We start from the raw sequence: 57,671 nt of genomic DNA on the forward strand, positions 1-57,671 counted from the left end.
CGTAACTGCTGGGTTGACAGTGACGTCGGTCATCCTGGATCCCCTGTATTGGTTGTTTTCCATGATGTTCCCCGCTTGCCCTTCTCACTCCAGCTTCCCGCCACTACGGCCCTCCGTAAAGGGGCCGAGGCCACCGGAATTGAGGATCCCATGACATCCCTTTCCCGCTCATCCGGCGAGCAGTACTCTGGAGGAACCATCCGGAAGCCCATTGACATGACCGAAGTCACGGATCTGATCTCCAGCGCGCGAGCTGCCTTTCTCCGCAAGGACTGGGATACCGCCCGCCGCGGTATGCTCGCTGCCCGGAGCAGCTCCGAACTGGAGACTCCCGAGCTGGAGGTCCTCGCCGAATCCGGCTGGTGGCTGGGAATCGTGCCGGAGTCGCTCGCCCATTCGGAGGACGTCTACCGCCGCCTAAGTGGAACCGGTGATTACTCTGCCGCCGCTATGAAAGCCATCGAGTTGTCCTTGCAGTGGGCCACCCGGGGAGACATAGTTGTTGCTTCCGGTTGGATGAACCGTGCCAGGCGCCTGCTGCGGCAAAATCAGGAAACAGCCGAGTATGGCCATCTTCTGTATCTGGAAAGCTCCCAGTCGATGGATCTCGAGGATGATCCCGGCCCGGCCCGGGAGGCAGCGGAGGTGCTCGACCGCCTCGCCGAGCAGCTGCACAACCCCACTCTGGCCTGCTTCGCCCGTGTGCTCAACGGGCTGGCCCTGGTGCGGGGAGGACAGACGGAAACGGGCTTCAAGGAGCTCGACGAGGCCATGCTTTCTGTTCTGGCCGGAAACATTCCCCCCGTCTGGGCAGGAGACATCTACTGTACTGTTGTGCACCTGTGCCATATTCTTGGTGATTTTTCCCGAATGCGCGCTTGGAACAGTGCTTTGGGCCGCTGGACTGCCGGGCTGTCGGCCACCTTCATCTATGCCGGAGTCACCAGGATCCACGACCTCCAGTTGATCAGCGCGGCAGGCGATTGGGACACCGTGGAACGGGAGATAGGCACCCATAGTGATCAACTCGTGGATGCGCACGGCTGGATGGCCGGCGCCGGATATTACGAGTTAGGGGAAGTGAGACGCCTCCGGGGAAATGTCGAGGGTGCGTTCGCTGCCTACGCCAGTGCCAGGAGTACAGGCGTTGATCCGCAACCCGGAGAGGCACTCCTGCAAGACTCCGCCGGCGAACACGATCTCGCACTCAATCAGCTAAAGGCCGCGATCGGTGAAAGCGGCCCGATCGAGCGGGCACGCCTGCTTCTGCCGGCTATTGAACTCGCGCTTGCCCAAGACCGCAGGCCGCTGGCGGATACCTGGTCTGACGACCTCCAACGCATCGCCGCCAGGTACGGCTCGCCGGGGATCCAGGCGTGGGCCAGGCATGCCCACGGAGCAGTTCTTCTCGCTACAGGTCTGGCGGCTGAGGCGGTCCCCCACTTGGGTTCGGCAGCACGAACGTATCGTGAACAGCGTGTCCGCTACCGCACAGCAAAGATCCATGAGTTGTTGGCTGAATGCCGGCGGCAGCTGGACGAGCCGCACGCTGCCGACGCTGAGCTTGCAACTGCCCTGGCGATCTACCGCCAGCTTGGCGCCGACCCCGACACAGCCCGCCTTGAAGGTGGACCCACTCCGGGAGGACTGACGGCACGCGAAAGCGAGGTACTGTCGCTGGTCTGCAGCGGGGCGAGCAACCGGCAAGTGGCCCAGACACTGGTTATCAGCGAGAAAACGGTGGGGCGGCACCTCGCGAACATTTTCACCAAGATCGGCGTGGAAAGCCGGACCGCAGCTGCCGCGTGGGCCCGGGAACGCAACCTCCCGCCTCGGATCCCCGGCTGAGTCCTGGTCACCGGGCTGGTCAAGCCTCGGGTTGCCGGACCTAGCCAGCCCTTCCTGCACCATTCGCCCCATGCCCCGCAGGCAAAGATGAGGCAGATTCCCGACGCAATGACGGCGTGCGCCCGCGTACTTTCGGATTAACGGACTTGTCCGTCCGTACTGGAGCTGAGGAAGGATCATCATGACCACCTTTGAAGTACCAACAATCCAGGGTTCTGCCGGAACAGCTGAATCCGGGGCCAGCAGTGAGGCAACAGAGGCTGCCGCCGAGAGGCTGGTGGATATCCTTAACGATGGGGCAGCAGCGGTGCTCGCAAGCATTGGCCACCAGACAGGCCTTTTCGACACCCTCGCGACGCTGCCGGCTGCCACCAGTGAGCAGATTGCCGATGCAGCGGGATTGCAGGAGCGTTATGTGCGGGAATGGCTTGGCGGCATGGTTACTGCCGGACTCGTGGAGTATGAACCGGCTTCCCACACGTATCTGCTGGATCCCGCCGTCGCTCCTTCTGTGAGCGGTCCGGGTTCGGAGAACCTTGCCCGGACCCTGCAGTACGTCGCGTTGATGGGCGCGGTTTCCGGAAGGATCGCCGAAAGGTTCAAGGCCGGTGGTGGCCTTGGCTACGAGGACTACCCGGGCTTTGTCCGGCTACAGGCGGAGGAGAGTGGCTCTGTCCATGACGCTTCCCTGATCGACACCATCCTTCCCTTGTCAGGCTGCATAGACCGGCTGCGTACCGGAATCGACGTCGCGGACATTGCCTGCGGTTCCGGACACGCCGTCAACCTCATGGCCCAGGCGTTTCCCGCCAGCAACTTCACGGGGTACGACTTCTTTGAAGAAGGGCTAATTGCGGGACGCGCCGAAGCTTCCCGGCTGGGACTGGACAACGTCCGGTTCGAAACCCGTGACGCCGCAGCTCTGGACATCCATGACGGGTTTGACCTGATCACGGTCTTCGACGCCATACACGACCAGGCCCACCCCGCCACTGTCCTTCGCAATATCCACGAGGCGCTCCGCCCAGACGGGACGTTCCTGATGGTGGACATCAAGGCCTCCAGCAGCCTCGAGAAGAACTTTGAGCTCCCCTGGGCCACCTTCTTCTACGCGATCTCCACGACCCACTGCATGTCGGTTTCATTGTCACAGGGCGGCGATGGCCTCGGAACCGTCTGGGGTGTCGAACTGGCCGAATCCATGGTACGCGACGCAGGCTTTGGGCAGGTAGAGATCAAGGACCTGGAGGAGGACCCGTTCAACGCTTACTTTGTGGCCACAAAGGAGGCTACAGGGGTAGCCGGACACTAACGGCTAGGCGGGCGGCGCACCGGCGGCATTGACCAACCAGGGAACACCGAACTTGTCGGTGCACATCCCGAAGATGTCACCCCAAGGGGCGGGTTCGAACGGGACCGTCACCGTACCGTCTGCGGAGAGCCGGTCCCAGTAACCGCGCAGTTCAGCTTCGTCCTCACCGCTGAGGGACACAGAGAAGTTGTCACCGGGGTTGTAGTTCATGCCGTTGGGTGTGTCCGCGCCCATCAGCACCATTCCCGAATCACTGGTGAGCATGGCGTGCATGATCTTGTCCTGCTCACCAGGATCCTCGCTGGCCTGATACTCGCCGAAAGTACTCATGGTGAGTTCCCCGCCGAAGACTGACTGATAGTACGTCATGGCTTCCCGGGCGTTGTCGCGGAAGCCAAGGTAGGGGTTGAGTCGGGTTGGCATGGCATCTCCTTGGAAACTGATGGGGGCCCGGGGCGGAATCAAGCGGCGCAACGGGCTGGGAACACTTCATATGGTGCCCCAATTCATGTGCCGTTCCTAGACCCCACAGACACTTTTCCGGGGCTTGCCAGCTGGTTTTCAGTCCGCAGCTTTTTTCGCCCGGCTGGGCTGGACGCGCGGTGGTTCACCCGGCATTTTCGGATAGTCGGGAGGAAACGGCAGTTCGCCCAGACCGGCGTCGAGATCCCTCGCCCACCAGCCCAGGAGGGTATCGATTGTCCCCGGCTTTGAATGCATGTCCGCCCAGGGATCGCCGGTTGTCTTCAACCGCTCAGGAACGGTCAGGATAGTGAATTGCCTCGGATCGACACTTTCCAGCTCATCCCATTCAATAGGGCACGAGACCGGCGCATGAGCGAGGGGCCGCGGACTGTAGGCCCCGGCCATGGTGCGGTCACGGTTGGCCTGGTTGAAGTCCACGAAAACCTTCACGCCCCGCTCTTCCTTCCACCAGGCCGTAGTGACCTTATCCGGCATGCGGCGCTCAAGCTCGCGTGCCGCCGCTATGACCGCGTGCCGAACATCCAGGAATTCCCGGGTGGCCTCGATGGGCGCGAACACATGCAAGCCGCGGTTTCCGGACGTTTTGATGAACGCTGTAAGCCCGGCTTCCGCCAGGACCGTTTTCAGCTCGATCGCTGCCGGGACGGCGTCGTCGAAGTCCGTTCCGGGCTGAGGATCCAGATCGATCCGCAACTGGTCGGGGTTGTCCGAGTTGTCCGCCCGGGACGGCCAGGGGTGGAAAACGATGGTGTTCATCTGCGCGGCCCAGACAGCGGCCGCAGGTTCGTCGATGACCAGCTGAGGATGGGTCCGTGCGCTCGGATAGACCACCTTGACGGATCGAATAAAGTCGGGCGCCCCTTTCGGAGGATTCTTCGAGAAGAACTGTTCGCCGTCGATATTCTCGGAGAAACGCTGGAGCGTAATGGGACGTCCGCCGTTTGCAGCCACAAAGGCCTCCCCGACGTCCACCAGGTAGTTGGCCAGATCCAGCTTGGTGATACCAGGCTCCGGCCAGAGAACCCGGCTGGGACTCGATATCCGCATCTCCCGGGGACCGTTCGGACCGTCGACGGTGAGGGTGGTTGCTTCGCTCGCCATGGGAACAACCTACCCCGCAGAAGTATCCACGTCAGCAGATTCGGGCGTCTCTTCCGTGTGGACGGCAGACACTCTTCTGAATCGGGTACGCCCGAACCACGTGTTCAGGCATTATTGAGGAATGCCCGTCCCCCAGATCCCGCTGACCATCTCCGTCGGTGACAGTACAGTTTCCGCAGCGTACGGACGTCCTGACAGTCCCTTCGCCACGCTCGTGGTCGCTCACGGAGCCGGCGCCGGGATGGAACATCCGTTTATGGTCGGCTTCACCACCGCACTGGGCGATCAGGGGGTTGCCACGCTCCGCTTTAATTTCCCGTACCGCGAGGCCGGGAAAAAGTTCCCGGACAAACCGCCGACGGCGATCGCGGCCTGGCGGGCGGCCATGGATGTCGCTTCGCAACATTCGGAAGGTGAACCCCTATGGGCCGCGGGCAAGTCCTTTGGCGGGCGTATGGCGTCAATGGCGGTTGCCGAAGGAATGCAGGCCGCCGGATTAATTTACCTTGGCTACCCCCTGCATCCTCCCGGGAAGCCGGAGAAGATCCGGGACGAGCACCTCTATGGCCTCACGCTGCCCATGCTCTTCCTCCAGGGAACGGGTGACACGTTCGCGACGCCTGCCTTGCTTGAGTCTGTGGTCGCACGGATCGGCGACGCGGCAACGCTGAACTGGGTGGAGGGCGGGGACCACTCCTTCGCTGTCAAGGGCTTCAAACGCAGCCCGGAAGAAGTGGGGGCATCCCTGGCGAAGCCTGTGGCAGATTTCCTCCGCACCCATACCTGAGGTCTGCCCCCTGATGCTGGGGCGCGTGGCGGCTTCGGCGGGGTCAGGTTTTCACCGATGCGGGAATCGCGTTCGGAGGGACCGGATCATGGCGCAGGTACCGTCGGCGGAACCGTCCCGTGCCTGCCGTCAGGGCACGCAACTCGACGGCGTATTTCAGCAGCTCCTGGTCCGGAACCTCGGCACTGATCTCGGTCATGTCGTCCACCGACGTTGTTCCCGTCAGTCTCCCCCGCCGCGCCGACAAGTCACTCATCACTGCACCGACATAATCATCTGACACGCTGATGGTTACGGCTGACACCGGCTCAAGCAGTTGAATACGGGTGGCGGAGGCTGCCTCACGCAGGGCAAGCGCTCCGGCAGCCTGGAAGGCGGCATCTGATGAGTCAACGCTGTGGGTCTTGCCGCCCACGAGCGTGACGCGGATGTCCACGACCGGGAACCCGGCCGCCACCCCTTTTTGCATCTGGGTCCGGACACCCTTCTCCACAGACGTAATGAATGGCCCGGGGATCACGCCGCCAACTGTTTTGTCCACAAATTCGAAACCGGACCCGCGATCCAGTGGCTCCACCTCGACGTCGCAAACGGCGTATTGCCCGTGGCCACCGGACTGCTTGACATGCCTGCCGTGGCCAGCCGAGGGTGCCGCAAAGGTTTCGCGCAGCGGAGTCACGACCTCCACGGTCAGCAGCTTCACTCCCTGATCCCGCAACCGGTCCAGCACAACCTCCGCGTGGGCCTCCCCCATGCACCACAGGATCAGCTGGTGGGTTTCGGAGTTGCGTTCCACCCTAAGGGTCGGATCACCGGCCGCAACCTTGCCCAGGCTTTTCGCAAGGGCATCCTCGTCGCCATGGGAAGCCGCCTCAATGGCAACAGGCATCATGGGTTCGGGCATATCCCAGGCCTCCACCAGCAATGGCCGTTCACGCGAGGAGATGGTGTCCCCGGTTTCGGCGTTCCCGAGTTTGGCCAGCGCGCAAATGTCACCGGCAATGCAGAAAGGCACGGACCGCAGGGATGCGCCGATGGGAGCGTACAAGTGGGTGATGCGCTCGTCACTGTCGTGATCCAGATGGCCGCGATCCGCCAGCCCCCGCCCGCCGACGTGAATCGCCGAGTCCTCCCGCAGCGTGCCCGAGAAAATGCGCACGAGGCACACACGTCCCAGGAACGGATCGATGGTGGTCCTGACCACTTCGCCCACCAGCGGCCCCTGGGGATCGCAATTCAGCTCCACCGTGGAACTGCCATCAACCGTCCTGACAACCGGAAGCTCACGCTCTGCCCCCGACGGAAAACCGCCACGCAGGACCTCGAGCACTTCCAGCATCCCTACGCCCGATTCAGCGGCGGTTGCCAGCACTGGAAAGAAGGAACCACGGGCGACGGCGGTCTCCAGGTCGGCGACCAGGACCTCGAGGGGAACCTCTTCACCGGCCAGGTACCGGTCCATCAGCGTTTCGTCCTCGCTTTCGGCGATGATTCCTTCAATGAGCGCTCCGCGGGCCTCTTCTGCGACGGCCAGTTCGCCGTCGTCGACTTCCCGTACCTGGCGCTCCCCGCTGCCGTTGGCGTACGTCGAGACGGTCCTGGACAACAGGCCGAGCAGGCTGATGGATCCGCCTCCGGCGGGCAGCGGCAAATACAACGGCAGAACCGCATCGCCGAAGGCTCGCTGGCAGGCCGCCAAAGCTGCGTCGAAGTTGGCGCGCGGATGATCAAGCCGGCTGATCACCACTGCACGCGGCATCCCGGCGGCTTGGCATTCCCCCCAAAGCGCGATCGTGGCGGTGTCGATGTCGTCAACTGCTGAAACGACGAACAACACGGCGTCCGCGGCCCGGAGCCCTGCACGCAGCTCGCCAGTGAAATCGGGATAGCCGGGAGTGTCCAGCAGATTCACTTTAATGTCTTCGAAGACCACGGGCACGACGGCGAGCGCGACTGAGCGCTGCTGATGAATCTCGGAGGGGTCGGCGTCGCTCACGGTGGTACCGTCGGCTATCGATCCCATTCTGGTGATGGCACCGGTGGCGGCCAGCAGGCCCTCCACCAGCATCGTTTTTCCGGCACCTGAGTGCCCGACCAAGGCAACGTTGCGGATTTGTTCCGGATGTTCGGCCGGCGACCACGTGGAGGCGTCGGAGCGGCGCGGGTCCCCGTTGCCCCGGCCTGAACTCCTCGCCGGGCTCTTTGCTCCTTTTCCCGACATGTGTATCTCCTGCGTGTGTCCGTCCGCCTTTTGTCTTTGTTAAGGATTGGACACCCTCAGGTACCTGAACAGCAAGAGGGCCCGCGCAAGGCTTGGGCAAGGTGCGTCCCGGCTGTGGCTTCGGTTCCCTGAAAGCCTGCCACTGAGGAAGGTTTGCTGTTCTGGTGTGATCATTTCCGTTCGGAAGTGTGCTTTTTGTTGTTTCGAGGCAGACCGCAGGATTAGCTGTGGGCGGGACAAAACGGGTGCGACGACGCACCCGCGAAACAAGACCGCATGCACCTGGAGAACCAATCATGATCAGACCCAGAGTCCGGGCCGCCCTGGCCGCCTTCGTGACGGTGGCCACCGGCCATCTTGGTATTGCAACGGCGCATGCCACCGAGCTTCCACCTCCCGCCCCGCCCAGCACCTTCCTGCTCGCCTTCGGCTCAAACGCCGCGGGGCAGACGACTGTTCCTGAAAGCCTCGCCAGGGAACCACTGAAGGCCCTCGCCGCCGGAAACGGTCACACCATTGCCCTGACCAATGCTGGCCGGCTCGCAGCGTGGGGCAGCAACGTGCAGGGGCAGTCGACGGTACCGCTTATCGCTGACCGGAAGTTTATGGCGATTGCCGCCGGCGCCAGCCACTCCCTGGCCCTCAGCACTGACGGGAAAGTCATCTCTTGGGGCGGAAATACGTCCGGTCAGGCAACTGTTCCCGAAGCGGCCCGCACCGGAGTTGCTGCCATCTCAGCGGGTGGAAGCAACTCTCTGGCACTCAAAACGGACGGAACCCTGGTGAGCTGGGGTGACAACGCCTTTGCCCAGAACCAAATTCCCGCACCCTTGGCAGGACAAGCCATAAAGCAAATAGCCACGGGCGCCGGGTTCAACGTGGCGTTAACGGCCGAGGGCAAGGTGACGGCCTGGGGCAGGAGCGATTATGGACAGATCGAGCTTCCCCCAGCTCTGGGCACAGCGAACATCAAGGCCATTTCCGCCGGATTGACACACTCGCTGGCTCTCACTGATACAGGGGCAGTGCTGGCGTGGGGCTCGAACACCTACGGGCAGCTCAACGTGCCGGCTGAGCTTGGTTCCGAAAAGGTGACGGCAATCGCGGCTGGCGGCTACCACAGCCTCGTCTCCACCGAGTCAGGAAAAATCTTCGCCTGGGGCGAGAACAACGCGGCGCAAAGCACAGTTCCGGCGGGATACGGACCCAGGATCGTGGCGATGGCAGCCGGGGAAGCGCACAGCGTGGTCTTCACCCGGCCGGACGACGACGGCGACGCTGCCGCCGTCGTTCTTCCTGGTTCCCCAGCAGGCGGGGCACCGTTGGATCCGGCAACAGAGATGACCGGCTTCCTAACTGCAGGCGTCACTGCCGTGGCGTATCGCGCCATGCCGTATCTTGCGGGTGCAGCCCTGCTTCTGCTCGGAAGCTGTTTGCTGGCTACTTGCTCAAAGCGGCCCCGCCGCTCCAGGCGGGTTGTCGGTGCGGCGTTGACTGCCGCCGTCGGTGCGGCACTGCTGGTCCCGGCGTCACCGGCACTGGCCGAGGAACCCGTTTCCATGCCGAAGCCAAGCGTCGAACAGCTGGTGGCCACCAACGGCGTCCTGTACTTTGCCAACAGCGGCGCCACCGTGACCGACAAGGTGGCGCCCGAAGACACCATGGGGATCTACCAGTCCCGCTCGGACCAGGCCTTCGGGCCGGACGCCAAGACCGGCGGCAGCTGGGGCTTCGTTTCCGACGCCTACTCGAATCCCAAACGCAACACCAACAGCACCCTCGGTAAATACGACTCAATCCTGTATGACGCGCCGCCCGCAGGGTCGGTTCTTTCAAGCCGGGCGGTGAAGTACGACTTCGCGCTCCCCAATGGAAACTACGACGTCACCTTCGGCTTCAAGTTGCCCGGCGGCTGGGCCGGACGAACCTTGGACCTTATGGCGGAAGGGCAGGTCCTCGGGACGGCAGCCACGAGCGGCACCGCGCTGGAGAAGACCTTCAACGGCGTGGCCGTTAGCGACGGAATCCTCAACCTGCAGGCGCACAGCCAGGCGGGACGTACCAACTCGTTCCATGATCCGGCGCTGAACTTCATTGTGATCAGGCAGCCGTTGGACTACACGCCGGAACTACTGGCGGAGAAAATCCGTCAGGCGACGCTCACTCCGGAGCAGGCATCCCTGTATGCCGCCGACTCAGTAGCTGTCCTCAAGGAGAAGCTGGCGGCAGCACAGTCCCTGGTGGACGCGGGCTCCGCTGACATCTCCGCGAACAAGGCGGCCTACGAGGCTGTTGGTGCAGCCACGGCCGGGCTGCGGAAACTTGTCACCTACGATTCCTTCAACCCGGGCCAGCCTTGGCTCGATACCAATGGCCGCGCCATCCAGGGCCATGGAGGCCAGGTGATCCCGTCCAAAGACGCGCAGGGGCGGACCATCTACTACTGGTACGGGGAAGACCGTACTCAGGGCTATCAACCCATGGCCGGCCTTCACGGCTACTCCTCGTACGACCTCTACAACTGGAAGGACGAGGGACTGGTCCTGAAGACTGCGGAAACCCGGGCCCAACTGGACACGGACCCCTACTTCAGCGCTCTCTACGCCGACTACACCACGCATGAAAAGGATGCCGTCTTCAGGGATTTGGACAGCAAGGGTGTGGGCAACGCGGTGGGCCGCGCCATCGTCCTTGAGCGCCCCAAGGTGATGTACAACGAGTCAACCGGCAAGTGGGTTCTTTGGGTCCACACGGATGGACCGTCGACAACCTCGAATGCGCAGTATGCCAAGGCAACCGCCGGTGTCGCCGTCTCGGACACCCCGTTCGGCCCCTTCCGGTACGTGGACAGCTACCGCTTGGACCGCATTCCCGCGGACAACCCCAACAACCAGTACCCGTCGCAGCTCGGAATGGCCCGCGACATGAACCTCTTCAAGGACGATGACGGCACCGGCTACATCATCTATTCCAGCGAAGAGAACCGCACCATGTACGTGTCCCGGCTCAACTCCAGCTACATGTACCTGAACGTACCGTGGCACCGCTCGGTGGACGGGGTGGACTTCAGCCGCAACTTCCAGGGTGTTGCCCGTGAGGCGCCTGCCATGTTCAAGTACGACGGCACGTACTACCTGATCACCTCCGGCGCCACCGGCTGGGATCCCAACCCTGCACGGTACGCCACGTCCCCCACACCGATCGGGCCATGGACACAGCACGGCAGCCCAGCCGTCGGACCCGGCTCAGAGACAACCTTTCGCACGCAGAGCACCTCAGTGATCCCGATTGATCCTGCGGCAGGAAAATTCATCTACATGGGCGACCGGTGGATACCTTCGGACCTCGGCAACTCACCCATGGTGTGGCTGCCGCTCACGTTCGGAGCCAACGGGGACCTGAGTTTCCGATGGACGGACCGCTGGACCCTGGCCGACCTTGAAAACCGAGGCAAGTTCAGTGTGGACATGGCGATGCCAGCCAGTGTTCCGTTGGGTTCGGGATCCTCTGCGCTGCCCGCCACTGCGGTTGTCACCCAGAATGGAAGTTCGACGACGTCGGCAGTCACCTGGAGCGGCGCAGACTTCTCCGTACCGGGCTCGGCGACGGTGACTGCCACGTTCGCCTCCAACGGCCGCACTGCAAGCTACACCGTCCTGGTGGTGCCTTCCGGACTGGTCTACTTCGCCGATCCGGGGTCCACTGACACGCCTGACTACGCCGCGATCCGGGCGGCGGCATCGGAGGCTGGAGCACTCTCAAATTCGAGCAAGGACCAGCCTCTGGGAGCCGATCCCGGAACCGGCAAGACGTGGGGCTACGACAATCCAGGCACCGCCACGGTGGGCGGCGACAACATGTTCGGCACACTCCGGTATGTGACCAAGGAGTCCGCACGGAAGGACGTCAGCTACGTGTTCGGCGACCTTGAGGCTGGCGCCTACACCGTATACGTGGGGCTTTACGACCCCTGGGCACAATACGCGCCGAACCGGGCCGCACGGATCAGCATCAACGGCACCGTGGTTGATGCCAGCAGGCGGATCAGCGGAACCAACACCACAATGAAATACGCCGGGCACTCCTCTGACGGCGAAGGGAAACTCAAGGTGAATCTGGCGCCCACCACTGCCGACGACGTCCAGGTCAGCTGGATCATGGTGGTCAAGGGGTAGGAGCTATCCCCTAACCCGAACCCTCCCTCACCTTTCGCAACGAAATCCTGAACGCTCCCTCACATCTCGCAAACCAAACCCTCCCTCGTGGGAAGGTTTGTCGCGAAACGTGAGGGGGCGTTACCCAAAAACCCGCGAAACGTGAGGGAGCGTCCCCATTTAGGGCGCGAAACGTGAGGGAGCGTGGCCTACATCCTGGACTTCAGCTTCGCGGTAGCGGGCGCCGTCCACGGATCCTCGGGCCAGGGATGCTTCGGATAGCGCCCTCGCATTTCAGAGCGCACCTGCGTGTAAGGACCGGACCAAAAGGAAGCGAGGTCGTCCGTGACAGCCAGCGGCCGCCCGGCAGGCGAAAGCAGATGAAACAGGACCGCCACCTTGCCGCCTGCCAAGTGCGGTGTTTCTGCCCAGCCGAAGCACTCCTGCAGCTTGACGGCAACCACCGGCCGGCCGCCGTCGTCCCCCACATCCGGGTAGCTGATCCGAACCCGGGAACCGCTGGGTACTTCGAGCCACTCCGGCGCGAGCTCGCCCAGCCGCGCAGCTTCCGGCCATGGCAGCAGTTGCCGCAAGGGTTCCGTGATGTCGATTTTGTTCGTGGGCGTTCCAACGGCCAATGCTTCCAGTTCGGGCGCCAGCCATTCTTGCAGTCGTGCCAGCAGGGCCGGTTCGGATACATCGGGCCAGGGACTGCCCACTTCCCGGTGCAGCAAGGCGAGTCGACGACGCAATCCATCTGCCGCCGTCGACCATCCGATAGTTCCCAATCCTTCGTTCTTCAACGCCCGAGCAACGGCCGCCCGTCCCTCCTCCGGCGAGGGGCGCACCGGGGTCGATGACAACGTGATCGATCCCAGCCGGCGTTCCTTCCGGGCCGTCATGCGGCCCTGGCTGAGCTGCGCTTCTACCGTTTCGCTCAGGAGATGCCGGCCGGCGGCCTCCGCCAGTTCCTGGGACAGCGGTGCTGCGGAACGGATGACGGCGCCGGTACCGGCGGCGTCGCGGCCTTGGGCGCGCGACACCTCGGCTACTGCCAGCCATTCGTGTCCGGACAGCCCGCTGCCGGCAGGCAAACCCGCCCGGGTGCCCGATGAGAGCAGGTATCGCTCCGGACCTGGGCCCGGGACACGGCGCGCCAGACGATCCGGAAACGCAAGGGCGACGACGAACCCGACCGCTTCCGCCGCGCTCGCCGATGCAGCGTTCTCCGCCGTAAGGGCCTCAGGCACGACGCCGGGTGCTTCCTGACGAACGATGGTTTCCATCCGGCGGACGTCCTCGGCCCAGCGTCGGGCGGCCGGGTCCGTACCGTTCCGCAGCTCGGCGAGAAGCCGGGTGAGATCAGAGGCGGGTGCACGCTGGTCGCCTGAAACGACCGCGACGGTTTCTGCAGCCATCCGGCGGCCCACGGCAGCTGACCCGTCCAGCAGCGCGCGTCCTAGCCGGGGATCAGCGGGTATCCGTGCCAGCGTCTTGCCGAGGTCCGTGGCGTGACCATCGGATTCAATCGCGCCGAGTTCCCGGAGGACTTCCATGGCGTCATCCATCGCGGCTTGAGGCGCCGCATCAGGAAGCGCCAAGCCGCGGCCGCCCGGCGAGCCCCAACAGGCAAGTACCAGAGCGGCACCGGTCAGGTCAGCGACGGCGATCTCCGGAGTCTGGTGGGCAGGTGCGGCGCCGAAGGTCTTTTGGTCATAACACCTGACTACCCGGCCGGGTCCTTGGCGGGCCGCACGTCCGGCGCGCTGGTTCGCAGAGGCGCGGGAACATGACACAGTCACCAACCCCGTCATGCCGCGGTTTGCATCCCTTCGCGGTTCCCGGGAGAGCCCGGCATCGATCACCAGGCGGACCCCGGGCACGGTCAGGGACGATTCCGCGAGCGCCGTCGAAACGATAATCCGTGGGGGTTCGCCGGGTTTACGCCCGGAGACTGCCCGGTCCTGCTCCGTCGGGCTAACCTGCCCGTGAAGCTCCAGGACCTCGGCACTCCCCTTCCCGCGCAGCCGTGAGGCCACATACGAGACCTCCCAGGCCCCCGGCAGGAACACCAGCGCGTCGGTGTCCTTGCCTGTGGCAAGTGCCCGGCCGTGCGAGCCCGCGGCAGTGTCCGCCACGTGGTCCAGGAAAGCGCGGGTGATTCCCCTGTCGTCCAGCCGCGGCAAAGCCGCCGGTGCCCATTCCACTTCCAGGGGGTACAGCGCGGACGGACAGTCGACAACCGGGGCAGGCCCGCCGTCGTCGTGATTCCCTTCCTGGACATTTCCCAGCAGGGCGGCGAACCGGGGCGCGTCCAGCGTGGCGGACATCGCAACAAGCGTGAGGTCACCCCGGAGTTGCCGGACCTCTGCGAGCATGCCGAGCAGCAGGTCTGTTTCCAGGCCGCGCTCATGAACTTCATCAAGGATTACTGCGTCGGCCGACTCCAGCCCTGGGTCCGCGAGCAGGCGGCGCAGCAGGATCCCAGGCGTGACAAACTCGATCATCGTTTCGGGACCCGCCTGGCGTTCACCGCGGACGGTGTACCCGACGCGGTTCCCCACACGGCTGCCGTCCAATGAGGCAAGGCGCCGGGCCGCCGAGCGGGCAGCCACCCGCCGTGGCTGGGTGACCACGACATGAGGATGGCGGTGCCCCTGCGGCTGGCCTGTAACCCGAGCCGAGGCGAGGTTGGCGAGCAGCGGAGGAACGAGCGTGGTCTTGCCGGTACCCGGAGGCGCCTGCACCACGGCCGTCCCCGCCGGACCTCCCGCCCGCAGCTCTGTGGCAAGCTCCTCCAGAGATCCGGCAAAAACCAGGCCGGCGCCGATGGCAGCAAGATCGAAGGTCATCCGTCCATTGTGCCCGCAATCCCGGGCACCGATCCCAGCGGTACTGCCACATAGGCGACAATGGAGGTCATCCATCATGAAAGCGGGACCACCATTGATTCATCTCCAGCAGGACTCCGAAGGCTATATCCGGATGAACAGGCACTTCCCCGGCAGCGCAGCCATATCCATCACATTTAATGACGGGAGCGAGGAAGCAGTTGCCGGCACGAGGCTCAACGAGGCCTACGACGAAGCCCTGGCTGTGTACCGCGCCCAGAATCACCTGGACGCCAAGGGGTACTCCCGCGGCCCTAAGAAGAAGGTCCAAGCCGGTATCGATTTCGTCCCGGTTCACCCGGGTATGTCTAACTAGCTCGAAGTAGGGGGCGGGATTCCTGTGCAGGTCCTTCCGCGCATCACGGTAGAGGTTCCGGTCCTGAGCATCGGCCGCGGGCCCTCGGACTACGAGCACCTGGGCCGTTACGTCGACGCATTGCGCCGGCCGCAGGCGCTGCACATGACACTCCTGCATATCGGCATCCTGGAGGACTTCAGCCACGACGTCGCCGACTGGACCAAAGGGGTCACCGGTACAGAAGCTGCCACTCGCAAGACCGTGGCCTGGTTGCAGGCGCTGCCCGTCCTGGGGAGCTTCTCCGGATGGGCCGCAAGACTGATCGTACTGGGCGGTGGGAACGTGAGCGGCCTCGAAGTGGAAGTTCCCGCCTATGTGCATGACTTTCAGGTCTCCCTCGTCAAGGCGCTGCACGAATTGCTGGAGGAACTGCTCGTGGACAATGTCGACGACTTCATCCTCAGCTCCCGGGCACTTGGCTACCGGTACCCGCGTTGGACTCCCCATGTTGCCGTCGGCCGCCCAAAGACGAGGGGCGGTGAATCCTGGGAGATTGAACCTTTAGCCGTTGAGTTCGGCGAGTCGCGTATCAGGAACCGCCGCTTCCTCCCGCTGTTCGACGCCGGCCAGGGTACCTGACAACGCTCCCTCACCTTTCGCCGGTTTAGACGAGACCCTCCCTCACCTTCTGAATGAGCGTCGGGGGTTCAAGGGCGAAAGGTGAGGGAGCGTCGGAGGTTTAAGGGCGAAAGGTGAAGGAGCGTCGGAGGTTTAAGGGCGAAAGGTGAGGGAGCGTCGGAGGTTTAAGGGCGAAAGGTGAGGGAGCGTCGGCTTGGGGGGCTACTGCGGAGCCGGAGGCGTGATGCTGAATGTGGCCGTCTCGTCGCCAATATCGTCCTTAATCGTGATGTCGGTCTTGCCGTAATCTATGTCCCAGGTGACAATGCCATGGACTTTTTGACCGACTGCAAGCTCTTCCCCGAAAGGCAGATTGGCCTCGTCCGCGTTCAGGTAGAGCACTTCGCCGGTTTTGCCGGTTGGAGAGACTGCATCGAATTTGAAGGCGTTAGGTGACGTGGTCCCGGTCAGAGTCTCCCAGATGACTTCCAAGAGGAGGAATCCGCCGTTGGCCGGTACGGTGTCGGGCTGGGAAGCGATCCGCTTGGTGTAGAGGGCATCATTGACGGTGACCTTTGCCGTGTTGCCATCCGACATGGTCACCAGGATCTCGTTCTCCCCGGCGGACGTTCCCTTGGCGGCCGTGGTCGGAGCCGTCGAGGTCTTATCTGTGGTGTCGCGGGCGGCGGCAGACTGTGAGGCTTCAGCCTTTCCCACCTGCTCCGCTGCAATGCCCAGGGCTGCAAGGGACATCATCATGCTCATGGCGCCGACGATGACACCGAGAACCCAGACGGCGCCGGTGATTATCCACGCCTTCGCCTTGTGTTCCGGGTAGCCTTCGAGGGGGCGGCCGTCCTTGTCCCTGGCATTGCCGGTCAGGACAATGATCAGATCGACAATGGACCAGATTCCGAGTCCGCCGCCGGTCAGAAGTTTTGCAACGCCGGTGCCGATCTTTCCGAGGTAGAAGCGGTCTACGCCGAGGCCACCCAGCAGCATGGAGAGAATCCAGGTGGTGATGAAGGACTTCCCCGGACCCGCACTGTATGGGCCCTGTCCGTAGGGACCCGAATCGTAGCCGGGGTGGTAGGCGCCCTGCTGTTGGTACCCGCCCTGCTGCGGGGTGGGCCCAGTCTGGCTCGGATCACCGAATGTGGTTGGTGCGTAAGGGGGTGGCGGAGCGCCTGTCCCTGCATCGTTCTGTGACGGAGGAGGGGAACTGGGATAGCTCATAGATGTCCTTTGGTGAGTTGATAAAGGGTGCGACACGTATTAAGTCTCTCGATTAGAATAACCCACTTTTGAAGGGGATCCCGGCATGGCCTGAGCGTTCAAGGCGCGACACCTCACCGGAGCGGAACGGTGTTCCGAAGGCCCCGCAAAAAGCTTCCCGGGTGCCATTGGGCGCACCAAAGTCGCGGCTCCGGGCTTGTAGAAACCCGACAATATTCCGGCAGCGTAGGGAAACTAGCGTCGGGTGTGAGGCAAATCCACAGCCAGCGTAAAGGACCATCAATGACGATTCAGGCAAACCTCCCAACGAGCTATGAGATCCTGGCGACCGCCCGCAAGCAGGTCCTGGAGGAGGGCCGGGGCCTGACGCAGGAGCAGCTGGTGGATGTCCTGAGCCTTCCCGACGACGCCCTCCCCGCCGCTCTGCAACTGGCCCACGAAGTCCGGCTCAGGCACTGCGGCGAGGACGTGGAGGTGGAAGGCATCGTCTCCATCAAGACCGGGGGCTGCCCCGAGGACTGCCACTTCTGCAGCCAGTCCGGCCTGTTCGACTCTCCCGTGCGGGGCGTCTGGCTGGATATTCCGGAACTCGTCAAGGCCGCCAAGGAAACCGCTGCCACCGGTGCCACCGAGTTCTGCATCGTCGCCGCAGTCCGTGGACCTGACATTAAGCTCATGAACCAGATCAAGTTCGCGATCGACCGGATCAATGAAGCTGTGGACATCAATATCGCGTGCTCGCTGGGCATGTTGACACAGCGGCAGGTCGACCAGCTCAAGGACTGGGGGGTGCACCGCTACAACCACAACCTGGAAACCGCACGCAGCTACTTCGCGGAAGTGGTCACGACCCACAGCTACGAGGAGCGCCTGGAAACCTGCAATATGGTCAAAGCCGCCGGCATGGAACTGTGCTGCGGCGCCCTGATCGGCATGGGCGAATCCCTGGAACAACGCGCTGAACTCGCCGCCCAGCTCGCCGCGCTCGAACCGCACGAAGTCCCACTGAACTTCCTCAACCCCCGGCCTGGAACCCCGTTGGAGAACCAAGGCATCATGGACGGTAAAGACGCCCTCCGCGCTATCGCCGCGTTCCGACTGGCCATGCCCAGAACCGTGCTGCGCTATGCCGGCGGCCGCGAATTGACCCTCGGCGACCTCGGCACACGTGAAGGCCTGCTCGGCGGTATCAATGCCGTCATCGTCGGCAACTACCTCACCACGCTTGGCCGCCCTGCAACAGCGGACCTCAGCCTGTTGGTCGAGTTGAACATGCCCATCAAGGAACTCCAGAAGTCACTGTGAGCGCCGGAGTGTCCGCGCATTCAGACCGCATAGACCGAGCCACCAGCAGCTTTTGCGGGCACTGCGGGGAGCCCGACGACGGCGGCGCCGGGCCGGCGTCGGACCCTCACCTTCGCTGCCGGGAACAGCTGGAATTCGAGCCGCCCCGCTACTGCACGCACTGCCGCCGTCGGATGAAGGTTCAGGTGACCCCGCTTGGCTGGACCTCCCAGTGCACCCGCCATGGAGTGTTTGTCCAGTGAAAGGAAGCCCGGCACCGTGAGCCTGATAGAGAGAGACCGAGCACGGTTGTGGCACCCGTACGCCCCGGCTTGCGCCGACCTTCCGCTGTGGGAGGTCGAGGCAGCCGACGGCGTGCGACTGTCCCTACGGGCCGACGACGGCACCCGGCATCACGTCGTGGACGCCATGTCCTCATGGTGGTCGGCCATCCACGGGTACCGCCATCCGGTCCTGGATGCTGCTGCGAAGCGCCAACTGGACAGGTACAGCCACGTGATGTTTGGCGGCCTGACGCATGCCCCGGCCGTGGAATTGGCCGAGCGGCTGGTGGAGATGGCGCCTTCCGCACCCGGGAGTCCACGGTTGGAGAGGGTGTTCCTGGCGGATTCAGGTTCGGTTTCCGTGGAGGTGGCATTAAAACTGGCGGTGCAATTCCAGATGGCGTCCGGCAAGCCTTCCAGGCAACGGTTCCTGAGCATCCGCGGCGGATACCATGGCGACACCTTTGCTGCGATGGGAGTCTGCGACCCCGTCGATGGTATGCACGCCGCCTTCCCCGGGCTCCTGGCTGATAACGTATTCGCGCCCCGGCCTCCAACCGCAGCATCGGCGACTCCCGAAGCAGTGCAGGCCTGGGCGACGGAACTTCACGACCTGGCGGCTGAGCACTCCGAAGTGCTGGCCGCAGTCATCGTTGAACCGCTGCTTCAGGGGGCGGGCGGCATGCACGCCTATCCGGCCGAATGCCTTACGACACTGCGGAAGGTCGCGGACCAGCATGGGCTGCTCCTCATTTTCGATGAGATTGCCACCGGTTTTGGCCGCACCGGCGAACTCTTCGCGGCCGATCATGCCGCCGTCGTGCCGGACATCATGTGCGTGGGCAAGGCTCTGACCGGCGGATACTTGACTCTCGCCGCCATGATTTGCACCGCCGACGTGGCCGCAGTGGTTTCCGTTGGCAGCGCGGGGGCGCTCCTCCATGGGCCCACGTTCATGGGAAACCCGCTGGCCTGTGCGGTGGCTAATGCAAGCCTCGGCATCATCGACGACGGCAGTTGGCGGGCCGGCGTCGCCCGCATCGGGGCGGGCCTCGCATCAGGCCTGGCCCCGGCCCTGGCGCTGGACGCCGTCCGGGCTGTCCGCACCATCGGCGCAGTCGGAGTCATCGAACTGAGGGGCGCCGTCGACGTCGCTGCCGTCACCGCTGCTGCCATTCGCCACGGCGTTTGGCTGCGGCCGTTCCGGAACCTCGTCTACACCATGCCTCCCTACATCAGCACAGCATCGGAGATTGACCAGATCACCACAGGTATGACTGCCGCCGTTTCTGAGGTGCACGAAATTACAGCAGCCCGGCGAGGAGAAGCAGCATGACGGCTTCCATGACCCGGTGGCTGGAGCAGCAGGCAGAGGTACGGGACCGCCGAGGCCTGGTCCGGCGTCCCCTGCCCCGTGCTGCGGAGGAACGCTTCATTGACCTGGCCAGCAACGACTACCTGGGCCTCGCCCAGGACCCGCGTCTCACGGAGGCTGCCGCAGCAGCGGTTTCGCGCTGGGGAACCGGCGCCACCTCCTCCCGCCTCGTGGCAGGAACCATCCAGCTGCACCTGGACCTGGAGCAGGAACTGGCCCGCTTCGTTGGCATGGAGACTGCGTTGGTCTTCTCTTCCGGCTATCTCGCAAACATTGGCGTGATCACTGCGCTGGGCGGACCGGGAACCCTGATGGTGGCCGATGGCCATTGCCACGCGTCGATGCTGGACGGGTTCAGGCTCAGCCGTTCACGCACGGAATCCTTTAGGCACAACAGCCTGGAGGAAGTGGAAAAGCTTCTCGCCGATCGAACGGAACCCCGGGCAATCATCGCCATCGAATCCGTCTACAGCGTCCTCGGTGACATCGCCCCGCTCCTGGAGCTTCTGGCGCTGGCAGAGCAGTACGACGCGGTGTTGCTCATCGACGAGGCGCACAGCCTCGGTGTGACAGGCCGCGGTGATTTTCAGGGCAGAGGCTCGGTGGCCGGGACGGTTCTTGCGGGGCATCCGAATGTGGTGGTTACCGCGACCCTGTCCAAGGCCCTCGGCAGCCAGGGCGGTGCTGTCCTCGGTTCTCCCTTGCTGCGCGAGCACCTTGTTAACCGCTCGCGCACCTTCATCTTTGACACCGGACTTGCACCGGCGGCCGCCGCTGCTGCGCTGACCGCGGTGGAGATCATCCGGGATGAACCCTGGCGTGCGGAAGCCGTGCGAAGCAACGCTGCCGCCCTGATGGCGAACCTGGCCCCGGTGGCTGAAGGCCCGGGCACAGCCGTCAAATGTGTATCGGGTGCCGTCCAGTCCATCGTTATGCCTTCGGCGGCCGCGGCCGTGGCGGCCACCGAGGCCGCGCGCTCAGCTGGGGTTCGGATCGGCTGTTTCCGCCCGCCTTCCGTACCGGACGGGATTTCGAGGCTGCGCCTGACTGCCCGAGCCACCCTCACACCCGAGGAAATCGACCAGAGCTGCGCGGTGCTGCACGGCATTTTGGAGGAATGTTCATGAATCTGCCCACCGTCGTCCTGGTCACAGGAACCGATACCGGCGTGGGCAAGACAATGACGACGGCGGCCCTCGCGGCCGTCCTGCACGGAAAGGGGCGCAGCGTCGCTGTATACAAGCCCTGCCAGTCAGGTGCCTCCAATGGTGATTCCGACACAGCAGAAGTTGCCCGGCTCGCCGGGGCAGTGACAACAGAAACCGGAGTGATGCTGGGTGAGCCGCTTGCCCCGGTTGCCGCTGCCGCCGTCGATGGCACAGAACTCCCGGGGTTGGCCGTCCACGCCGAGAAGGTGAAAGAACTCGCTGAACGCCATGATCACGTCCTGGTTGAGGGTGCTGGCGGCCTGCTGGTGGCACTGGATTCCGACGGCGGCACGATGGCGGATCTCGGTTCGCTCCTCAAAGTTGATGCGGGGTTCGTGCTGGTGGTCCGCCCTGCACTCGGCACGCTGAACCACACAGCGCTGACCTTGGAAGCATTAGGAGTGAGGGGTCAGCAGGTTGTTGGCATAGTGCTCGGGAGCTGGCCCATCGACCCCGAATTCGTGCATCACAGTAACCGGCAGGTGCTCTCGTCGCTGCCGGTCCCCTTCCTTGGTTCCCTTCCCGAGAATGCCTCTGAACTGTCCCCGGCCGCGTTCCGTTCGGGAGCGGCCGCCTGGTTGAACGGACTGCCGTCATGAACCCCACACTGTTGACAACGGAAGTCCCGGGACAGGCGCGGTGCCCGTACCTCGTGGTGCGCGACCCGGAGGCTGTGCGGGAAGTGTTGCATCGGCCCGAGGACTTCAGCCCGGCAAACGCCCTCCTTGCAGTGACGCCGCTGACGGGGCCGGCCTTGCGGGTGCTGCAGCGCGTGCGCTTCGCGTTGCCCCCGGTGTTGGCCAGTAACGACACTGACACGCATGCCGGGATCCGCAAGATCGTGGCTGGCTTTTTTTCACCGGCCAAGGTTTCCGCCATGGAACCACGCATCAGGGAGTTGGCGCAGGAAGCCGCCGCGAAAGCTGCCGAGGAGCTCGCCAGGTCAGGCGAAACGGACCTCGTGCAAACTGTCGCAGCGTTTCCCCCGGCGGTGGTCATGCTCGAACTCCTCGGGCTGCCTGTGAAGGATCTTGAGGACATCAAGCGGTGGGGCGTTGACTCCATGGAACTGTTCTGGGGCTGGCCGTCCCCTGAACAGCAACTCCAGTTGGCTAAAAGTGCCGCCGAATTCTATGTCTGGCTGCGTCAGCTCGTCACCGATTCCCTGAACGCTCCAGGGCGCAACCTCTTCAAATCACTGGCCACTCACGGTTTGTCCGTGCCTGAGATGTGTTCGCTCGGTTATTTCCTGCTGATCGCCGGCCAGGAAACAACCACACAGCTAGTCAGCACTGCATTGTTCCGGCTTCTGGAGGGGTCCGACGTTGTTGAGGGGACCGGGCGCCTCGACGGTTCCCGGAGCTGGAAGGACGCCGCTTCTCCTGACGGCTCGCGATCCGTCATCAGCCATGTACTTGCGACTGAATCGTCTGTCCCTACCTGGCGGCGCGTCGCAGCCCTTGACACGAAGCTTGGAGACGATCTTGTCCCGGCCGGTGCCGAAATCCTGCTTGAACTGAGCGGCAACCTGATTACAGCCGATGCCGCGAGCCCGGTCCGGCCCCCGCGGAAGACCACGGGGCAGCCCTCAAAGGCATCCGCTCTGGTGTTTGGCTCGGGTGTCCATAGGTGCCTCGGAGCCAAACTCGCCGAACTGGAAGCGGCCATCATTGTCCAGGAGGCAGCAGAGGCACTGCCAGGAATAACTCTGCGGGATACCGATCCGGACTGGATCAGGTTCCTCTCCTTCCAGGCCCCTCGGACGGTGACCGTAGCGCGGGGCCAACCCTAGCTGGGCCAACCGCTAACGAGGCCAACTTAAGCAGACGGCGTGAGCAGGCCGCCTTCGGGCAGCTTCCTACTCCGATCGTGCCCGGACCATCCCTGCCAGCAGCCCAGGCCCTTCATTCAGCACCAGCTCGCGGAAGAGCCTCACCTGATCGGGTTCAGCATCGGGGCCGCCGCGCCGTTCCCGCCACGCCAGTCCAATTTCGCGGTACGCGAGCCCTGACTCCAACGGAACGTCCACCCACCCCAGGTTTCCGGTGTGAGGTGAAACATCCCGGGCTGGCTCCAACCCGTCGGGCGGCAGGATACTGACGCCCAGGCCCGCAGATACCAATCCCCTGACCGTATGGGAATCCTGGCTCTCAAACGCGATTCGGGGACGGAAGCCCGCTTCCCGGAACAGGGCGTCCGTGAGGGAGCGCAGGCCATATCCAGGTCCAAGAGCGACAAAGGGGTCCTGCCTGATGTCAGCAAGGCGTGCTCGACTCCGGCCCGCGAGAGGGTGTTGGTGGTGGACCACCAGCCGCAACGGTTCGCGGTACAGGGCAGCGGAACCGACAGTGCGACTGGGTGACGCCACCGGTGCGGTGAGGGCAAGGTCCGCGGTACCGGCGGCCAGCTCGGCAAGGCAGCCATCCCTCGCTCCCTGGCTTAGATCGAACGCTGTCTGCGGATAACGGCTCCGGAAGGCACTGATCAGCAGCGGCAGTGTGGCCTCGCCAAAGGTGTGCTGAAAGGACACCGCAATGCGGCCCCGCACCACCTCCGATTGATGGCGGACCACGTCAAGTCCCGTCCGGAATTCATCCAACGCTGCCTCGATGTATGGCAGTAGCGCCTTGGCTGCGGGGGTGAGCCGGACTCCACGGCCCTCGCGGATCAGCAGTTCCGTGCCCACGGCTGCGCTGGCCCTGGCCAGTGCGCGGCTGACGGTCGATTGAGGGATGCCCAGCAGTTCGGCGGTTTCGGTGACGTGCTGGGTCCGCCCCAATTCCACAAGGACGGGCAGGAGCGGCAGAAGCTGCACCAGTTGTTTATGTTCAACAGTCACGGCTTGCCGTCCTTTCCTTATCCAACACAGGGAATACGCAGGATGCCGGGCCCGCTTGATCAATCCGTATTTGCGATTGATTATATGAGAATCATGCATTGGATGCATCCTTTCGAGAAACCTAGTCTTGGTTCATGCCACACCTTCCGCCAGATGTCTCCGCCAACACCACTTCGAGTCACGTCCAGCCCTGGGACGGCCATGCCAAGGGTTCGCTCGGGTACCGAAAGGCCCTCGCCGGCCTGGCCTTCGTGGGCGTGGCCACGTTCGCCCAGCTCTACTCCACCCAGGCAGTGCTGCCCATCATGGCGTCGGACCTCCGCATCACGGCCGCGGAGGCGGCCTTGACGATCTCCCTGGCCACCGTGGGCTTGGCAATCACCGTCATCCCATGGTCGTTCCTGGCGGACAGGATCGGGAGGGTACGGGCCATGTCCATAGGCATCTGCGCGGCGACAGTCCTGGGACTGCTGGTTCCACTGGCCTCCACCTTCCCAGTGCTGCTGGGCCTGCGAATGCTCGAGGGGATGGCTTTGGGCGGCATTCCGGCGATCGCCATCGCCTACCTGAACGAGGAGGTTCACCGGGCCCATGCGGCCCTCGCCGCGGGAAGCTACGTGGCAGGCACGACCCTGGGAGGACTCGCTGGCCGGCTGGTGGCGGGTCCAGTCGGCGAGCTCTGGGGATGGCGGGCAGCAGCCTTGGCGGTGTCCATCCTGGCGACCGTGGCGGCGGTGCTTTTCCTGCTGCTGGTGCCCAGGGCGCGGGGTTTCACGGTGGCACCGGCGAGCGGCCTTCGGGGAGCATTGAAGACCCTTGCCGGTCATGGCCTCAACCCGCGCTTGTTGGTGCTCTATGTCCAGGCGTTCCTGCTGATGGGCGGCTTTGTAGCCGTCTACAACTACCTGGGATTCCGTTTGTCCGGGGAGCCCTTCAGCCTGCCGGCCACCGTCATCAGCCTGATTTTCCTCGCATACCTCTCAGGGACGGTCTCCTCGCGCTGGGCAGCAGGACTGACGCTGAGGTTCGGCCGCCGGAATGTCCTGTTGGCAGGAATCATCCTGATGGTCCTCGGGCTGGCGCTGACACTGACCCAATTACTGGTTCTTATCCTGGTGGGACTCCTCGTTTTTACCGGCGGCTTCTTTGCGGCCCACAGCATCGGGGCCGGCTGGACAGGCGCGATCGCCTCGTCGGGCAGGGCCCAGGCGGCATCGCTTTACAACCTTGCCTACTACCTCGGCTCCAGCCTCATCGGCTGGGCAGGCGGACTCGTTTTCCAGTCGTTGGGCTGGAATGCCCTCGCCCTGACCGTCATGGGACTAGCGTGTACGACGGCGGTAATCACCGCCGTCGTACACGCCCGTTCACATCGTGGAGGGATTGAGCACCGGTCTTGACCGCCCCCGCATGGCGGCGTAGACCTGTGTTCAACGGAAGACCGGCCCGTCAATGGGGCCGGTCCTGAGCAGAATCGCAGCCCCATGACCGAGCAGCTACCCCGTTCCCTATCCACGAATCCAGGCGTACCGCCCCAACCGGCGCCGCACGCAACACCCCCCACCCTGGGCCCCCTGACGGCCGAGGAATTGCAGCTGTCAGCCAGGAACCATTCAATGCCACTGGAGGCGCTGCAGAGAGACATCACTCCCCCGGGGCTGCATTACGTGCTCACCCACTTCGACATTCCCTTCGTCGACATCAACTCCTGGCACTTGCGGATCGGCGGAGCAGTGGAGCGGTCCGTGGAACTGAGTATGGCTGCATTGCGCAGGGACCCGATGATCAGCATCCCGGTGACGCTGGAGTGCGCCGGCAACGGTCGCTCCCTGCTCACTCCCCGGCCCCTCAGCCAGCCCTGGGTGCTTGAGGCGGTAGGAACAGCGGAATGGTCGGGAGTTCCGCTCGCCTATCTGCTGGCCCAGGCGGGGGTGGACTCGGACGCCGTCGAGGTGCTGTTCACGGGAATGGACGCGGGAGTCCAGGGAGGCGTTCCCCAACGTTACGCACGGAGCCTGCCCATCTCGGAAGCCATGCGTCCCGACGTTGTCCTCGCCTACGCCATGAACGGCAGCGAACTTCCGCCGCAGCACGGCTACCCGCTCAGGCTGGTGGTGCCGGGCTGGTACGGCATGACCAGCGTCAAGTGGCTCGAATCCATCCAGGTGCTGAGGCAGCCCTTTGAGGGCTTCCAGCAGGCTGTCGCGTACCGCTACCAGGAGGACGCGGACGACGCCGGCACACCGGTTTCGCGGATCCAGGTGCGTTCCCTGATGGTCCCGCCGGGCGTTCCCGACTTCTTCACGCGACGGCGGAATGTTCCGCACGGACCCGTGTTGCTGCAGGGCCGGGCATGGTCCGGGGAGGGTGCCGTGAAGCGCGTGGAAGTAGGGATCGATGGCAAGTGGAGCGACGCCCAGCTTAAACCGCCGGCCGGGCCTTTCGCCTGGTGCTCGTGGTCCTTGCCATGGGTGGCGGATCCTGGCGAACACGAGCTTTCCTGCCGGGCCACCGATTCAACGGGTGCCGTGCAGCCGCTTGAGCAGAATTGGAACTATCAGGGGCTGGCGAACAACCAGGTGCAGCGCATCGCAGTGACCGTTGATTAGCCCGGTTCGTCGGGAACACAAGTGACGGTTCGCAGCGCAGGCCTCCTGCTGTACCGGTGGAGCAAATCATCGGAGCTGGAAGTATGGATTGCCCACATGGGCGGACCCTTCTGGGCCCGGAAGAAGGACCATTCGTGGTCCATTCCCAAGGGTGAGTACCTCGACGGGGAAAACCCCCTGGCGGCTGCGCTGCGCGAGTTTGCTGAGGAAATGGGCAGCCCCGCGCCGCCCGCTGATTACGTCGAACTTGGCGCCTTCCGGCAACCGTCGGGAAAGGTCATCACGGCCTTTACAGCGGAATCCGGGTTCGATCCCGAGCGGGTTGTGAGTAACACGTTCTCTTTGGAATGGCCTAAAGGATCCGGCAGAGTCCAGGAGTTTCCCGAGATCGACGAGGCGCGTTGGGTACGAGAGCCTGAGGCACGCTTGAAGCTGGTGAAGGGCCAACTGTCCATTCTCGACGCCCTGATCAGTCATGTTGGGGGAAGCGGCCCGTGAGGCTGACCTCCCGTCAGCGTGGCTCGGGGCTTTCGCCGTTCCCCACAGCCTCAATCCAGTCGATGGCCTCGTCCGAGAAATAGAAGCCGGAGGGACCGTTGTTGCCAACCCACCAGGCATCCGTTGCGGTGGAACCCCCCGCGTCAGTAATCTCGGCGACTACCTCCGGAGGGACGGCGTCACCGTTGTTATCGACCAGCCATTCCCGGGTTGAAGGCTTCAATTGCGGCCACCATTGCTCGATGCTCATGGCCAAAGTCTGCCACTTTGCCCATGAGTATTCGACTGCCACCGGCATCGCCCAAAACTGGGTCCTCCATCTCCTGATAGGGCAGCCAGGAATGTCTGGATAGTCTCAAGCCGTTGGCATATCGTTGGGGAACCGATCGCAGTCCGACCGGCGCAGCTCCGTAGCGGAGGTACATGATGGGCATTATTTCGTCCGGTTTTCATGGGAGACGCCAGACAGGCAATCCGGCGTTACCTCCAGGACAACACGAGACAGCCGACTTTCCTGTGCTGACAGCGGGCCCTGCACCTGACATCCCTATACAGGACTGGGAATTCTTCATTGTCACGGAGCAAGGCCGGAGGCAAGTGTGGTCGTGGGATGCTTTCATGGCCCTTCCGCAAGTCGAGATCCGGACCGACATCCACTGCGTGACAAGCTGGTCCAAGCTTGGGACGACGTGGCGCGGGGTTTCGCTGGACACCTTGTTCGAGGAGGTGGAAACAAGCTCCGAGTTCACCACCGCACACTCCTACGGTGGATATACAACCAACGTGCCGCTGCAGGACCTTCTGGATGGCCATGCTTGGGTCGCCTGGGAATTCGATGGACACCCGCTTGAACGCGCCCACGGAGGACCTGCCCGCCTCCTGGTGCCTCACTTGTACTTTTGGAAGAGCGCCAAGTGGATCAATGGCATCGAACTGACACAGGACGACGTTCCAGGCTTCTGGGAATCCAACGGCTACCACATGTACGGGGACCCCTGGCGGGAAGAGCGCTACTCATGAGGCAGAAGTCATGAGCACCTTGTGGCGCGTCGCGGACGTCGTCAGCGGGACGCCGGAAACTGAAACAGCCAGGACCATCGGACTGCGGGTGGACGGCCTGATGGGAAACCTCGCCGGCCAGCATATCGATATTCGCCTCACGGCAGACGACGGCTACACGGCTGTCCGATCCTACTCGGTGGCTACGGCCGGCATGGACGAGCTCCTCGAGATCACCGTTGACGAATTGACTAACGGGGAGGTCTCACCCTACCTGGTCAGGCACTTGGCGGTCGGGGACCGGCTGGAAATCCGTGGACCTGTGGGAGGCTGGTTCGTCTGGCGGCCGGCCAACCCGAACCCGGTTCAGCTGATTGCAGGAGGATCCGGCGTCGTGCCCCTCATGTCCATGATCCGGGCTCATGAGGCATCCCCGAATCCGTCACCATTCCGGCTGCTCTACTCGCTCAAATCACCGGAAGCGGCATTCTATCGGGAAGAACTGTTCATACTGGGCCGGGAATCCCCCAAACTCACGGTCGACTACGTCTACACGCGGGCGGTACCCCCGGGCTGGCCGACTGCTGCGAAACGGCTGTCGGCCGAAACACTGCTGGCGAAGATCCTCCCGGCGGAAGACACGCCCGACTTCTTCATCTGTGGTCAAACAGTCTTTGTTGAGACAGTCGCAGAATGGCTCGTGCAGGCAGGCTATCCGGCCGCGTCGATCAGGACTGAACGCTTCGGCGGAACGGGAGGGACCCCGTGACCGTCAACAACGGCTCATCTGCTCCGGGCGCTGAAGATCAGGGCGCCGAGGACCAGGACATCGCCGCAACCGCAGGCAATCCAATCCCCCATCTCGACGGGAATGCGGCAGCAGGTGCACTGTGGGAACTCTTCCGCATTGACATCATTGCAGCGATTGGACGCTGCAACCACTGCGGCAACATCCGGGCGTTCGGCGAGGCGTCAGTCTATGCCGACGGCCCGGGAATCGTTGTCCGCTGCAAGTCCTGTGAGGGTGTTCTGCTGCGCCTGGTGGAGACTCCCACCCAGTTCTGGCTCGATCTGAGCGGCCTCAGCTACTTGCAGATCGATCGCGAGGACTAGGCGGGAGCTCCCGTTCAGGCAACGCTTAGGGCGACGGTTCGAGTACCATTGCCGAGCCGCCCCCGCGGCGAACCGGCTCAGCCGCGGCAACCGTGCGACCGTCGGGCAGGAACTCGATAGCTGTCGCTGCGCCGATCTGTGCCGCCGAGGTGAACGCGTCACCCGACGGCGTGAACAGGTGCCCGTACGGCGTCAGCTGGCTTCCATACGCCGCGATGAACTCCGGTTCAGCCGTAACCTTTTCCGTGTTCCGTTGCGATGCACGCGGTGCCGCAAGAGCTTCCGGGGTGCTCATCCCCAGATCCACACGGTTCAGGATCGTCTGCAGGACCGTGGTGATGATCGTCGATCCACCGGGTGAGCCGAGTGCGAGGAAGGGCTTGCCATCCTGCAGGATGATGGTGGGCGACATCGAGGAGCGCGGGCGCTTACCTGGCTCGATTCGGTTGGGGTCCGTAGGACTGTACACGGTGGTGAAGTCGGTGAGCTCGTTGTTGAGGATGAACCCGCGGCCTGGCACCACGATGCCGGACCCGCCGGTCTGCTCGATCGTGAGGGTGTACTCAACCACGTTTCCCCACTTGTCAGAGACAGTCAGGTTGGTGGTGGAGATGTTCTCAGTGTCGCTCTCATCGGCAAGCGCCGCCGCAGGAGCCGGGCACACGCCGTCGTACCCGGTGACATCACCCGGTGCGACGGGCTTCGTTGCAGCCTCAAGGGGATTGAGCTTGCACGCGCGCTCCTTGCCGAAGACGGGATCGGTGAGCTCTGCCGTCGGGACGTCCACGAAAGCAGGGTCACCCACGTACTTGCCGCGGTCCGCGAATGCCAGGGCGCTGGCTTCGAGGTAGTGATGGTAGGCGGCAGGTTTGTCCGTCGATGAGAGGTCGAACTGGGCCAGGATGTTCAGCGACTCGCCCACCGTGGTGCCGCCGCTGCTGGAGGGAGCCATACCGTAGACGTCGTAGCCGCGGTAGTTCACATGCGTAGGCGCCTGGTCCAGAACGCGGTAGCCGGCAAGGTCTGCCGCAGTCATGCGGCCCACCGGGACGGGCAGCTTGGTGGTGGGCGACTTCGGCGGGTTCTGTACGGTGGCCGCGATCTGCTCTGCCAGAGGGCCGGTGTAGAAGGCGCTCATGCCGTCACGGGCCAGGAGACGGTAAGTCTCGGCGAGGTCATGGTTCTGGAAAACGGTGCCGACGGCGGGTGCGTCGCCACCGGGAAGGAAGAGTCCACTCGTTGAGGTGAACGCCTCGAAGCGGAGCTTGTTGTCGAGGGTCTGCTGCCGGAAGGTCTCGTCGACCACGAAACCGCGCGTAGCTACCTTGATCGCCGGTTTGAGGGCTTCGGAGAGCTTGACGGTGCCCCACCGCTCGAGCGCCCGCTCCCAAGTGGCCGGGGTGCCGGGGACACCGACGGAGACGCCGGACGTAACCAGCTCCGGAGTGAAGCGGTAGGGGCTGCCTGCCGGTTTGGCTGGCGTGATGGTAGCGGGATCAATGAATGCATTCTTCGGCATGGCGGCGGGCGCGGTTTCGCGGCCGTCAATCGTGCTGACCTCCCCGGTCTTCGCGTCGTAGAAAACGAAGTAGCCTCCGCCGCCGATTCCCGCGCTGTATGGCTCCGTAACGCCCAGGGTTGCGGCTGCGGCGACGGCTGCGTCCGCAGCATTCCCGCCCTTGCGGAGAACCTCGATTGCGGCAGCGGATGCCTCCGGGTCCACGGTGCTCACGGCGCCGCCGTACCCGGTTGCTGTTGCTGTCTTTTCAGTCTCCCGGGGATCGGCAAAAGCGGGGCTCCCGACCGCACCGCTCGTGACGCTCATAGCCAATACTGCCGTGACGGCAGCCAATCGACGTCTCACATAAGGCATGGTTTCTCCCGAGTCCGAATGATGCGAGTTGAAGGTGGGGGCCACGTTACTACGCGGCGGTGCGACACTCAACGGAGCCAGAAACCGGCCACCTGCGTGTCGCACCACCTGCAGTCAGGCTGCCTTCGGCCAGCGCATCAGGAAATTTCCAAGCTTTCGAAGGCTCCCCTCGTGAGAAGGCGCTGACTCCCCGAGCAGACCACAAGCCCCAGAAAGTAGGGCGCATCGCCGAAGCCAGGCAGGTCCTGCTCAGCCAGGTTTGTCCACGTGATGCCATCTCCTGAAACTGCCCCGGAGAAGACGGTCCCCGTCCGGGACAGGCGCACCCATGTCCCGAACGTGGCCGCGGTGATGGTGGCGCGTCCCGCCACCACGGGGCGACGGATGAATTCGCCGACTCCGGCCGGGGTGAGGACTGTCGCAGCCATGAGGTCGAACGGGGAAAGTGACTTCGACATAATGACGCCGATTCGTGAGCCCGATGCTGCATCTGTCCGGTCAGCAATGCGTACGGTGATCGTTTTGTCTCCCTGCACGGTTTGGTGCGCCACATGTGCAACCATGCCCTGGTTGTTGACGTTCAGCCCAGGTCCTGCACCGCGGAGGACCAGTTGCCCTTGATCTTCGTGAGCGACGCCTGACACATGAAAAGCCACAACACCCACAGGGCCGATCATCCGCTCGTCCAGCACCAGGTCGCCAAAATCTGCCGAGCTCCATGGGGAAGGCAGAGGCTTTCCTACCGTGATCCTGAGTGGTGATGACGACGAGCCCGCACCGACAGTGGACTCGAATACGCCCGCCAACCGGGGCACTCCTGAGACGGCACCTGTCTCGTCGTCAGCGATCAGCCCGGGCGGGAGATTCCGGGCCCAGTAGCGACCCGCCGGAGGCGTTGACCGGATCCGGTATTCAAAACCGGTTCCGAGCGTCGCGAAGGCCTCGGCGGGGCCACCCATCGCAGGTGCTGCTGCCTCGGGCATGGTGGCTGAGACAGCCTCGGTATCCGGCCCCTCACCGGAAAGGTTGGTCTTGGCCACCTTGAAATAGTAGAGACGGCCGGAAACGCCGGTGGGATCCGAATAGCGGAGACGCACGCCAAAGCCGACCGGACCGACGTCGCCCGCTATTGTCTTATAGTCGCCGGCAGGCGATTCTGAGCGTTTGACCACGTATCTTGCTGCGGGATCGTGGTCGCTCCAGGAAAGTTCAATCGCAGACAAGCCGGAGGCCGCTGAAAGCCCCTGCGCCGTTCCTCCTGGTTTTGGCACTGACCACCGGCCCACCGAGACATTATCGAACGTTGATGTTCCGGACTCCAGGTCCCCAAGACACGAGCAACTGGCGAGGCCGGCGTATATATCGCCTCGAAGATCCAGCTCCGTTGAGCCAACCTCCGTCCAGAACTTGCCGTCGGGGGAAATCGATCCCGTTACACGTTTTCCGGTGCGGACGATCCGTACCCAGTAGGGCATGCGCAGGCGGTAGCCGTCGCCTGCACCTTCAACGTAAGGGGCAGCCAAGGGAGTAGCCGATTCCGGCAGGGACCCGTGATCCATGATGGGAAAGCCGGCCTTGACGGTAATCGCCTGCTGCTGGGTGGGCGGCACGGGCACACTGCCGCTTCCTTGGCTGGGGCCAGCCGTTGTTGCTCTTGTTGTCCAGACGCCGCTCCAGGTGTGCAGCGGCAGGCCCTGAAGCAGCATCGCGGCATGCGCCGATCCTGCATCGAGGGATGACCGGATCATCACCCCCACCTTGGCGTACTGGGAGCTGAGGGGATGGACGATCCGGGCAATGACAGCCCCTTCGTCCGGGAGGCGGGTAAAGGTAAACCGGAAGCTGTCGGTATTTCCGGCGATGTCGCTTCCGTGGTCTTCGATGGTGAAGCGTTCGCCGTCGAAGTGCGCGTTCCCGGCGCCCGAGGTGGTGCCAATCGATGCGGATTCCCAGCCGGCAGGAAGTCCCGTTGTGCCCGCTACCGCCGCGGAATCTTCACTGCTTCCTGCCTCGTTCGCGGCTGTGACGGCGTAGTAGTAGGTGTGCCCGGACCGTGCTGTACGGTCTTCGTATTTCGTGTCCGGTACTTCGGAGGCAATCACGGTGAAGTCTCCGCCAAGGTTCTCAGTACGTTTGACGCTGTAACTATTGGAGGTTGCTCCACTGACGGGGTCCACGGAACCCACCCACGAAAGCGACACAGCGTCGCCGGTCCCAGATGCGCGCAAGCCGCTCGGAAGGCCGGGGACTGACGCAGGCATGCCGATCGGCGCAGCCGTCCGGGCAAAGGTCAGGGTTCCCCAGCCCGGGTCATCCTCGTGCCAGCCTTCGATCACCCTGGTCCCGCCAACCCCACGGAAGACTACGCCGCTTGTGCCCGGGGCGGAGAGTCCCAGACGGCTGACATAGTGCGAGTAGGCCAGCTCATAAATGGGCCGGAGCTGCCCGCGTCCTGTGGGCGAAATTGTTTGTTTGAAGTATTTGCCGGTGCGGTCCAGGTCTGCCACGAACGGAACGTCATTGAAACCGAGGTTGTAGCGGGCGTTGTATTCATAGCCCGCCAGGATCCGGTTGTCCGCCATACCGAAGAGGTTTACGCCTTGGTTCCAGGCAACCTGGGCACAGTATCCGAGCAGGCCCTGGCCAAGTTGTTCGTGGGGCTGATCCCGCCCGCTCTCCTGCCCCTGGCCGGATTCGTTGACCACGCGGTTTAGAACTGAGCCGTTACCCGAGCCATAGGCGGCGAAGCGCAGTCCATTCTCGAACATCACCCTGTCATCGCTCAGAATGGCTATTGCTAGGATGGTTTGCAATGCCGCATCATCCCAGTTCCCGTTGGCAAAGAGCGCATAGCCGGACAGGGATTCGTACCAGACAGTCCGCAGGGAATGCACACAGGCCTGAAAATCCTCCTCCGGCCAGCCGTCGTACCCTGAATGCCTCAGAAGCTCGGCGGCGTTCGCAAACTTGAAGCCTTGCAGTCCTGAGCCAAGCTGCCCATCGGCGCCGGTGATGGACTGTAGGCTTCGCGCCCAGGCATTCAGGATGTCGCGCGCTTTGTCAGCATGCCGACGGTCTCCTGTCAGAGTCCACATCAACGCGTTCTGGTAAGACGCTGCTGCATCCCCCACCGTCTGACCGGTGAAGTTTGAAGGGCCGCGTCCCCAGGATTGAATCTGGCCGGTGTTCTGGACGGCGTAGGAATACGAGGAACGCGGGTTTGCCGCCATGGCCAGAAAGCCGTCATAGATCGGGGACTCTTTGGCCGCCACGGCTTTCTTCATCCGCTCCAGGTCCTCGACGCGATGCAGAATGCCGGGGTGACTGAGGGTTGGCCCGGGGCCTGGCACCATGGACGGCTGGTGCCCGGCATTCAGCGACGGGTCTGCCTGTGCTGTGTCCATAAAGGCAAACTGGTAGACGCTGGCCGCCACGCCAGCCAGTCCTGCAGACTGCAGGAGACTGCGCCGGCTGAATTCAAACTTCTCTGTTTTCATTTAGTGGGTCCTTGGAGTGGGTTCAGGAGGGGGACGAGTCAGGCCTTTTTGAGGTGGGCGTTGGCCTGTTTGTCCATCTCCTCCTGAAGCTTGGCGACCCCGGCGCCGTCTGAGGCCTTCTTCAGTTTGTCCAGTTGGGAATCCACGTCGACGACGCCATAGAAGAGCGGGTTGGCGAACTGGGTGATGACGTTGGTCATGGCGGCAACCTGCTGCTTGACAGGGGTGGCGTCCGGGATGAAGGACGCGAAAGGATCGATGGTGAAGTTGTCGAAGTTCTGGGCCCATTCGAAGATCTTCTCCTCGGTGGCACTGATGCTGAGTGACTTCCGCTCCAGGCTTGCCCGCCAGGACAATGCGTACCCGGGGAAGGCGTAGTCGCTGAGGGGCTTGAACTTGTTGCCGTCGGCAGGTTCCCAGTCGGTGCCTTCGATGCCATAGGAGATGAGATCGTGGTTCTCCTTGATGGAGAGCCAGTCCTGCAACTGCAGGGTCCGGTCCAGATTGCCTCCCTTGGAATTGACCACCACCATGTTGTCCGCCTGGAACGTCTGGTTCGGCTTGGCGGACAACCCGTCCTTGAGCGGCATGATGTTGGCGAGGGCGGCAGTGGAAACAGCCTTCTGCAAGGTGCTGAGGGTGTTGCTGGACGTGCCGTCCGTCATTGCCCACCCCGCAGCGTACTTACCCGCTGTCCATTGACTCTTTAGGGTGGCGGCATCGGTGTTCAAGGCGTCCGCGTTGATGATGCCGTCGTTGTAGTACTTGCGGATCCTGTGGAGGGCCTCCACCACTCCTTCGTCGTCCCAGAAGGGAGTGGGAGCGGAGGACCCGGTCTTGGCGGCGTCCTTGGCAAGCATGAAGAACATGCCCTTGCCGCTGAATGCCCGGGCAATGGTGTCCGGATTTTCCCAGGAGGAGGCGTTGAACATACCCGTGGGCACCGGCAGCGCGTGGAGGTAGCCACTGTTCGAGGCTGCCCCGTATGCCACGGTGCCGTCGTTTTTCTGCTTCACTGCGTAGAAGAACTTCTCGAGTTGTTCAAAGTCAGTGATGGTGGAGAAGCCGAGGGTGTCGGCGAGGTCCTGGCGGATGACGAAGTGCTGGACGCGGGCGGCGCTGTTGACCTGCGGGATGCCCCACAGCTTGCCGTCCCAGCTGTTGGATTCCAGCAGCTTCTTGGGCAGGGTGGCGGACAGGTTCTTGTACTTGGGGATCTCGCTGGTGAGGTCGGCAAGTGATCCGCTCTGCTGCAACTGGGCCATGTTCAGCCAGAGCGCCTGCAGAGCAGAGTCGAACTTCTCCCCTGCAGTGAACTTCAGCAAGGACTGCTGCTGGTAGTTGGACCAGTTGATGAACTGGGCATCCAGCTCAAAGCCCAGTTCGCTCTTGAGCTTGCCGTTGACCTTGGCCAGAACCGCGTTCCAGGTGGCTGGGGCCGTACTGGGGAGCACCGCCGTCGAGGTTCCCGAAACAGGGCCCCCCGATGAACTGCCGGACGTGCCGCAGCCGGCCAGTGCCGCTGCAACGCCGAGGCCTCCGGCAAGGCCAAGAAAACCGCGGCGGGAAACTGCTGGGTTAGGGATCATGTGGTGCACTCCTTTGTACGCTGGCACCGGCGGGCCAGGGAATTTCTTTTAGTGGGTGATGAAGACGGAACGAGAGAAATTGATGGTGGAGCCTGCGACTCAGCCCTTGGTGGCGCCCAGGGTGAGTCCCTTGACGAAGTAACGCTGCGCGAAGGGATAGGCGAGCAGGATGGGGCCGATGGTCACCACTGTCAGGGCCAGGCGCAGCTGGTAAATCGGGGCCACGGAACCTGATCCGGGCAGCGTTGCTGCATTGGTCACGTTGGCGATGAGGTTCTGCAGCATCAGCTGGAGCGGGTATTTGTCCGGGTCGGAAATGAACAGCATCGCCGTGAACCACTCGTTCCAGTAGGACACGGCGTAGAACAGGCCGATGACGGCCAGGATCGGTTTGGACAACGGCAGAACGATCTCAAAGAACACCCGAAGCTCGCCGGCACCGTCCACTCTTGCGGAGTCGAGGATTTCCTCCGGGAGTTGACGGAAGAAGCTGACGGCTACGAACACCAGGAAGGGGGCCATCATGTGAGGAAGGATGACTGCGAACCAGTTGTTCTGCAGGTGGAGCACTTGGGTGACGAGCAGGTAGAGGGGCACCAGTCCCCCGGTAAAAAGCATTGGAAGGTACGCGAAAATCGTCAATGGCCGGCTGATCCGCGGCATGCCCCGGGCAATCACCCAGGACAAGGATGCCGTGGCGCTGAGTGAGAGCGCCGTGCCGATGAAGGTGATGAAGAGTGTGGCTGCGTAGCCCTCGAATACCGCCGTCCCGGAGAAAATTGCGACATAGGCGTCAAGTGAGAAAGGTTCAGGAAAGAAGCTGTAGCCGCTGCGGGCCAGCGTGGATTCCGCAGTCAGCGATCCGGCAACGATCATCCACAGCGGAATGAGGGCGAACAACCCAAAGACGGTGACGCCGACATAGCTCACTGCCGTGAAGGGTTCAACGCGTAGGCTCTTGCGGCGGCCGGGCCCAGACCTCACCGGGTGTCCGGTGACCGAGGTCTTTGGCTTGGCCAGTGCCCGTCGCTGTTGCCTGGGCATGGTCTGATCGGCTTCCACCGTGCCGGCCGGGATCATCTTCGGGGTTATCGATGTGCTCACAGGATGCTGCTTTCTTTCGAGTAGCGGCGCTGGATGAGCACTGCCGCCGTGACGAGGATGAACCCGACTACAGACTGGAACAGTCCAATAGCGGCCGTGGTGCCGAAGTCGCCGATGGTCCTCAGCGAACGGAAGACGTAGGTGTCGATCACGTCAGTGGTGGAGAACAACGTGCCGTTGTCGCCGATGATCGCGAAGATCGTGCCGAAGTCACCGTAGAAGATCCGTCCCACGCCGAGCACTATCAGGATGGCCGCCGTCGGCTTCAGCAGCGGCAGGGTGATGGACAGTGCCATCCGTGCCCGGCTGGCGCCATCGAGCATCGCAGCCTCATAAACATCCTCGGGGATGGCAGTGATGGCCGCGAGGAAGATCACCGACATGTACCCGCCCAGCTGCCAGACCTTCACGATGGTGAGGATCCAGGGCCAGGGACCCGGCTCGGTGTACCAGCTCACCTCCGGAAGACTGAAAAGCCCCAGAGCGTCATTGACCGCTCCCCCATGCCCGCCCGCGCCAGCGAGAATGACCTGCAGCATAATGCTGATGACAATCGGAGAGACGAAGTACGGGAAGAAGATCGCGGACTGCATGAACTTCTTAAAGATGCGGGCGCGCAGTTCATTGAGCATGATCGCCAGCGCAAGCCCGGCCCCAAGCGTCGCCGCAAGGAACAGAATGTTCAGCACCAGGGTGTTCAAAACAATCGCCGGAGCATCCCCGCTCTCAACGAAGTACTTGAAGTTATCCAAACCGCTCCAGGGACTGCCGAAAATGCCCTGACTAACGTCGAAATTCTTGAAAGCCACCACCAACCCGGCCATCGGGGCGTACGCAAACACCAGGAACCACGCAATTCCCGGAGCGGCCAGCAGCAGCAACACTCCGGAGCCCCGTGACCGCTGCCTGCGTTTGCGCGTTGTTTGCGGCTCTGCGGACGGGGCGCTCCGAGAAGGCGGCTCAGCCGCAGTAGGTCTCCCTTGTTGAGCCGTCATGCTCTCTTGCATGGCACTCTCCCTTGAATGTAGATGGTGAAGGTCGCGGAGGATCTGGATGTGGCAGTGGGGAAATCGTTATCCCGCGTAGCCTGCCAAACCCTTGCCGGGAAGGTAGGGGTGGGTTCAGCAACAGCGGAATGCGGCCAGATTCTCCTGGCATGAGATCCGCGTCACTGATATCGATATCAGGCTAAGCCATGCTCTTGGATAGCGCAATCCCAAACAGCGGGAAATTAAGGTTCTGTGACGGAGCCTGGCGAGAGCACCCTGCGGCGCACGCTGACAGGGGCTGTCGACTCGCGCTCCAGGAGGAGCGGCACAGCTGTGGAGTCCTGAACCGCCTCCGGGGCTGCCAGGCTCTGCTGCAGCAAACCGAAGGCCCTGTTGCCCAGGCCCTTGAAGTCCGGGGCAACCGTGCTCAGGGCGGGCCAAGTGAATTCGCTGAAAGGCTGATTGTCCCAGCCGACAATCGAAACGTCCTCGGGCACGCGGATTCCCTTCTCCAATAACGCCCGCATGGCAGCGAGAGCCAGGCCGTCATTGGAACAGAACACCGCAGTGATGTCAGGACTGGAGGCGATCCGAAGGCCCTGCTGGTACCCGGAGTGAGTGTCCCGGGAGGCTTCGAGTACGGCTGGAGGGGCGATCCCGGCGTCGGTCAGCGCGTCATGCCAGCCTTGGTATCGGCCTGAGAACTGGCTGAGGGGGAAGAGGCCAAGATGGTGGACGGTGCGGTGCCCAAGCCCCAACAGATGCTCTGTTGCTTGCCGCCCTGCAGCATATTCGTCGATGAAAGCGTAAGGGAAGCCTTTCTGGCCCGCCTGGAATCCTGACGCCGCAACAATAGGAACAGTTTTCGGCAACTGCCGGAGCACCTCCGCTGCCGAGGGGTCGAAGTCCAACACGATTATCCCGGCGAGTTGCTGCTGCAGGACGAGCTCCAGGGCGGCCTGAACATCCGAAGGGTCGGGAGATTTCACTGCGGATATGACGATCGTGTAGCTGGCAGCCTTGGCCGCTTCTTCAATTCCGGCAATCGTGTAGGCGTAACCATACGTTTCCGTGCTTGCGGCGAAAATGGCCACCATTGTCCGCTTGCCGCTCTTGAGTGCCCGTGCCAGCGGACTCGGATGGTATTGGAGTTCCTTAATCGCTTCCAGCACACGCTTGCGGCGCTCTTCGCTGACGGGGATGTTCCCGGTCAGTACACGGGAAACCGTCGGCACCGAAACCCCAGCCAACCTCGCGACGTCGGCAATGACTGGCACCCGCTCGTTCTTAGCTATCCTCATTGTTCCGCCCTGTGGTCCGGCTTCGATGTCTCAGCGAAAGGCTACCCGACTGGCGGTGATATCGATATCAAGGAGGCTTAATCGTCGCGCGCCTTCCGGGTTGCGGCGTCGTTGGCCTTCTGCAGCGCTTTGACCAACTGATCCTTGTCCATCTTTGAACGGCCGTTGATGTTCAGCTCCTGGGCGCGTTTGTAGAGGTGCTGCTTCGAGGCGTTCGCATCCACGCCTCCGGCGGTGGGTTCGGAGGAGTCGATACCTTCCTCCGCGCGTTTGTCGGAGGGCCCACGCTTCTCTTTCGGCTCCCAGTGGTCCCCCACCTTTTCGTAGCTGTGCTTTAACGATGCGAACGCTGCACGGGCTGCACGGCTCTCGTCATTGTCGTAGGTTTCGAGGGCGGAATCGTAGGTTTTGGCGAAGGTGTCCTGGGCTTTCTGCTCAGAGCGCTGCAGCGTCGAGGGAAGCTCTTCCTTGCGTGCGTGGTCGTTCTTGCCGGTTTTAGGCATGGCATCCACAGTCCTTTCATCAGCAAGCTGATTATCCGGATGCAACCAGCTTAGCCACCGACTCGCCCCGTCAGGCAGCCCCTCGCCAAACTGCATGATTCGTGCTGGGATGTTGCTAAGTCCGGTCCCTTCGAGCGGACCATTCACACGTCATCGCCCTGGAGGCGAGCATCATCCGGCTGAGGAGACAAATAAATGCCATCTATGGACGGACGGGTCGCGCTCGTGACGGGAGCCACCGGTGGCATCGGAAAAGCAATCGCGACGGCGTTGGCACGCGAAGGCGCGAGCGTTGTGGTTGTAGGGCGCACAACCGCCCGCGCGGAAGAATCCATAAGAGACATAGCCAGGAATGTTCCAACAGCGAAGCTTGAGCCGCTGGCCTGTGACCTCTCCAGCCAGGCATCAATCCGCTCCGCGGTAAGCGACTTCCTTTCCCGTCACGACAGGCTCGACGTACTGGTGAACGCTGCCGGGGTGTTCCGTAAGGAGCGGCAAATAACCCCCGACGGTCTCGAGATGACGTTCGCCACGAATGTAATGGCCTACTTCCTTCTCACTGACCTGCTGTTGGATGCGCTCAAAAGGGCAGCGTCCACGGACGGCGGGGTCGGTTCCCCAGCGTCCGGCCCACCTGAGGGCACTCTGAATACGTCCCGGGTGGTGAATATTGCGTCCCGGTACTCGAATACGAAGATCGACTTTGACGACCTCCAGAGCGCGAAAGGCAAGTACTCATACCTGCGTTCGACACCTCCGACGATGCTCGGACGCGTGCTCCTGACCCAGGAGTTCGCGGAACGGCTGAAGGGAACGGGGGTAGTTGTAAATGCAGTCCACCCCGGCCTGGTCAAGGACACCGCCCTTCTTCAGGATGTCGGCGGGCCGTTCCGCTGGCTAACCAACAAATTCGGCAAGCCGGCTGACAAGGCCGTCGACACTGCCATTTGGCTCGCGACGTCCCCTGAGGCGGCTGTGGTCTCCGGCAGGTTTTGGTCCAAGGGCAAGGAAATGCCTACGCCAGGGATGGGGTCAGATCCGGAAGCCCGAAAGCGGTTCTGGGACGCGTGTACCCGTCTGGCCAATCCCCGCTGAGCAGGCCCATCCGCCGTTATGTCAGGCAGTCGAGTTGCTCACAACGGCAACGCGGATGCTTTGAAGGGATTCTGCTGATTTGCCCGTGGATGGGGTGTATTCCAGACCGATTCCTCCCTGGTATCCGAGATCTTTGAGTGCGCGGATCTGCTTCTTCCAGTCAACCGAACCTGATCCCGGCTCGTGGCGGCCGGGGTGATCGGCCACTTGGACGTGGCCTATCAGGTCGATGGAACCAGTGAGAACTTCTGCGGGGTCCTCGTCCATCACCACCGAGTGGTAGAGGTCGTAGAGCATTTTGACGTTGGCCGACTCCACGTCGCGAAGGATCTCAAGCGCCAACGGGGTTGAACTGAGGTAGGTGCCGACGTGGTCAATCCGGTTGTTCAGGTTCTCGAGGACCAGGGTAACTCCAGCATCCTCCGCGTAGGGTGCCGCCGCCCGCAAAGCAGCGGTCAGAGCCTTCCTCTGCTCGACGTCAGTAGCAACTTCCCGGGTCTCCCCCGCCACCAGAACAAGGTTGGGAATCCCGAGCCGCTGCGCGATAGGCAAAGACTCCTGCACGGCCGTGACGAACTCGTCCTGCCGTGCGGGGTCAACAGCCTGGCTCTGGGGCTCGCTGACCATCGTGATGGTCGAGAGTCCTGTTTCTCCCAATGCCCGTTCCATCGCGTCTATGTCCTTGTTGCGCCAGAGCCAGAACTCAACCGCGTCGATGCCGGACTCTTTGACAGCCTTCAGCTGCGGAAGCGACATTGGCTCGCCGAACTCGCGGAAGAGCATCTCGGTGCATACCGATAGTTCATAACTCATTCGCTGCCCTTTTCTCCCTGTCTGGTGGAACCACCACTAGGAGATTATGCCAGCACAGGCAAAGAGCGCACCGGGCTCCGATCTCGCCCTGGAGAGGCATCCGCCACTTAGCATGGAAGAGGGCCGACGCGATGGAAGGGTTGAGTGGTGAAGAGCTACAGGTACGACGTCGAGATCGTCCACCTGCTCGTGTCTCCGGAGCACGCCTACTTCGGCCGGGCCAAGGACGGCGCAGCGGACGTCCCGACGGCGGATGCTGACCGGGTGGAACTCGTGGCCGGCAAAGGGATTGTCGGTGATCGGTTCTTCGGCAAGGCTGCGCACATGGATGCAGCAGTGACCCTGTTCGCCGTGGAGGCTCTCGAATCCATTGCCTCAGACCTCGGCGTGGGGCCGCTGGATCCGCTCCTGACGCGGCGCAATATCGTCCTCAGAGGCGCCGAGCTCGCCCCGCTTATCGGTGAGGAGTTCGCGTTGGAATCCCACGGAGCCCTGGTCCGGCTACGGGGCGGACGGCCTGCCCACCCTTGCGCCTGGATGGACAAGGTTTTAACGCCGGGAGCGCACGCGGCGATGCGGGGGCGTGGGGGCCTGCGCTGCCAGCCGCTTTCGGATGGCATCCTGCACCGTGGGCCGGCCACGCTGCTCAGCCCCGTGCCCCTCCAACCTGAGCTGGCCGGTACGGCCACCGTGCTGAGACCCACACGGTTGCCGTAACCCAGGGCTCTGACGCAAGCTGACTGCCCCTGATGTGTGTCAGGATCAGATATGCCTGACCGCCTGATGCTGCTCGACACTGCGTCGCTGTACTTCCGTGCCTTTTATGGCCTGCCCGATACGATCCGCCGCGGCGACGGCACCCCGGTGAACGCCGTTCGCGGTCTCCTGGACATGATCGCGCGGCTGACTACCGACTACGATGCGACCCACCTCGTTGCATGCTGGGACGATGACTGGCGCCCGCAGTGGCGCGTGGACCTCCTACCGACCTACAAGTCGCACCGGGTCGCCGAGGTGGTAGCGGGCGCTGCCGATGTTGAGGTGGTGCCGGACGCGCTTGAAGCGCAGCTTCCGCTGATTCGCCGGGTACTGGAGCTCGCCGGCATCGCCGTGGTGGGGGCTCCCGAGCATGAGGCCGACGACGTCATCGGCACCTATGCCAGCCACGCCGACCTTCCTGTCGACGTGGTGACCGGCGACCGCGACCTCTTCCAGGTAGTTGACGACGCCCGCCAGGTGCGCGTCATCTATACCGCCCGGGGGATGAAAAACCTGGAAGTCATTACGGAGATCGTCATCGTGGGCAAGTACCGTGTGCTGCCCCAGCAGTATGCCGACTACGCCACGCTCCGCGGCGACGCTTCCGACGGGTTGCCGGGCGTCGCCGGCATCGGCGAAAAAACTGCGGCCTCGCTGCTCAAAGAATATGGCACGCTCGAAGGGCTTTTGGAGGCGGCGTTAATTGCAGGAAGCGGGCTGTCAGCGCCGGTTCGCTCGAAGCTCGCCGCGGCCGCTGACTATCTCGTGGTGGCCCCAACCGTCGTTAACGTCGTGCGAGATCTCAAACTGCCGACGCTCGAGGAGGCGGGCGCGCAACTGCGTCCTGTCCTCGGTGATTCGCGCGTCGAACTGGAACGGCTCGCAACCGACTGGAACCTCGGTGGCTCAGTCAGACGGCTCCTCGAAGCCCTCGACCGGCGTCAGTGAGACTTTCGGCGTCCGCGTGCCAACTCCGGGAAAAGATCCCGGCCAAGAGCCGGTCGGATTCTGACTGGCCGACGACGTCGAAAGCCCCTCCGGTCACCAGCAGTTCATCGGCTCCAGTAGCCTCAGCCAGGCTTTCGAGCTGGCGCCGGACTTCCGCTGCGGTGCCGTATATCGACGTCGAGAGGCTGCTTTCGAGGGCAGTGTTCTCCCGGGGACTCAGCGTGCCCTCCTGGTCGTTGTCCACAGGCTCCAGGGCAGCGAATGAGCCTGTGGTCCGGGACCGCGCGAGCGCGATCGCTTCAGGCAGAAGCAGTTTCCTGGCATCATCCGGGCTCGGGCCCACAGCAACGTTGACGGCAACCATGACGAAGGGCTTGTCGAACCAGCGTGATGGACGGAAGCGCGCCCGGTACCTCTCCAAGGATGGTATCTTCCCGCTCTGATCGGTCTTGAATACCGCTGGCCCTCCCAAGACCACGGCAAGGCCGGCCCGAGCCGCAGTTTCGATCCCAGATCCCGTGGCCAGCACAAAAACCGGAGGGAGCGAAGCGTTCCGCGGGCGCACCGTAACGGACGCGGACCCGGACAGGTAGCCGAGGAGTTCGATCAGATCATCTTCAAACCGCTCCGCGTCCGCCTTCCCGCTCTTCAGGGCTTTCCGGACGGCCTGTGTGAAACCGACCGACCGGCCCAGGCCCAGATCGATCCGCCCGGGATAAAGTGCCTCAAGGGTTGCCGCCTGTTCTGCGACCACCAGCGGCTGGTGGTTGGGAAGCATAATCCCACCCGAACCGACTCGAATGGAATGGGTGCGGCCGGCAATTGCTGCCATCAGCACGGCGGGGACCGATCCGGCGATGCCAGGGACCGCATGGTGTTCTGCCACCCAAAATCGGTGGTATCCGAGTTCCTCGGCCAGCCGTGCGCGGTCCAACACCCGATGCAGGGCTTCGGAGGCGGAAAACCCCACCCTGCTGTTGGCGCGGTCGAGGATGGATATCCGTGCGGGTAGGAGCATATGAGGTTGAACCACCGTGGTCCCGGAGGAATTCCTCCTTCAATGGGAAAGCGTCCCAGGCGTGGCCTAAATGCTGGCTGAGAGCCCGTGCGATGAAACGGATCTGTTTACTCGATATTCCAGCTCGATCAGCCCTTTGTCGTACGGCTTCGCGCTCAGCAGGTTCAGTAGGGTGGGATCCTGGCCGGCGGGAAACACGCCCCGCCCCGACCCAATCGCGACGGGCATAACAACGAGCCGCACACCGTCAACTTCGCCGGCATCGAAGAACGCCTCGCTCAGCGTGAGGCTGCCCCAGAGAACTACGGTGCCCTCGATCTCACCCTTAATGCGGCGGATCGCGTCCACGGCATCGCCGGACTCGATGGTAGCTTCCTGGTACTCTCCCCACGGCGCCTTCTCGAGCTGCCGGGAGAACACAAAGCGGCGGAGCCCGTTCAAAGCCGGTGCAATGATTTCCCCCTCTGATGCAGGAGTTGGCCAGTACTCCACAAACATCCGGTAGGTGGATGCCCCGAGCACCATGGCGTCGACAGTTTGGAGCCAGCTGAGCTGGTTCTGGTCGAACTCCGCGGTGCCACCCTCGAGCAGTTCGTAGGCGTTGAACTCGTTGTTCGCGTTGGCTGCGAACCCATCGGCGGTCACGAACTGCTGGACAACCAGTTGTCCCATGTTCGGCTCCTTCCCTGCGTCGTTCGAGGGACACTACGCCGCGCCGGGACAACCTTCAACCCCTGCGAAAATGCCAATCGTTACCGGCCCTGGCAGAACGCCGCGGCGTCAAAGCAGCTGAGCGATCGCCGCCAGGTTCCCCTTGGCCCGGTAACAGCGGGCAGCTTCCGTCAGGGCTGCCTCACCGCCGGCAGGATCGCCGCGCGTGAAGCAAACACTGGCCACGATCCGATGCATGTCGCCGCGCAAGTTCGGCATCTCTGCCGGCGCCCATCGAAGTGCCTCGAGGGCAAGATCAAGCGCGCGGTCAGGGTCTCCCGAAGCCGCGACTGTCGCGGAAGCCGCTGCGCGGAGGGCCTGTGCCTCCACAGCTTCTGCCGGTGCAGTCGCCATTGCCATCGCGGCCAGCTCGGCAGCCTCGTCCAGGTGCCCCATCTCATGTAGCAGCAGCGACAGACGGGCGGCAGATTGAGTCAGGTTCTCGCGCTCGCCGGTACGCCGAGCATATTCGAGCCTGACCCGAAGGGCCGCCTCAGCCGAGTCAAGGTCGCAGGCGAGGAGCGCTGCCACTCCTCGGGCTGCCGCCACGAACATGTTGAGACGCGGCGCGTGCAGAGTCTCCTCCACCACCCGGTGGGCTCGGTCGAGCAGCTCCACGGACTCGTCGAAGCGGCGCTCCATCGCGCAGAGGACGCCCGTGTGAATCAGCAACCCGGGGTGCTCGATCCATGGGAGAGCCAGCGTCCCGATCTCGGACAGGCACCGGCGCGCAGGCGCAGGGCCGGTCGTCAGAACCTCTGCGAGCACCCAACGTGTAGCCATACGCTCCCGAACGCTACCGGCGCGGTCGGCGAGCTCGAGAGCGGCTCTTAGTGCCCACGCTGCGTCGGTGAGGCGCCCCTGCCTCTGCCGGACACAGCCTTGGAGAAAGATCGCGCGGCCGCGGCCGCCGTCGTCGCCCCGCAGGGAGTAAAACGACCCCGCCGCCGCCGCTTGCCCCTCGATCGATGACAACGACATCGGATCCGGGCTGAGGATCAATTGGATACGGGTGTGCTCGAGCGTGGCCGTCCGTGCGGCGACTTCGTCTCCGGCAATGTCGGCATCCCGGGCCAGCTCCAGCAGGAGTTGCTGTGCCTCTGCGAACCGGCCGAGCACGAGATCGACTTCGGCGAGGGTCTGGGTCAACGCGGGCCGCTCCGGATCGCTGCTTGCCATCATTTCCCGCGCCCGGGACAGCAGGTTCTGGGCAGCGCTCTCATCGGACCGGGCGACGGCGCGTCCCCCCGCGGCGGAAAGGTGGGCAACTGCCTGGGCTGCCAGGAACCCGTCATCGCTGCCGATGGCCCGAAGGCTGAGCACAGCCTGCTCCGAGTGGTAGCCCACCACTTCGTCGAACTCGGGTGGCCGCTGGCGCGGGCTATCCAGGAGCCACTGCGCATAACGCCGATGCAGCGCCACCCGGTCCAGATGCGTCATGGAGCGGTACGCAGCGAGCCGGATCAGCACGTGCCCGAAGCGGACAGTCCTGTCACTCCTGCCCGTCAGCAGCCTCCGGCGCTCAAGGACGGAGAGATGCCGCTCAACATATGTCGCTGCCTCGTCCGGCAAAAGGGCTGCCAGCGCGTCGCGGTCACAATCGTCTCCGACCACCGCGGCCACTCTGAGGAGATCCCGCTCGCCGGGTCCCAGCCGGTCAAGCCGTGCTGCGAGAAGGGCACGGAGTGACACAGGGAGTGCGTCGAGGTCTGCCTCTTCCTGCGCCGCGAGGAGCTGTTCGGCGAACAACGGATTGCCGCGGGCGCGGTCGACGATCGTACTGACAGCGGCATCGTCAATCCCGGGCGCCCGGTCCCGCAATAATGTCACCACGTCATCGGCGGGGAGCGGATCGAGTAATAGCGCCTCGGTCCAGTCGGGGCGCTGGTCCAGCAGCTCGGGACGGCCGAGACAGAGCACCAGCAGCCTGCCTTTCCCGGACCGGACTACCTGGTCGATGAGGTCGAGCAGCGTCGTTTCGGCCCAATGCAGGTCATCGAGAACCAGCACGAGGGGCTGCCCGGCGGAAAGCGCATCCAGCAGCCGGACGGCCGCACGCAACACAGCCGGCACAGTAACCGTGCCTGGGGCCAGACCCAGCCCGGCTGCCACCACCGCAGCGTCCTTGGGTGCGAGCTCCGCCAACACCGGCCAGCCTCTGTCCCCGGCGGCATCGAGGAGTGCTTCGCGGAGGGGGAGGAACGTGACGCCCTCGCCGTAGGGCGCACAGCGACCCCACGCCACCAGCGCTTCGCCATCCACGCTGCGCGCGAAATCTGCGGCGAGCCGCGTCTTGCCGATGCCGGCCTCGCCGACCACCGTCCACCGCCTCGGCTGTCCGGACCGGACGGCCGATCGGAAGGCAGCACGGATCCTTGCCAGTTCCTCCACCCGCCCCACCATCGCGGAGTCAAAGCGGAGCCTGGCGCCGGCGTCATCCATCATCCCGATGACGCGCCACGCCGCTCCCCCGCCATGGGGGACGGGCACCACCACGGCCGCACCCCGAACCAGCCGCAGCGTCCGTGGACCGATTACCACGTCACCGTCGCGTACCAGGCGCTGGAGCCGGAAGGCGGAGGTGACCGCTGGACCAGACACCATATCTGCGAGCGACCCGCCTGACCCACTCACCACAATGTCACCGGTTTCGACGACGATGCGCGCAGCATGGCGAACCACCGGTTCGTCGGCCGTCCCGATCTGGTCGCAGACCTCAGCAGCGGCACGAACCGCCCGCACGGCGTCGTCCTCGTGCGCGACGGGAAAACCGAAGAACGCGACCAGGATGCCACCCACGACAGGCTCCACACGCGCCCCATAGGTGCGAAGCACGCTGGCAGCCACCGCGTTCGCACGTGCGCCGGCCGCAGCCAGCGCCTCGGCGTCCACGGCCTCGGAATCCTCCGAGGCCGGCACGATCTCGAGGACGACCACCGTAACCATCCGGCGCTCATTGGGCAGCCAGCCTTCGGCGGAGGCCGGCATCGGGGGCCGCCTTCCGAGGGAGGGGTCTTGGCGGAGCACGGCGGCCTCGATCTCCCGCAGGCCGGGGCCCGGCTCGATGCCGAGCTCGTCCACGAGCAGATCCCGGGCGGTGCGGTACGCCGCGAGCGAGTCGGCCTGCCGGCCCGCGCGGTAAAGGGCGAGCATCTGAAGGCCACGCAGCCGTTCCCGGAATGGGTACTCGGCGACGAGCGGGTCGATCTCGGCCATCAGGCCCTGATCCCTGCCAAGCTCGAGGTCGGCTTCGATGCGCCCCTCGAGCGCGGCCAGCCGGAGCTCACCCAGGGCGGCTATGGTGCTCTGCGCGAACGGATGGTAGGTGAAATCCGCGAGCGCCGGTCCGCGCCAGAGTGCCAGCGCCTCCGCGAGTAGTTCGGAACGCAGCTCTGCCGGCTGGCCGGAGGCTTCGTCCACGAGGTGCTTGAAACGACCGGCATCGACGTCCCCCGGTTCGATGGCGAGCCGGTAGCCGTTTCCCTGGGTGACCAGCAGCTTCGGGTGACCCAAGTCCTGGCGGTCGGGTTCGAGCAGCTTGCGCAGCTTCAGGACATGCAGCTGCACAACGGTGCTCGCGGTCGGAGGGGGCTGTTCGCCCCACAGCTCGTCAACGAGACGCTCGGACGATACGGCGTCACCTGCATGCAGGACAAGCATCGCGAGGAGAGCACGGGCGCGGCCGGCCGGTACATCCAGGCGCCGGTCTCCGTCGCGAACCTCCATCGGTCCGAGGATGCAGAATTCCACCAACGAGCCTCCCCCGCCAGATCCCCTCGCACACCAATCTAGCACCGCGGAACCAGGCTTGACCGAGGCTTTGCCCAGGCCTTTAGCGAGGCTTTAGGGGCCGGGAAGATCCTAGAGGAAAGCGGTACCCAAAAGAAGAAAAAGAAGAAAGTAAGGAGAGACACCATGAACACAACATTCGTTTACGTCGGCAACTTTAGGATCAAGGAGGGAAAGGTTGAGGAAGCGAGGAAGCACCTGACTGAGCAAGCCGGGATCTTCGAGACCAACGAGCCGCGGCTCATCGCTTTCCATTTCTACATCGACGACGACACACGCCAGGTGACGAGCGTTCAAGTCCACCCGGACGCGGATTCCATGGCGGCCCACATGGAGCTGATCAGCAAGCACCTCGCTGCCGGCCTGGACTGGCTGGACGCTATCGAGCTCGAGCAGTACTACGGCGAAAAGTCGCCGCGCCTGGCTGAGCTCTTGGAGCCGTGGTCGGCCCCGGACATCCCCGAGCGCTACCTTCCGGAGCACCTTGCCGGCTTCAACCGCAGCACGGTCCGCTAAGGAGGGGTGATGATCATCATCGAGAGCAGCGAGTTGATCGGCCGGCCGGCCGATCAGGTGTTCGCCTTCGTATCCGACATACGCAACGATCCGCAGTGGCATACGGACATCCTCGACGCAGAGTACGACGCCTCGGGACCTGCCGGACCCGGTCCCGGCGCTACCTTCCATACGCGGTTCAAGCCGTTTATGGGACAGACCGAGGGGACGGGCACAGTCACTGTGTACGAACCTCCGCGCCGTGTGGTGCTTACCTCGCAGATGGGCAATATGAAGCCTGTCCTGACCCTCACTGTGGAGCCCGACGCCGGCGGCTCGCGGATCACCCGCCGCCTGGATATGGAGCCCACGGGGATGCTGCGGATCGTAGCGCCGTTCACCGGCGGCATGATGCGCAAACACAACGCCGGCTTCCTCACTAACCTCAAACGGGTCCTCGAGGCCGACAACTCCGAGGAACGCTGACCCGGAAGGGCCCAGGAGGCGTCGCGTTGCTTCCTGGGCCGCCAACACAGCCCGCTTTCCCTTGCAGCACCCCGCGCATCGGGCACAATGGGCATCATGGTGCGTTGGAGCGAGGAGAGAGTGGTCGGCGCCGCCCCGGACCAGGCCTCCTTGACGGCTGCCCGGAAACTGGCTCATCCGGGCCCGTGGTCCGATACCGGCAGCAACGATGTCCTGGTGTGGGGCAAGTGCCAGGGCAGCGGACGGACCCCGTACCAAGTGAGTGTGGACACTGCCACGCCCGCATATCGTTGCTCGTGCCCCAGCCGGAAGTTCCCGTGCAAGCACGCGCTGGCACTGCTTCTCCTCTGGGCAAGGGGGGAGGCGGCCGACGCCGGTGAGGAGACCGCTGACTTCGCGCAGGAATGGGCAAACCAGCGGGAGGACCGGGCCGCCGCCCGTGAACGCCGCTTGTCCGGGCAGCAGCCGGATCCTGTAGCCCAGGCCAAGCGGCTGGCTGACCGATTAGGGCTGATGGACGCTGGGATCGCGGACTTTTCCCGTTGGTTGACCGATCTGGTGCGGACGGGGCTGGCAGCAGCCCGCAACCAGCCGTACTCCTGGTGGGACGGTGTGGCTGCCCGCTTGGTCGACGCCCAACTCCCCGGACTCGCCGAGCAAGTGAGGGCGATGGGATCTGACGTGCATGCCCGCACTGACTGGGCCGATCATCTGCTTTTCCACGCGGGTCGCTGGTGGGCCCTGACCAAAGCGTGGGCGATGAGGGACCAAATGACCCCTGAAGAGTTTGCGGATCTCCGGGTGGCCCTGGGATGGGCAACGGCCACCGCCGGGGTTCAGGGCACCGAGGCCTTGCCAGGCCCCTGGCTGGTCCTTGGCGCACACCGGACTGACGACGGGCGGCTCCAGCAACAACGCACCTGGATCCGCGGACCCGGTGGAAGGGTCGCCGTCGTCCTCGACTTTGCAATGCAGGGTCAAGCACTCGCAACACCGCAACTGGCCGGGGCTGAGCTGGACGTCGCCGTCGCGCTGTACCCAGGCTCGGCACCGCCGCGGGCCATGTTCACCACGCCTGTTGCACCGCGTGGATTGGTCCGCAGCCTTGGTGAGGGCTGCAGCATTGCGCAGGCCTTGGAACAGGAATCGGCGGCCGTCGCTGCCTCGCCGTGGCGCGAGCGTTATCCGGTGCTGTTGAGCGGGGTCCGGGTTTCCGCCGCTGACCCCGGCTGGCTGCATGATGGATCTGGTGACGCCCTGCCTATTGTCGATGCGTCCCTGGATTCCTTGTTGGCACTTACCGGCGGCTATCCTGTCGACGTGTTCGGCGAACTGGAGGAGGGCCGCGTGCGGCCGCTGACCGTCGTCGTCGGCGAAGCGGTGATGACCCCATGAGCTGGCTGGCTGAGCTCCGGACCGCTGCGCTCCTCGGCACGGGACGGCACGAACCGCCGTCGCCGCCCGGAGATCTGGGGTTCCAGCCGCCGGATGGCCTGTCGCGGGAGGAGTCTTTGCTCGACCAGGCAGCCTTGGCCGACGTCGTCACCCGTGCACTTCGCCGGGCCAGCAGTATCGATAGAGCGATCGGCACCGCGGACCGGCACAATGAGGCTGCCCCACCGGACGATGCCCCGGAAGTTTCGGGCGACGCAGCCCGGTTGCTGGAACTGCTGCTCACCCAACCACCGGTCGGCCTGGAGCTCCGCGCGCAGCTGGTGACGGACTGGCTGCAGCTTGCTACGGAATCCCGACGGCGGGTCCCGCACCGCCTGCTCCCGGCACTGCTAACTCTCGCTAAGACTAAGCGGGGTATTGCGGAACATTTGTACCCCGCCATCGGAGCCCGGGGCCGCTGGCTTCAGGACATCATTCGGCCTGAAGAAGCGGCGGTGTCCCCCGGGAGCGTGACTGATTGGGCAGAGCTTGGCAGCGCGGATGCCGCCGTAGAACTCGAACGGCTCCGGCTCGCCGATCCTGGGGCCGCCCGCCGATTGTTGCGGACGCAGTGGGAGACCTTCAGCACGCGGGAACGCGCCGCCCACCTGGGCACCTTCGCAACAAACATCCAGGCGGAAGACGAAGACCTGCTTGAAAAAGCCTTGGATGACAAGGCAAAGAGTGTGAGGGAGGTGGCCGCGAGCCTGCTGGACCGGCTTCCCACCAGCGCCCGCGCCAGCAGGATGGCGGCCCGGTTGCGCCCGCTGCTGCGTGTCAAAGGATTGCTGCGCAAACAATTCGAGATCGATCTGCCTCCTGATCCGGATGCCGCAGCCTTGCGCGACGGCATCGCTCCGGATCCCCGCACCGGTGAACCGGACCGGCTCGGCCGCCTGGACACGATCATCAGAGGTGCTCCCCTCGACGTGTGGACGACAGTGACCGGCCGCAGTCCGGCAGCAACCCTTGCACTGCTCGAAGGCGAAACCCGGGTCATCAACGCGATTCTCGACACAGCTGTGCTTCGCGCCGACCTCGACTGGGTCCGTGCGCTGTTCAGCGTCCGGAAGGACGCGCGCTTACTGAACTGCCTGCCCCACCGCGAGCGCGAGCTCTCACTCGTGCGTTATATCCGCGACGGTGCGAATCCACTATCACTGGTCCCATTGCTGCGGGACATGCCAAGGCCATGGGCCCGGCCGCTGGCTGAAGAAGTGCTCAAGCTGGTTACTGCCAAGAACGCCGGCCAGCTGGCCGCGATGCTGGCCGGCTTCCTGTCGCAGGCGATTCCGCTCGACCTGGCCGATCAGTGCCGCGGCCTGCTGGAACGTTCAGACGAGGACGCAGCACGGCGCCGGGTGCTTCGTGATGTCGTACAGTACCAATCATTCCGACAATCACTGACGGAGGCCTTCCCATGACCGATGCCTACTCCCCTATGGACGTTCTTCGCGCCCACGCCGAGGACGCCTACGCCGAGGAACTCAGGGAGCTGGCCGCTGCGGACGACCGGCCCCGGCCCCCCAGCTGGCGCCTCTCGCCATGGGCAGTGGCCACCTACGTCCTTGGCGGCACCCTGCCGAACGGCGTCGAGATCAGTCCGAAATATCTGGGCTCGGCGCGCCTCGTGGAAATCGCTGTGGCATCTCTTGCCACGGACCGGGCACTGCTGCTGCTTGGGGTACCCGGCACTGCGAAGACCTGGCTGAGTGAGCACCTCGCCGCGGCCATTTCGGGTACGTCCACCCTCATAGTCCAAGGCACCGCGGGGACCCCGGAGGAGGCACTGCGGTACGGCTGGAACTATGCGCGGTTGCTGGCCGACGGCCCGTCGCGGGCAGCAATGGTCGCCGGGCCGGTGATGCGCGCGATGGAGACCGGAAGCCTCGTCCGGGTGGAGGAGCTCACCCGCATCCCCTCGGACGTGCAGGATTCCCTCATCACCATCCTCAGCGAGAAGATCCTGCCGATCCCTGAGCTGAATGCCGAAGTCCAGGCGCGCAAGGGATTCAACGTCATCGCCACGGCCAATAACCGGGACAAGGGAGTCAACGACCTCTCATCGGCACTGCGCCGCCGCTTCAACACCGTGGTGTTGCCGCTCCCGGACAGCCTGGACCAGGAAGTGGAGATCGTCACCACCCGGGTTCGCAGCCTCGGCACGGCCCTGGAGCTTCCGGCCGACCTGGCGGCACTCTCCGAGATCCGCCGGGTGGTCACCATCATGCGGGAACTGCGTGCCGGGGTAACGCAGGACCAGCGCACCACGCTGAAGTCGCCGTCGGCGACCCTTTCCACTGCGGAGGCTATCTCGGTGATGACAAACGGACTGTCCCTCGCCGCGCACTTCGGTGACGGAACCGTCAGGGCACCGGACGTGGCGGCAAGCCTGGTGGGCGCTGTGGTGAAGGATCCCGTGCAGGACCGGGTGATCTGGCAGGAATACCTGGAGACGATCGTGCGCAACCGACCGGACTGGAAAGACCTCTACCGGGCCTGCCGCGACCTTGAGACCTCGAACTGACCGCCGTCGAACCGACCTCTGACCTGACCAATGATACGAACTGATCCATGACAGACGTCCACGTCCTGGGGATCCGGCACCACGGTCCGGGTTCCGCCCACTCGGTCGCCGAAGCCCTCGCAACGCTCCGGCCGGATCTGGTGCTGGTTGAGGGCCCGCCGGAACTTGACCCGGTTCTGCCGCTGCTCTCCGATCCGGAGATGACGCCGCCCGTGGCAGGGCTGATCTACGTGGCCGACCAGCCGCGGCTCGCCTCGTTCTACCCGCTCGCGAGCTTCTCCCCTGAGTGGGTGGCCATCCGCTGGGCTTTGTCGACCGGAACAGAAGTGCGGGCAATAGACCTGCCCGCCGCCCACAGCTTCGCGCTGCACCTGACCGCTGCGCCCGCCACACCGCCCCCAGCAGAGAACGACGGCGGCACTTCCGTTGAAGACGCAGGTTCCGCTGTGGACGTGCAACAGCCGTACCGTCCCGACGCCATTGCGATGCTGGCGGAGGCTGCAGGTTACACCGACGCCGAGCGCTGGTGGGAGGACGCCATCGAACACCGGAACACAGGCCCCGTGGACCGGTTTGCTGCCATCACCGACGCCATTGCGGAAATCAGGGCGGCAGACAACAGGCCCAGTGACCACCCCGACGTGAGGGAGAACAACCTGCGGGAGGCCGCCATGCGAAGGCTGCTGCGGACCGCCATCAGGGAAGGGCGCGGAAGCATTGCCGTAGTGTGCGGTGCCCATCATGCCCCGGCGCTGGTCCCCGCTCACTTTCCCCCGGTTTCTGCCGACAACAAACTGCTTGCTGGTCTTCCCAAGGCGAAAGTTTCCGTCACGTGGGTGCCGTGGACCTCTGACCGGCTCAGTCTGCGCAGCGGATACGGGGCCGGCGTCACCGCACCGGGTTGGTATCAGCATCTCTTCGCCCACTGGACGGCGAAGGAGCCCAACGGAGATGTGGCCACGACCTGGCTGGTCCGGGTTGCCCGTACTCTGCGCAGGGAAAACCTCGACGCGTCCACAGCCTCCGTCGTCGAAGCCACCCGGATGGCGAATGCCCTGGCGGCCGTGCGTGGGCGGCCCAGCCCCGGACTCGCAGAACTGGACGATGCTGCTCAGGCCGTGCTCTGCGATGGCTCACCGCTGCCGCTGGCGCTGGTGCACCGGGAAGTCACCATCGGACTCGAACTTGGGAACGTGCCGGAGGCCGCCCCGACGGTTCCGCTGGCCGCAGATCTCGCTGCTGCTCAGCGCAGGCTGCGGCTAAAGCCCGGTGCGATGGAAGAGGTTGTGACCATCGACCTGCGCAAGCCGAATCAGCTGGCCCGCTCCGTACTGCTCCACAGGCTGGCACTGCTCGGTGTGGACTGGGGCGTACCCAGTGAAACCGGCCGGACCACAGGAACTTTCAAGGAGGCGTGGACACTCCGCTGGGAGCCGGAACTGTCCGTTGCCCTGGTGGAAGCCAGCCGCTACGGCACCACCCTCTCCTCTGCCGCCGCAGCGTACGTTTCCGAACGCGCCCAGCTCGCCACTGGCCTCACGGAGCTCAGCGACCTGCTCGCAAGCTGTCTCCTCGCCGACCTTCCCGACGGGATCAGCGGCGTGGTGTCCGTCCTCGCGGAGCGCACCGCCTTACAGCAGGATGTTCCGCCGCTGCTGGAAACCATTGCGCCTCTTGCCCGGACCTGCCGATACGGCAATGTCCGCGAAGTGGACGTGACGGAAGTGCGGAAGATTCTTGACACGACGGTGGTGCGGGCGTGTGTTGGCCTGCCGGTAGCCTGCGCGGGACTGGACGATGAAGCCGCTGCAGTGATGCGGCGGGCAATTGACGCAGCCCAATATGGCTTGTCACTGTTGCCGGAGCTGCCGCTGGACGACTGGCACCGGGCTCTCGCTGCCGTTTCAGGTTCGGACCGGGTCCATGGAGCTGTCGCCGGGCGCGCCTCCAGGCTGTTGCTGGACGCCGGCTTGGTCGACAGGGATCAGGTCGCGGCCAGGCTCAGCCGCCGGCTATCCATCGCCACTCCGGCGCCGGAAGCCGCCGCCTGGCTCGATGGGCTTCTATCAGGCGACGCCGTTCTGCTGATTCACGACCGGCGCCTCCTGCAGATCGTCGATGAATGGGTGGCAGGTGTGCAGGACGAGGTCTTCGATGACGTGTTGCCCCTGCTGCGCAGGACGTTCTCACTGTTCGGCCCGCCAGAACGGCGGGAGATCGGCGAACAGGTAAGCCGCGTCAATGATCTCAGGCAGACCGCAAACCCGATGGCACTTGACCTGGCAGGCGCGGGACCCGCTATCCGCACTATGGCCAGGTACCTCGGATGGGAGGCGAACCGTGACTGACACGAACCCTGATGGCCGCGACAGGCTCAGCCGCTGGCGGCTGGTGCTCGGCGGACATGGCGCCGACGGCGTCACAACGGCCGACGGCCAGAATGTGGCCCTCTCGGCCGTTGATCAGCTCCGTGACCGTGCCCTGGATGATCTGTACGGGCCTCCCAAAAAGGGGCCGGGAAGCCTCGGCGCATCCAGTCCCCGCGTGGCCCGCTGGCTCGGCGATATTCGTGGATATTTCCCTTCCTCTGTGGTCCAGGTGATGCAGGCCGACGCAATGGACAGGCTCGGCTTGCGGCAATTGCTCCTCGAACCGGAGATGCTGCGCACCGTACAGCCGGACGTCGGACTGGTCAGCACGCTGATCGGGCTAGGCCGGGTTATCCCCGAACATTCCCGCGAGACCGCCAGGACGGTGGTCCGGCAGGTGACCAGCCAACTCGAGGAACGGCTGCGCTCCAAGACCGTTCAAGCCGTCTCCGGAGCATTGAACAGGGCTGCACGGACGCGACGCCCCCGCCATCGGGACATCGACTGGAACCGCACCATCGCGGCCAACCTCAAGCACTATCAGCCCGAACATCGCACCATCGTGCCAGAGCGGCTGGTCGGGTATGCCAGGAGAAGCTCTGAAGTGCAGCGTGAGATCATCCTGTGCATTGACCAATCCGGGTCCATGGCCGAGTCGGTGGTGTACTCCAGCGTGTTCGGTGCAGTGCTCAGCTCACTTCGGTCGGTGCGCACACGGCTGGTGGTCTTCGACACGGAGGTTGTTGACCTGTCAGAGGACCTGGAGGATCCGGTGGATGTGCTCTTCGGCGTGCAACTCGGTGGCGGCACTGACATAAACCGGGCGCTCGCCTACTGCCAGGACCAGATCACCCAGCCGGCAGAGACGATCCTGGTGCTGATCAGTGATCTCTACGAGGGCGGAATAGCCGAGGAGATGCTGAGAAGGGCCGCCGCCATCGTGGGATCGGGAGCCACCATGATAGCCCTGCTGGCCCTAAGCGACAGCGGCCACCCGACGTTTGATGCGAACCATGCCGCCGCCTTGGCGGGGATCGGCGTCCCGGCATTCGCCTGCACGCCTGATCTGTTTCCGGAGATGATGGCCGCGGCCATCGAACGCCGGGATGTGGGCGAATGGGCAGCTGCCCACGACATCGTGACCAATCACGAAAGCCAGCAATGAGGGTCGTTACTTGTGGACGCCGGGTAACGGGCCGAGGATGATGAA

47 protein-coding genes (1 of these 47 only partly in view) are annotated in these 57,671 nt (G+C 63.9%); 28 read left to right on the top strand and 19 right to left on the bottom strand.

The window, feature by feature from the left end:
* A protein-coding gene (locus MU551_RS13360; protein WP_308198307.1) for an erythromycin esterase family protein crosses the window boundary here: on the bottom strand, positions 1-63 show its 5' end (the start). It extends 1,284 nt beyond the left edge of the window; the window shows 63 of its 1,347 coding nt (coding positions 1-63); the start codon lies at positions 61-63; the stop codon falls past the left edge of the window.
* An 87-nt stretch (positions 64-150) separates the two neighbouring features.
* Here MU551_RS13360 and MU551_RS13365 point away from each other — a divergent pair, with 87 nt between their 5' ends.
* Together MU551_RS13365 and MU551_RS13370 are read left to right on the top strand one after the other, a co-directional pair.
* Positions 151-1,848, top strand: a complete 1,698-nt coding sequence (locus MU551_RS13365; protein ID WP_247045317.1) for a LuxR family transcriptional regulator — start codon at positions 151-153, stop codon at positions 1,846-1,848.
* A gap of 181 nt (positions 1,849-2,029) precedes the next feature.
* Positions 2,030-3,160 carry a class I SAM-dependent methyltransferase gene (locus MU551_RS13370; RefSeq protein ID WP_247045319.1) on the top strand — a complete coding sequence of 377 codons (1,131 nt, stop codon included), beginning with the start codon at positions 2,030-2,032 and terminating at the stop codon, positions 3,158-3,160.
* A 3-nt stretch (positions 3,161-3,163) separates the two neighbouring features.
* Here MU551_RS13370 and MU551_RS13375 read toward each other — a convergent pair whose 3' ends face one another.
* The gene (locus MU551_RS13375; protein ID WP_247045321.1) at positions 3,164-3,583 is read right to left on the bottom strand and encodes a VOC family protein; all 420 of its coding nucleotides are present in this window, start codon (positions 3,581-3,583) and stop codon (positions 3,164-3,166) included.
* A gap of 138 nt (positions 3,584-3,721) precedes the next feature.
* Entirely contained in the window at positions 3,722-4,747 is a 1,026-nt protein-coding gene (gene ligD / locus MU551_RS13380; RefSeq protein WP_247045323.1) for a non-homologous end-joining DNA ligase, read from the bottom strand.
* Positions 4,748-4,868: 121 nt separating this feature from the next.
* On the opposite strand from ligD, the gene MU551_RS13385 reads away from it, so the two are divergent.
* Positions 4,869-5,534, top strand: coding sequence for an alpha/beta hydrolase family protein (locus MU551_RS13385; protein WP_247045325.1), 666 nt, complete (start codon positions 4,869-4,871; stop codon positions 5,532-5,534).
* 43 nt (positions 5,535-5,577) lie between these two features.
* Here the strand turns inward: MU551_RS13385 and MU551_RS13390 are convergent, their stop codons facing one another.
* A complete protein-coding gene (locus MU551_RS13390) occupies positions 5,578-7,755 on the bottom strand; it encodes an elongation factor G-like protein EF-G2 (RefSeq protein WP_247045328.1) in 2,178 nt (725 codons plus the stop codon).
* A gap of 296 nt (positions 7,756-8,051) precedes the next feature.
* Between MU551_RS13390 and MU551_RS13395 the strand changes: the two genes are divergently transcribed.
* Entirely contained in the window at positions 8,052-11,930 is a 3,879-nt protein-coding gene (locus MU551_RS13395; RefSeq protein ID WP_247045330.1) for a family 43 glycosylhydrolase, read from the top strand.
* A 188-nt stretch (positions 11,931-12,118) separates the two neighbouring features.
* Here the strand turns inward: MU551_RS13395 and hrpB are convergent, their stop codons facing one another.
* Positions 12,119-14,761 carry an ATP-dependent helicase HrpB gene (hrpB, locus tag MU551_RS13400; RefSeq protein ID WP_247045332.1) on the bottom strand — a complete coding sequence of 881 codons (2,643 nt, stop codon included), beginning with the start codon at positions 14,759-14,761 and terminating at the stop codon, positions 12,119-12,121.
* 94 nt (positions 14,762-14,855) lie between these two features.
* Here hrpB and MU551_RS13405 point away from each other — a divergent pair, with 94 nt between their 5' ends.
* The gene (locus MU551_RS13405) at positions 14,856-15,116 is read left to right on the top strand and encodes a hypothetical protein (protein WP_247045582.1); all 261 of its coding nucleotides are present in this window, start codon (positions 14,856-14,858) and stop codon (positions 15,114-15,116) included.
* 24 nt (positions 15,117-15,140) lie between these two features.
* The gene (locus MU551_RS13410) at positions 15,141-15,737 is read left to right on the top strand and encodes a hypothetical protein (protein ID WP_247045334.1); all 597 of its coding nucleotides are present in this window, start codon (positions 15,141-15,143) and stop codon (positions 15,735-15,737) included.
* Between the two features lie 201 nt (positions 15,738-15,938).
* Here MU551_RS13410 and MU551_RS13415 read toward each other — a convergent pair whose 3' ends face one another.
* On the bottom strand, positions 15,939-16,952 hold the full coding sequence (locus tag MU551_RS13415; protein ID WP_247045336.1) for a TM2 domain-containing protein: 1,014 nt from the start codon (positions 16,950-16,952) through the stop codon (positions 15,939-15,941).
* A gap of 282 nt (positions 16,953-17,234) precedes the next feature.
* Here MU551_RS13415 and bioB point away from each other — a divergent pair, with 282 nt between their 5' ends.
* Genes bioB through MU551_RS13445 form a run of 6 tightly spaced genes read left to right on the top strand, consistent with a single transcriptional unit; the run spans position 17,235 to position 22,895 of the window.
* Positions 17,235-18,257: a biotin synthase BioB gene (bioB, locus tag MU551_RS13420; protein ID WP_247045338.1), complete on the top strand. Its 1,023-nt coding sequence runs from the start codon at positions 17,235-17,237 to the stop codon at positions 18,255-18,257.
* Positions 18,258-18,265: 8 nt separating this feature from the next.
* Positions 18,266-18,499, top strand: coding sequence for a biotin synthase auxiliary protein BsaP (bsaP, locus tag MU551_RS23715; protein WP_443629487.1), 234 nt, complete (start codon positions 18,266-18,268; stop codon positions 18,497-18,499).
* The gene (locus tag MU551_RS13430) at positions 18,480-19,856 is read left to right on the top strand and encodes an adenosylmethionine--8-amino-7-oxononanoate transaminase (protein WP_247045342.1); all 1,377 of its coding nucleotides are present in this window, start codon (positions 18,480-18,482) and stop codon (positions 19,854-19,856) included. The genes bsaP and MU551_RS13430 overlap by 20 nt, the downstream gene beginning before the upstream one ends.
* An 8-nt stretch (positions 19,857-19,864) precedes the next feature.
* Positions 19,865-21,022, top strand: coding sequence for an 8-amino-7-oxononanoate synthase (locus tag MU551_RS13435; protein ID WP_372489859.1), 1,158 nt, complete (start codon positions 19,865-19,867; stop codon positions 21,020-21,022).
* Positions 21,019-21,702 carry a dethiobiotin synthase gene (gene bioD, locus MU551_RS13440; protein ID WP_247045346.1) on the top strand — a complete coding sequence of 228 codons (684 nt, stop codon included), beginning with the start codon at positions 21,019-21,021 and terminating at the stop codon, positions 21,700-21,702. Before MU551_RS13435 ends, bioD begins: the two co-directional genes overlap by 4 nt.
* Positions 21,699-22,895 (top strand): cytochrome P450 family protein, encoded by a 1,197-nt coding sequence (locus tag MU551_RS13445; protein ID WP_247045348.1) that lies wholly within the window; start codon positions 21,699-21,701, stop codon positions 22,893-22,895. The genes bioD and MU551_RS13445 overlap by 4 nt, the downstream gene beginning before the upstream one ends.
* A 66-nt stretch (positions 22,896-22,961) precedes the next feature.
* Here the strand turns inward: MU551_RS13445 and MU551_RS13450 are convergent, their stop codons facing one another.
* Positions 22,962-23,942, bottom strand: coding sequence for a LysR family transcriptional regulator (locus tag MU551_RS13450; RefSeq protein ID WP_247045350.1), 981 nt, complete (start codon positions 23,940-23,942; stop codon positions 22,962-22,964).
* A gap of 134 nt (positions 23,943-24,076) precedes the next feature.
* Here MU551_RS13450 and MU551_RS13455 point away from each other — a divergent pair, with 134 nt between their 5' ends.
* The 3 genes from MU551_RS13455 (at position 24,077) to MU551_RS13465 (ending at position 27,049) form a co-directional block, all read left to right on the top strand.
* Positions 24,077-25,342 carry an MFS transporter gene (locus tag MU551_RS13455; RefSeq protein ID WP_247045352.1) on the top strand — a complete coding sequence of 422 codons (1,266 nt, stop codon included), beginning with the start codon at positions 24,077-24,079 and terminating at the stop codon, positions 25,340-25,342.
* 84 nt (positions 25,343-25,426) lie between these two features.
* Complete coding sequence (locus MU551_RS13460; RefSeq protein WP_247045354.1) at positions 25,427-26,551, top strand: sulfite oxidase; 1,125 nt, start codon at positions 25,427-25,429, stop codon at positions 26,549-26,551.
* Between the two features lie 21 nt (positions 26,552-26,572).
* On the top strand, positions 26,573-27,049 hold the full coding sequence (locus MU551_RS13465; protein WP_247045356.1) for an NUDIX hydrolase: 477 nt from the start codon (positions 26,573-26,575) through the stop codon (positions 27,047-27,049).
* 13 nt (positions 27,050-27,062) lie between these two features.
* Here the strand turns inward: MU551_RS13465 and MU551_RS13470 are convergent, their stop codons facing one another.
* Entirely contained in the window at positions 27,063-27,299 is a 237-nt protein-coding gene (locus MU551_RS13470) for a hypothetical protein (protein ID WP_247045358.1), read from the bottom strand.
* Positions 27,300-27,475: 176 nt separating this feature from the next.
* On the opposite strand from MU551_RS13470, the gene MU551_RS13475 reads away from it, so the two are divergent.
* From MU551_RS13475 to MU551_RS13485, 3 genes are read left to right on the top strand one after another with little or no spacing between them, the layout of a single operon-like run.
* The gene (locus MU551_RS13475) at positions 27,476-28,069 is read left to right on the top strand and encodes a sulfite oxidase-like oxidoreductase (RefSeq protein WP_247045583.1); all 594 of its coding nucleotides are present in this window, start codon (positions 27,476-27,478) and stop codon (positions 28,067-28,069) included.
* A gap of 10 nt (positions 28,070-28,079) precedes the next feature.
* On the top strand, positions 28,080-28,817 hold the full coding sequence (locus MU551_RS13480) for a ferredoxin reductase (RefSeq protein ID WP_247045360.1): 738 nt from the start codon (positions 28,080-28,082) through the stop codon (positions 28,815-28,817).
* A complete protein-coding gene (locus tag MU551_RS13485; RefSeq protein WP_247045362.1) occupies positions 28,814-29,161 on the top strand; it encodes a DUF6510 family protein in 348 nt (115 codons plus the stop codon). The genes MU551_RS13480 and MU551_RS13485 overlap by 4 nt, the downstream gene beginning before the upstream one ends.
* 25 nt (positions 29,162-29,186) lie before the next feature.
* Here MU551_RS13485 and ggt read toward each other — a convergent pair whose 3' ends face one another.
* The 7 genes from ggt to MU551_RS13520 form a co-directional block, all read right to left on the bottom strand.
* A complete protein-coding gene (gene ggt, locus MU551_RS13490) occupies positions 29,187-31,034 on the bottom strand; it encodes a gamma-glutamyltransferase (RefSeq protein WP_247045364.1) in 1,848 nt (615 codons plus the stop codon).
* 137 nt (positions 31,035-31,171) lie between these two features.
* Positions 31,172-34,531: an alginate lyase family protein gene (locus MU551_RS13495; protein WP_247045366.1), complete on the bottom strand. Its 3,360-nt coding sequence runs from the start codon at positions 34,529-34,531 to the stop codon at positions 31,172-31,174.
* Between the two features lie 38 nt (positions 34,532-34,569).
* Positions 34,570-36,120, bottom strand: coding sequence for a DUF3502 domain-containing protein (locus tag MU551_RS13500; protein WP_247045368.1), 1,551 nt, complete (start codon positions 36,118-36,120; stop codon positions 34,570-34,572).
* A gap of 99 nt (positions 36,121-36,219) precedes the next feature.
* Positions 36,220-37,224 carry a carbohydrate ABC transporter permease gene (locus tag MU551_RS23510; protein WP_247045370.1) on the bottom strand — a complete coding sequence of 335 codons (1,005 nt, stop codon included), beginning with the start codon at positions 37,222-37,224 and terminating at the stop codon, positions 36,220-36,222.
* Positions 37,221-38,108 (bottom strand): ABC transporter permease subunit, encoded by an 888-nt coding sequence (locus MU551_RS13510; protein WP_247045373.1) that lies wholly within the window; start codon positions 38,106-38,108, stop codon positions 37,221-37,223. The genes MU551_RS23510 and MU551_RS13510 overlap by 4 nt, the downstream gene beginning before the upstream one ends.
* A gap of 347 nt (positions 38,109-38,455) precedes the next feature.
* A complete protein-coding gene (locus tag MU551_RS13515; protein WP_247045375.1) occupies positions 38,456-39,514 on the bottom strand; it encodes a LacI family DNA-binding transcriptional regulator in 1,059 nt (352 codons plus the stop codon).
* 77 nt (positions 39,515-39,591) lie between these two features.
* Positions 39,592-40,017, bottom strand: coding sequence for a ChaB family protein (locus tag MU551_RS13520; protein ID WP_247045377.1), 426 nt, complete (start codon positions 40,015-40,017; stop codon positions 39,592-39,594).
* 195 nt (positions 40,018-40,212) lie between these two features.
* Here MU551_RS13520 and MU551_RS13525 point away from each other — a divergent pair, with 195 nt between their 5' ends.
* Entirely contained in the window at positions 40,213-41,112 is a 900-nt protein-coding gene (locus MU551_RS13525) for an SDR family NAD(P)-dependent oxidoreductase (protein ID WP_247045379.1), read from the top strand.
* Between the two features lie 21 nt (positions 41,113-41,133).
* Here the strand turns inward: MU551_RS13525 and MU551_RS13530 are convergent, their stop codons facing one another.
* Entirely contained in the window at positions 41,134-41,925 is a 792-nt protein-coding gene (locus tag MU551_RS13530; protein WP_247045381.1) for a TIM barrel protein, read from the bottom strand.
* A 144-nt stretch (positions 41,926-42,069) separates the two neighbouring features.
* Here MU551_RS13530 and MU551_RS13535 point away from each other — a divergent pair, with 144 nt between their 5' ends.
* A complete protein-coding gene (locus tag MU551_RS13535) occupies positions 42,070-42,642 on the top strand; it encodes an MOSC domain-containing protein (protein WP_247045383.1) in 573 nt (190 codons plus the stop codon).
* 51 nt (positions 42,643-42,693) lie between these two features.
* Entirely contained in the window at positions 42,694-43,632 is a 939-nt protein-coding gene (locus MU551_RS13540; RefSeq protein WP_247045386.1) for a 5'-3' exonuclease, read from the top strand.
* Here MU551_RS13540 and MU551_RS13545 read toward each other — a convergent pair.
* The 3 genes from MU551_RS13545 to MU551_RS13555 form a co-directional block, all read right to left on the bottom strand.
* Positions 43,595-44,650 carry an MsnO8 family LLM class oxidoreductase gene (locus MU551_RS13545; protein ID WP_247045389.1) on the bottom strand — a complete coding sequence of 352 codons (1,056 nt, stop codon included), beginning with the start codon at positions 44,648-44,650 and terminating at the stop codon, positions 43,595-43,597. The two genes, MU551_RS13540 and MU551_RS13545, sit on opposite strands and share 38 nt — an antisense overlap.
* Positions 44,651-44,716: 66 nt before the next feature.
* On the bottom strand, positions 44,717-45,322 hold the full coding sequence (locus MU551_RS13550) for a dihydrofolate reductase family protein (protein ID WP_247045391.1): 606 nt from the start codon (positions 45,320-45,322) through the stop codon (positions 44,717-44,719).
* 108 nt (positions 45,323-45,430) lie between these two features.
* A complete protein-coding gene (locus MU551_RS13555; protein WP_247045393.1) occupies positions 45,431-49,087 on the bottom strand; it encodes an ATP-binding protein in 3,657 nt (1,218 codons plus the stop codon).
* A gap of 189 nt (positions 49,088-49,276) precedes the next feature.
* Between MU551_RS13555 and MU551_RS13560 the strand changes: the two genes are divergently transcribed.
* The 7 genes from MU551_RS13560 to MU551_RS13590 all read left to right on the top strand — a co-directional run bounded on the left by MU551_RS13560 (position 49,277) and on the right by MU551_RS13590 (position 57,626).
* A complete protein-coding gene (locus MU551_RS13560; RefSeq protein ID WP_247045395.1) occupies positions 49,277-49,666 on the top strand; it encodes a hypothetical protein in 390 nt (129 codons plus the stop codon).
* Between the two features lie 9 nt (positions 49,667-49,675).
* Positions 49,676-50,131: an SRPBCC family protein gene (locus MU551_RS13565; RefSeq protein WP_247045397.1), complete on the top strand. Its 456-nt coding sequence runs from the start codon at positions 49,676-49,678 to the stop codon at positions 50,129-50,131.
* A 96-nt stretch (positions 50,132-50,227) separates the two neighbouring features.
* Positions 50,228-51,526, top strand: coding sequence for an SWIM zinc finger family protein (locus MU551_RS13570; protein WP_247045399.1), 1,299 nt, complete (start codon positions 50,228-50,230; stop codon positions 51,524-51,526).
* A complete protein-coding gene (locus tag MU551_RS13575) occupies positions 51,523-52,989 on the top strand; it encodes a DUF5691 domain-containing protein (RefSeq protein WP_247045401.1) in 1,467 nt (488 codons plus the stop codon). Before MU551_RS13570 ends, MU551_RS13575 begins: the two co-directional genes overlap by 4 nt.
* On the top strand, positions 52,986-54,092 hold the full coding sequence (locus tag MU551_RS13580) for an ATP-binding protein (protein ID WP_247045402.1): 1,107 nt from the start codon (positions 52,986-52,988) through the stop codon (positions 54,090-54,092). Before MU551_RS13575 ends, MU551_RS13580 begins: the two co-directional genes overlap by 4 nt.
* A 47-nt stretch (positions 54,093-54,139) precedes the next feature.
* Positions 54,140-56,440 carry a DUF5682 family protein gene (locus MU551_RS13585; protein WP_247045404.1) on the top strand — a complete coding sequence of 767 codons (2,301 nt, stop codon included), beginning with the start codon at positions 54,140-54,142 and terminating at the stop codon, positions 56,438-56,440.
* On the top strand, positions 56,433-57,626 hold the full coding sequence (locus MU551_RS13590; RefSeq protein WP_247045406.1) for a VWA domain-containing protein: 1,194 nt from the start codon (positions 56,433-56,435) through the stop codon (positions 57,624-57,626). The genes MU551_RS13585 and MU551_RS13590 overlap by 8 nt, the downstream gene beginning before the upstream one ends.
* Positions 57,627-57,671 lie beyond the last annotated feature (45 nt).

Origin of the sequence: Arthrobacter rhizosphaerae (assembly GCF_023062595.1) — a bacterium.
Lineage (GTDB): Bacteria > Actinomycetota > Actinomycetes > Actinomycetales > Micrococcaceae > Arthrobacter > Arthrobacter rhizosphaerae.

What these genes read in the sequence shown, in the direction of transcription:
- ligD (WP_247045323.1), bottom strand. Translation starts at nt 4,747, where the DNA reads ATGGCGAGCGAAGCAACCACCCTCACCGTCGACGGTCCGAACGGTCCC.
- MU551_RS13470 (WP_247045358.1), bottom strand. Translation starts at nt 27,299, where the DNA reads ATGAGCATCGAGCAATGGTGGCCGCAATTGAAGCCTTCAACCCGGGAA.
- MU551_RS13530 (WP_247045381.1), bottom strand. Translation starts at nt 41,925, where the DNA reads ATGAGTTATGAACTATCGGTATGCACCGAGATGCTCTTCCGCGAGTTC.
- MU551_RS13395 (WP_247045330.1), top strand. Translation starts at nt 8,052, where the DNA reads ATGATCAGACCCAGAGTCCGGGCCGCCCTGGCCGCCTTCGTGACGGTG.
- bioD (WP_247045346.1), top strand. Translation starts at nt 21,019, where the DNA reads ATGAATCTGCCCACCGTCGTCCTGGTCACAGGAACCGATACCGGCGTG.
- MU551_RS13495 (WP_247045366.1), bottom strand. Translation starts at nt 34,531, where the DNA reads ATGAAAACAGAGAAGTTTGAATTCAGCCGGCGCAGTCTCCTGCAGTCT.
- MU551_RS13365 (WP_247045317.1), top strand. Translation starts at nt 151, where the DNA reads ATGACATCCCTTTCCCGCTCATCCGGCGAGCAGTACTCTGGAGGAACC.
- MU551_RS13570 (WP_247045399.1), top strand. Translation starts at nt 50,228, where the DNA reads ATGGTGCGTTGGAGCGAGGAGAGAGTGGTCGGCGCCGCCCCGGACCAG.
- MU551_RS13550 (WP_247045391.1), bottom strand. Translation starts at nt 45,322, where the DNA reads ATGGGACAACTGGTTGTCCAGCAGTTCGTGACCGCCGATGGGTTCGCA.
- MU551_RS13575 (WP_247045401.1), top strand. Translation starts at nt 51,523, where the DNA reads ATGAGCTGGCTGGCTGAGCTCCGGACCGCTGCGCTCCTCGGCACGGGA.
- MU551_RS13430 (WP_247045342.1), top strand. Translation starts at nt 18,480, where the DNA reads ATGGAGTGTTTGTCCAGTGAAAGGAAGCCCGGCACCGTGAGCCTGATA.
- MU551_RS13500 (WP_247045368.1), bottom strand. Translation starts at nt 36,120, where the DNA reads ATGATCCCTAACCCAGCAGTTTCCCGCCGCGGTTTTCTTGGCCTTGCC.
- MU551_RS13460 (WP_247045354.1), top strand. Translation starts at nt 25,427, where the DNA reads ATGACCGAGCAGCTACCCCGTTCCCTATCCACGAATCCAGGCGTACCG.
- MU551_RS13540 (WP_247045386.1), top strand. Translation starts at nt 42,694, where the DNA reads ATGCCTGACCGCCTGATGCTGCTCGACACTGCGTCGCTGTACTTCCGT.
- MU551_RS13375 (WP_247045321.1), bottom strand. Translation starts at nt 3,583, where the DNA reads ATGCCAACCCGACTCAACCCCTACCTTGGCTTCCGCGACAACGCCCGG.
- MU551_RS13455 (WP_247045352.1), top strand. Translation starts at nt 24,077, where the DNA reads ATGCCACACCTTCCGCCAGATGTCTCCGCCAACACCACTTCGAGTCAC.
- MU551_RS13565 (WP_247045397.1), top strand. Translation starts at nt 49,676, where the DNA reads ATGATCATCATCGAGAGCAGCGAGTTGATCGGCCGGCCGGCCGATCAG.
- MU551_RS13480 (WP_247045360.1), top strand. Translation starts at nt 28,080, where the DNA reads ATGAGCACCTTGTGGCGCGTCGCGGACGTCGTCAGCGGGACGCCGGAA.
- hrpB (WP_247045332.1), bottom strand. Translation starts at nt 14,761, where the DNA reads ATGACCTTCGATCTTGCTGCCATCGGCGCCGGCCTGGTTTTTGCCGGA.
- MU551_RS13525 (WP_247045379.1), top strand. Translation starts at nt 40,213, where the DNA reads ATGCCATCTATGGACGGACGGGTCGCGCTCGTGACGGGAGCCACCGGT.
- MU551_RS13390 (WP_247045328.1), bottom strand. Translation starts at nt 7,755, where the DNA reads ATGTCGGGAAAAGGAGCAAAGAGCCCGGCGAGGAGTTCAGGCCGGGGC.
- MU551_RS13515 (WP_247045375.1), bottom strand. Translation starts at nt 39,514, where the DNA reads ATGAGGATAGCTAAGAACGAGCGGGTGCCAGTCATTGCCGACGTCGCG.
- MU551_RS13585 (WP_247045404.1), top strand. Translation starts at nt 54,140, where the DNA reads ATGACAGACGTCCACGTCCTGGGGATCCGGCACCACGGTCCGGGTTCC.
- MU551_RS13545 (WP_247045389.1), bottom strand. Translation starts at nt 44,650, where the DNA reads ATGCTCCTACCCGCACGGATATCCATCCTCGACCGCGCCAACAGCAGG.
- MU551_RS13445 (WP_247045348.1), top strand. Translation starts at nt 21,699, where the DNA reads ATGAACCCCACACTGTTGACAACGGAAGTCCCGGGACAGGCGCGGTGC.
- MU551_RS13370 (WP_247045319.1), top strand. Translation starts at nt 2,030, where the DNA reads ATGACCACCTTTGAAGTACCAACAATCCAGGGTTCTGCCGGAACAGCT.
- bioB (WP_247045338.1), top strand. Translation starts at nt 17,235, where the DNA reads ATGACGATTCAGGCAAACCTCCCAACGAGCTATGAGATCCTGGCGACC.
- MU551_RS13475 (WP_247045583.1), top strand. Translation starts at nt 27,476, where the DNA reads ATGGGCATTATTTCGTCCGGTTTTCATGGGAGACGCCAGACAGGCAAT.
- MU551_RS13415 (WP_247045336.1), bottom strand. Translation starts at nt 16,952, where the DNA reads ATGAGCTATCCCAGTTCCCCTCCTCCGTCACAGAACGATGCAGGGACA.
- MU551_RS13555 (WP_247045393.1), bottom strand. Translation starts at nt 49,087, where the DNA reads ATGGAGGTTCGCGACGGAGACCGGCGCCTGGATGTACCGGCCGGCCGC.
- MU551_RS13385 (WP_247045325.1), top strand. Translation starts at nt 4,869, where the DNA reads ATGCCCGTCCCCCAGATCCCGCTGACCATCTCCGTCGGTGACAGTACA.
- ggt (WP_247045364.1), bottom strand. Translation starts at nt 31,034, where the DNA reads ATGCCTTATGTGAGACGTCGATTGGCTGCCGTCACGGCAGTATTGGCT.
- MU551_RS13580 (WP_247045402.1), top strand. Translation starts at nt 52,986, where the DNA reads ATGACCGATGCCTACTCCCCTATGGACGTTCTTCGCGCCCACGCCGAG.
- MU551_RS13435 (WP_372489859.1), top strand. Translation starts at nt 19,865, where the DNA reads ATGACCCGGTGGCTGGAGCAGCAGGCAGAGGTACGGGACCGCCGAGGC.
- MU551_RS13520 (WP_247045377.1), bottom strand. Translation starts at nt 40,017, where the DNA reads ATGCCTAAAACCGGCAAGAACGACCACGCACGCAAGGAAGAGCTTCCC.
- MU551_RS13560 (WP_247045395.1), top strand. Translation starts at nt 49,277, where the DNA reads ATGAACACAACATTCGTTTACGTCGGCAACTTTAGGATCAAGGAGGGA.